Below are 57,671 nucleotides of genomic sequence, written 5' to 3'. Positions count from 1 at the left end.
CGGCCCAGGACGTCCGCGCCGATGAGCAGGATCGGGGACAGCAGCATCGAATACGGCAGCACCCAGCGTTGATCGGGACCGACGAGAATGCGGACCGCCTGAGGCACCGCCAACCCGATGAACGCGATCGGCCCGATCGCCGCCGTCGAAGCGCCACACAGCAGGGTCACCGCGATCGCGCCGAGCACCCGCGTCCGGCCGATGTGCGCGCCGAGTGCCTTGCCCGTCTGCTCCCCCAGTGCCAGGACATTGAGCGGGCGGGCGAGGAACAACGCGAGCACGATCCCGACACCGATGAACGGCGAGAGCTGCGCCAGCACGTCCCAGCGGCGGCCGGACAGCGAACCGACGTCCCAGAACCGGAACTGGTTGAACGTCTTCGGGTCGATCAGCAGGATCGCGTTGATGTAGGCGATCAGCACCGCGCTCATCGCCGCGCCCGACATCACGAGCCGGTCCGGGGTCGCGCCGCCGCGGCCCGCCGCGCCCAGCACATAGACCGCGACCGCCGCGACCGCCGCGCCGAGGAAGGCGAACCAGACATACCCGAGCACACCGGTCACCCCGGCGAAGGCGATGGCCGAGACGACCGCGGCCGCGGCGCCGTTGCTGACCCCGAGCAGCCCGGGATCGGCGAGCGGATTACGGGTCAGCGCCTGCATCACCGCGCCCGCCAGCCCGAGCGCGGCCCCGACGAGCGCGCCGAGCAGGGTCCGCGGGATGCGCTGGTCATGGATGATGATCGCGTCGGCGGAGCCGTCGTTGTGCCACAGGACCGACCAGGTGTCGGTGAACGGGATCCCCTTCGAGCCGACCCACACGCTCAGCAGGAACACCAGCCCCAGCGCGGCGAGCGCCACCAGCAGCCCGGCGGAGCGGAAGGTCCGGCCCCGCGCTCCCGGTGGACTGCCCTCGTGAACCGGCGGACTCGCCGTCGTCGCTGTCACGAAACCTCCGGGCTCGGGGAACTGAGGCGAGGCTAACCGAACGCCCGGACGGGGGACAACGAGGGCCCGCACTTAGACTAGCCTTACCTATCCCGCGACCCAGCCCCTGAGCGATACGGAGGTGCCGGTGACGGCAGCGAGCATCACCGGCCGGGACGTGCTGCGGCGCGCGATCGCCGGCCAGCGACGTCCGATCGTGTTCGCCTCCGTGCTGGCCGCGGGACACCAGGCGGGCGAAGCGCTGGTGCCGGTCGTCATCGGTGTCGTGATCGACCAGGCCGTCGCCGGCGGCTCGGGCTGGGTCCTCCTCGGCTGGCTCGCCGTCCTCGGCGCCGTGTTCGCCGGATTGTCCAATTGCTACCGCTTCGGCGCGCGAGCCGCGGAGCGCGCCGCCGAACGGAGCGCGCACGACCTCCGTATCGAGGTCAGCCGCCGCGTGCTGCACCCTCGCGGTGGCGCCGAAACCGGGAACCTCGCCGGGGAACTCGTCAGCATCGGGACCTCGGACGCCCGGCGGGTCGGCGTCGTCGACGCGATCATCCCGTTCGGCGTCGCTGCGTTGTCCGGGTTGCTCGTCAGCGCGGTCATGCTGCTGCGGATGTCGGTCCCGCTCGGCTTGCTCGTCCTGCTCGGCACGCCGCCGATCCTGGTGCTGGCGCACCTGATCGGCAAACCCCTCGAACGGCGCAGCGAGGCCGAACAGGAACGGTCCGCGCACGCCTCCGGCGTCGCCACCGACCTCGTCGCCGGATTGCGGGTGCTCAAGGGCATCGGCGCCGAACCGGCCGCGATCGAACGCTACCGCCGCACGAGCCGCTCCTCGCTGCTGGCGACGTTGCGCGCGGCGCGGGCGCAGGCCTGGCACAACGGCGCGTTGCTCGCGCTGACCGGGATCTTCATCGCGGTGGTCGCGCTGGTCGGCGGGAAGCTCGCGCTCGACGGCCACATCAGCGTCGGCGACCTCGTCGCGGCTGTCGGTCTCGCGCAGTACCTCATCACCCCGTTCTCCGTGTTCGCCGAGGTCAACTCGGATCTGGCGCAGGGCCGGGCTTCGGCGGGCCGGATCGCGGCCGTGCTTTCCGCGCCGCACGCCGTCGACGGCGGCTCGGCCGCGCTGCCGTCTCCGGCGACCGGCCATGTCCGGCTTTCCGCCGTCTCCCACGGAGAACTGCGCGAGATCGACCTCGAAGCGCGGCCCGGCGAGTTGCTCGGAGTCGTCGCCGCCGATCCCGGGGACGCCACCGCGCTGCTCGACTGCCTGAGCCGGACTGCCGATCCGGCGTCCGGCTCGGTACTGGTCGACGCGGCCCCACTGTCCACAGTGGACCCCGAACGACTCAGAGAGGTAGTGCTGGTCGCGGCCCACGACGCGGATCTCTTCGCCGGAACGCTGGCGGAGAACGTCCGGGCGGGCGGCGTTCGTACCGCCGAGGCGATGACTGCCGCGGCGGCCGACGAGGTCGCTTCGGCGCTCCCCTCGGGAGTCGCGACGGCGGTGTCCGAACGCGGACGTTCGCTGTCCGGCGGGCAACGGCAGCGGGTCGCGCTCGCGAGGGCACTCGCCGCGGACGCGCCGGTGCTCGTGCTGCACGATCCGACAACGGCGGTGGACACCGTCACGGAGGCACGCATCGCCGAGGGGCTGACCCGGTTGCGTCGCGGCCGCACCACCATCCTGGTGGCCACCAGCCCCGCACTGCTGGCCGCGACCGACCGCGTCGTCCTGCTCGACGGCGGCCGCGTCACCGGCGAGGGCACGCACACCGGCCTGGTCGCCGAACGGGCCGACTACCGGGCGGTGGTGCTCTCGTGACCTCTCCATCCACAGTGGACAACCAGCTGCTGCCGACCGCCTCCGGGCAGCGGATCCGTGTCGTCCTCGGCGAACTTCTCGGCCGCGCAAGGTTCCTGGCCGCCGGATCGTTCGCCCTGCTCGTCGGAGCGACGGCGATCGGCCTGCTCACCGCGCCGCTGCTCGGCCGGATCGTCGACATCGTGTCCGGGCACCGCACGGCGGCCGAACTCGTGACCCCGGTGGTGGCGCTGGCGCTCGTCGCGGTCGCGCAGGCGATCGCGACGGCGCTGGGCATGTCGCTGGTGTCCCGGCTCGGCGAGACGATGCTGGCCGAACTGCGCGAACGCTTCGTGCAGCGCGCGCTGCACCTGCCGCTGGAGCAGGTCGAACGCGCCGGGTCCGGCGATCTCACGGCCCGTGTCACCAACGACGTCTCCGTGGTCGCCGACGCCGTCCGCAAGGCGCTGCCGCAGCTCGCGCGGTCCGTGCTGACGATCGTGCTGACGCTGGTCGCGCTCGCCGTGCTGGACTGGCGGTTCCTGATCGCGGCGCTGATCGCCGCACCGATCCAGCTGCACACCGTCCGCTGGTACGTCCGGCGGGCGAAGCCGGTCTACGCCGCCCAGCGCGAGGCGGTCGGCGCGCAGCAGCAACAGCTGCTCGACACCATCGGCGGCGCACCGACCGTCCGCGCGTTCCGGCTCGCCGGCGCTCACATCGACCGGGTGCGGGATCGCTCGGACGCCGCCGTCGGCCTCGCGCTGCGCGGCGTCCGCCTGATGACGCGGTTCTTCTCCCGCCTCAACCTCGCTGAGTTCGTCGGCCTGTCCGCGATTCTCGCGACCGGGTTCCTGCTGGTCGGCGCGGGCACGGCGACGGTCGGTGTCGCCTCGGCGGCCGCGCTGTACTTCCACAGCCTGTTCAATCCGATCAACGTCGCGCTCGCGCTCGTCGACGACGCGCAGTCGGCGGCGGCGAGCCTGGCACGGATCATCGGCGTCGCCGATCTGCCCGCCACGACCGAACCGGAACGACCCGCACGGCCGATCGACGCCTCGGTCAAGACCGTCTCCCTTGGACACTCCTATGTGGACGGACATCCAGTGCTGCGGGACGTCGACCTCGATGTGGCGCCCGGGGAACGGGTCGCGCTCGTCGGGGCGAGCGGTGCCGGGAAGACGACGCTGGCCAAGCTCGTCGCCGGAATCCACCGGCCGGGCACGGGTTCGGTGTCGATCGGCGGTGTCGAACTCGGCTCGGGGAACGCGGCCCGCCGCGCGGTGGCGCTGATCAGCCAGGAGGTGCACGTCTTCAGCGGGCCACTCGCCGAGGATCTGCGCCTTGCCAAACCCGGAGCCACCGACGCCGAGTTGCGGACGGCGCTGGACGTCGTGGGGGCACTCGGCTGGGCCGAGGCGCTCCCCGACGGCCTCGACACCGTCGTCGGCGAGGGCGGCCACCAGCTCACGGTGACCCAGGCGCAGCAGCTCGCCTTGGTACGGCTCGTGCTGGCCGATCCCCCGGTGGCGATCCTCGACGAGGCCACCGCCGAAGCGGGCAGCGCGGGCGCGAAAACCCTCGAAGCCGCCGCGGCGGCGGCACTGGCCGGACGAACCGGGCTCGTCGTGGCGCATCGGCTCACCCAGGCCGCCGCGTCGGATCGGATCGTCGTGCTCGACGCGGGAGCCGTCGTCGAGACGGGGACACACGACGAACTGGTCGCCGCCGGAGGCCGGTACGCGACGCTGTGGGCGGCTTGGTCCGGACAGCGGACGTGACCCGCGCCGTGTTCCTTGCGTCCACCGACCTCGTGGATTTAGGTTAGGCAAACCTGATTAATCGAGTTTCGACCGAAGGACCACCCATGGCCCGAATCTCCCTGCTGTCCCCCCGGCGCCGCCGCGCCCGTGTGGTGGGGGCGCTCGCCTCAGCCGTGCTGCTCGCCGGCGCGCTCACCGCGTGCGGCTCCGGTTCGGACGCGAAGACGTCCGGCACGCAGAACACCGGAGCCGATCCGAACGCGTTCCCGGTGAGCATCGACCACAAGTACGGCAAGACGACCATCGAGAAGGCGCCGCAGCGGGTCGTCACGGTCGGGCTGACCGAGCAGGACGCGCTGCTGGCCCTCGGCGTCGTCCCGGTCGGCACGACCGAGTGGAACGGGAACTACCCGGGCGCGATCGGGCCGTGGGCGAAGGACAAGCTGGGTGACAAGCCGCTGCCGACCGTGCTGCAGGACAAGGACGGCCCGCAGTTCGAGAAGATCGCCGCGCTCAAGCCGGACGTGATCCTGGCGCTGTACTCGGGCCTCACGCAGGAGCAGTACAACACGCTGTCGAAGATCGCCCCGGTGGTCGCGCAGCCCAAGGAGTACAACGACTTCGGCATCCCGTGGCAGGAGGAGACCGAGAAGGTCGGGGCCGTCGTCGGCAAGGCGAAGGAGGCCAAGCAGCTCGTCACCGACGTCGACGCGAAGTTCGCGAAGGCCAAGCAGGAGCACCCGGAGTTCGCCGGGAAGACCGCGCTGATGGCGACGATCTACGAGGGCTATTTCGTCTTCGGCAGCCAGGACCCGCGCTCGCGCGTCCTGACGTCGCTGGGCTTCAAGCTCCCGGACAACCTCGACCAGACCATCGGCGACAAGTTCGGCGCGAACATCAGCGCCGAGCGCACCGACCTGCTCAACGTCGACGCGCTCGTCTGGATCGTCGACAGCGTCGCGAACGGCCAGGGCACCCTCGGCAAGGACAAGCTGTACTCACAGCTCAAGGTGGCCAAGGAAAAGCGCGAGGTCCTCGTCGAAGACGGCAGCACCTACGGCCGCTCGATCACCTTCGTCTCCCCGCTGAGCCTGCCCTACGAGCTGGACCGTCTCGTCCCCCAGCTCACCACCGCCGTCGACGGCAACCCCGCCACCGAGGTCAAACCCGCCGGCTGACCCGGCGATCTCGCGTGATCAGACGGAGAACTCGCGTGATTGGACGGAGATCTCGCCCGATCACGCGAGTTCTCCGTCCAATCACGTGAGTTCGCGTTTCAGACACGCGAGTTACGTGGTTTGGTCAGGACTCCATGGCCTTGATGAGGGACTTGGGGCGCAGGTCGGTCCAGTTCTGTTCGACGTAGTCGAGGCAGGACTGGCGGGTGCCGGGGCCGAAGGCCGACGTCCAGCCCGCGGGGATCTCGACGAACTCGGGCCACAGGCTGTGCTGGCCCTCGTCGTTGACCAGTACGTGGAAGGTGCCGTCGGGGTTTTCGAACGGGTTGGTCATCAGTTCTCCTTCTTCGTGAGATCGTCGGCGCGCCGGATGAGCGCGCCCAGTGCCCGGAACCAGGTTTCCGCCAGATCCCGCACCGACTCCTCGGTCACCACGGCGTCCGGCCACGACCAGTACGCGCCGAGCTCCGGGCCGCCCGCGCGGTCCTCGGTCAGCGCGTTGACCGTGAGGCTGTGTGTCACCGGCTTCCCCGGGTCTGCTCCCAGGTCGGCGGCGTCGGCTTCCGGCGCGTACGACCAGTCCGTCGCTTCCGGATGGCCGAACCGGCCCATGTAGTTGAACTCGATCTGCGGCGCGGGCAATCCGGCCAGTTCGCGACCGGTCTCCGGGTTCAGATAGCGCAGCAGGCCGAATCCGACGCCGGACGCCACCAGTTCGTCCAGATGAGACCGGACCCGGTCGAGCGCGGCACCGGCGGCCGCGCCGCCCGCGAACGCGTCGGCGAGATCGACCGGGCCGGCGTCAAGACAGACCGGGACGACGCTGGTGAACCAGCCGACCGTCCGCGACAAATCCGCGCCACCGGCCAACTCCTCCTCGCGGCCGTGGCCTTCCAAGTCGACCAGCACCGCCGTGGCCGCTCCCCCGCCGTGACGCTGTCGCCAGTCCGCGACCGCGAGCGCGAGCCCCGTGAGCAGCACGTCGTTCACCGTGGCCCGGAAGGCCGCGGGCACCCGGCCGAGCAATGGCCCGGTCAGCTCCGGCGGCAGGGTGAGCGACAACGACCGCAGCGTCCCCTCGACGTCGCGGGTGTGGTCGAGCGGCCGGTCCACCGGGATGGGCGCGCCTCCGCTCAGCACCGACTTCCACCGCGCCAGCTCGGACGCCCGGGTCGCGTCCACGGCACGCTCGGCCAGTGCCTCGGACCAGCGGCGGAACGAAGTGTCCACAGGGGACAGTTCCGGGGTCCTGCCCGCGGAGACCGCCTCCCACGCGGCGGCGAGGTCGGGCAGGATGACACGCCACGACACCCCGTCGATCACCAGGTGGTGGATCAGGATCAGCAGCCGCCCCGGCTCCTCCGGACCGGCGTCGAACCAGGTCGCGCGCAGCATCGCGCCCGCGTCCGGGTCCAGCCGATCCCGCGTCGCGCGGGCGTGTTCAGCGATCACAGTGTCCAAATCGGACACCTCCGCGACGTCGACCCGGTCGATCCAGTTCGCGACATCCACCGGCCCCGGAACCCGTAGCGCCCATTCGTCGGGCGCACGATCCAGCCGCGCGCGGAGCATCGCGTGCCGGTCGACCACCGCTTGGAGCACAGCGGTCAGCCGATCGCGATCGAGACTCGCCGGAGTACGAAGCAGCGCCGCTTGATGGTAGCCCGCGATCGGGCCGCCCAGCTCCCGTATGGCGTGCATGATCGGCGTGAGGCCGACCGTGCCGGTCCCGTCGTCCCGCGGCCCGGTCGTGGCGGTGACTTCGGTGGCGACGTCGGCCAGCCCCGCGACCGTCCGGTACTGGAAGACGTGCCGAGGGGAGATCCGCAGACCGGTCGCCCGCGCCCGGCTGACCAGCTGCATCGCGACGATGCTGTCGCCGCCGAGCGCGAAGAAATCGTCGTCGACACCAAGTCCGGGGACGCCGAGGACTTCGGCGAACACCGCGCACAACGCCTTCTCCCACGCGGTCTCCGGTGCCCGGCCCGACACGAGTTCGCGGTAGTCCGGCTGCGGCAGCGCGGCCCGGTCGAGCTTGCCGTTCGCCAGCACCGGAAGCGCGGGCAGCACCACGAACGCCGCCGGGACCAGATAGTCCGGAACCGTGTCGCTCACGTAGGCGCGCAGCTTCGCCGAGTCCACCGTGGATCCGGCGAGCAGGACCACGTAGGCGACGAGCTGTTTCAGCCGGCGCCGGTCCTCACGCACCACCACGACCGACCGCGCGACCGCCGGATGCCGGTCCAGCACCGCTTCGACCTCGGCGGGCTCGATCCGGAACCCGCGGATCTTCACCTGGTCGTCGGCGCGGCCGCCGAAGTCGAGACGGCCGTCCTCGGTCCAGCGGGCGAGATCACCGGTGCGGTACATCCGGCCGCCCGCGTCGCCGAACTCCGCGCCGAACGGGTCTGCGACGAACCGCTCGGCGGTCAGCCCCTGCCTGCCCAGATATCCCCTGGCCAGGCCCGCCCCGGCGAGGTACAGCTCGCCCGTGACACCCGGTGGCACCGGGCGCAGCGCGCCGTCGAGCACATAGGCCCTGGTGTTCGCGACCGGCCGCCCCACGAGTGAGCGTGTGCTGTCCGCGATCCTCGCGACCAGCGCGTCCACAGTGGATTCCGTGGGGCCGTAGAGGTTGAACGCCTCGGTGCCGTCCAAAGTGGCCAAACGATGCCACAGCTGTTCCGGCACCGCCTCGCCGCCCACCCCGACGACGGCGAGCGGGCAGCGGTCGCCATCGAGCAGCCCCGCCTCGGCCATCTGCGCGAAGAACGACGGCGTGACCTCGATGAAGTCGAACCCGTCCCGCCGGATCATCGCGGCCAGCAGCTCCGGATCACGCTGTGCTTCCTCGTCGACGACGTGCACGGCGTGCCCGTCGAGCAGCCACAGCTGCGGCTGCCAGGAGGCGTCGAAGGAGAACGACCAGGCATGGCCGACGCGCAGGTGCGTACGTCCGGTCTTCGCGATCGCCGGCCGGTACAGCGTCTCGCGATGGCTGTGAAACAGATTGGCCAGGCCACGGTGGGTCACCACGACACCCTTCGGAGTCCCTGTCGAACCGGACGTGTAGATCACGTACGCCGGGTTCTCCTGACGTAACGGTTTCCACCGGTCCTCATCGGACAGATTGTGAGCCGGAAGGTCCAGCATGGACAGTTCCGGCAACGACAAAGTGTCCACTTCGGATGTCGTGAACGAACCGGACACCGCCGGATCGGTGAGCAGCAGCCGGGGACGTGCGTCGGCGAGCATCGCCGTGAGCCGTCCGGCCGGGTAGGCGGGGTCGAGCGGCAGGTAGGCCGCCCCTGCCTTGTGCACGGCCAGAATCGCGAGCAGTGTTTCCGCCGACCGGGGCAACGCCAACGCGACTACCGTCTCGGGTCCGGCACCGCGCTCCACGAGCGCCCGCGCCAGCCGGTTGGCTCGCGCGTTCAGCTCCGCGTACGTCCACGACGTCGTCCCGCTCACCACCGCCACCGCGTCCGGTGAGCGGCGGACCTGAGCTTCGAACAGACCGGCCACTGTGGACGGCTCGACCTCGGCCGCGGTGGCGTTCCAGCACTGGACGATCCGCCGCCGCTCGGCGGCACTCAGGACGTCGACCGCGCCGATCGTCCTGTCCACATCGGACACCAGGGCACGGAGGACCAGTTCCATCGCCGTCAGCAACCGCCGCGGCACGGCATCGTCGAACAGGTCCGCCCGGTATTCGGCGGTCAGCTTCAGCCGCTCGCCCGGCTCGACAGCCCAGGTCAGCGGGTAGTGCGTGGCGTCTTCGTGCCGGACGATCTCGGCACGCAGGCCTTGGCCGCCTTCGGGTTCCTCGGCGCCAGGATAGCTTTCGAACACGATCAGCGTGTCGAACAGCTCGCCCAGCCCGGCGGTTCGCTGGATGTCGGCGAGCCCGAGGTGCTGGTGCGGGATCAGCGCTGACTGCTCGTCCTGGAGCCGGTCGAGCACCTCGCCCACCGTTTCCGCCGGGTCGAACCGCACCCGGACCGGGACGGTGTTGATGAACAGGCCGATCATCCGGTCGGCTCCGGCCAGTTCCGGCGGCCGTCCCGCGACGGTGGCACCGAACACGACGTCGGTCCGTCCGGTGAACCTGCCGAGCAGCACCCCCCAGGCCGTCTGGACGAGCGTGTTCACCGTCAGGCCCCGGTCACGAGCGGCCGCTGTGAGCGCCCGAGTGTCCTCAGTGGACAATTCGAGCGCACGCCGGTGGGGCAGTCCGGGAACCCGCTGAGGATCGGCGGGCACCAGGTGCGTCGGTTCGCCGAGCCCGTCGAGCGCCGCGCGCCAGGCCTCCTCGGCTGCCTCGGTGTCCTGGTCGGCCAGCCAGCTCAGGTAGGCGCGGTACGGCAGGGCCGGGGGCAGCGCGTCCCCGTGGGCGTACAACGCCAGCAGTTCGGCCAGCAACTGGGGAACCGACCAGCCGTCCAGCAGCAGGTGTTGGTGCGAGAACACGAGCCGGTACCGGTTCTCGTCCAGCTTGACCAGCAGGAACCGGAGCAGCGGCGCGGTCGCGGGATCGAACCGCCGTCCCTCGTGGGCGAGCTCGTCGGCGAAAGTGTCCGTAGTGGACAGATCAGCGTACCGCCACGGCACCTCGACTGCGCGCGGTACGAGAGCCACCGCCCGGCCCGAATTCAGGTAGCGGTAGCTCCCCCGGAGGTTCGGATGCCGCTCGACCAGTGCCTGGACCGCGGCCCGCAGGCGTTCCGGAACCACCTCGCCGTCGAGGTCGAAGGCGACCTGAACGGTGTAGACGTCGGGGCCGTCGGTGTCCATGGTGGCCAGGAACAGCAGGCCCGACTGCAGCGGTGTGAGCGGCCAGACCTCCGCCGTGTCCGGTGCGAGTGCCCAGATCTCCGCACGTTCCTCTTCGGTCAGCTCCAACAATGGCCGACCGTCCTCAGTGGATGGTGCGGAGAGCCGCTCCGTGGCAGCCTCGGCCAGCCCGGCGACGGTCCGGTGGCGGAACACGTCACGCGGACTCACCACCAGACCCGCGTCGCGGGCTCGTCCGGCCAGCTGCATGGCGATGATGCTGTCGCCGCCGAGCCGGAAGAAGTCGTCGTGGATCCCGACTTTCGCCAGCCCGAGCACGTCGGCGACGATCCCCGCGAGCGTGGTCTCGCGCGGCGTCCTCGGCAGGTCGTCGGTGACCGCGTCGGCGAAGTCCGGCGCGGGCAGAGCCCTGCGGTCGAGCTTGCCGCTGGGCGTGAGCGGCAGTTCCGCCACGGGCACCACCGCTGCCGGGACCATGTGCTCCGGCAGCACCGCGGCGGCATGCGTAAGCAACACGGCCTCGTCGGTAGCGGTGCTGAGCACCACGTACGCGACTAGCTGTCGCTGTCCCGGCCGATCCTCCCTGACGACCGTACGTGCTTGCGCGACAGCGGGATGTGACGCGAGTACGGCATCGATCTCGCCGAGTTCGATCCGGAAGCCACGGAGCTTGACCTGGTCGTCGGCTCGGCCGAGAAACTCCAGGTGGCCGTCGCGGTTCCAGCGCGCGAGGTCGCCGGTGCGGTACATCCGCTCCCCGGGTGCGCCGTACGGATCGGCCACGAACCGTTCGGCGGTGAGCTCCGGCCGCGCGAGGTAGCCACGGGCGAGCTGGCTGCCTGCCAGGTACAGCTCGCCAGGCACCCCCGGTGGTACCGGCCGCAACGTCGCGTCGAGCACGTAGGTCCGCGTGTTCCACACCGGACGTCCAATAGGGACGGTTCCTGAGGTCGCGATGTGTGCCGCGGACGCCGTGACGTCGACGGAGGCCTCGGTCGGGCCGTACAGGTTGTGTAGCTCGGCGTCGAGCACCTCGGAGAATCGGGTGACGACGTCAGGGGGCAGCGCTTCGCCACTGGCCATCACCTGCCGCAGGCCACGGCACCCGGCCGCACGTGGTTCGGCGAGGAAGACTTCCAGCATGGAGGGTACGAAGTGGACAGTGGTCACCTCGGCCCGCTGGATCAACTCGGCCAGGTAAGCCGGATCCTTGTGCCCCTCCGGCTTCGCCACCACCAGCGTCGCGCCGGTGATGAGCGGCCAGAAGAACTCCCACACCGAAACGTCGAAGCTCGACGGCGTCTTCTGCAGCACCCGGTCGTCCGTGGACAAACCGTACTCGGCCTGCATCCACATCAGACGGTTCACGACGCCCGCGTGCGGGATGACCACCCCCTTGGGGCGGCCCGCCGAGCCCGAGGTGTAGATGACGTAGGCCGGGTGTCGCGGATCGACGTCGACCGCCAAATCGGTCCCGCCGTAGGAGGCCGACTCAGCGAACGGGATCAGGTTTTCCAGCACGACCACTGGGGTGGCCTCGGCCACCATCAGCGCGCGCCGCTCGGCCGGGTAGTCCGGGTCGAGCGGCAGGTAGGCGGCGCCCGCCTTGTGGCTCGCGTACAACGCGACCACCAGCTCCACCGAACGCGGCAACGACACGGCCACGACCGACTCGGTGCGCACACCGTGGTCGATCAACCAGCGTGCCAGCCGGTTCGCCCGGGCGTTCAAGTCCGCATAGGACACCCGCTCGTCCTCGAACACCACCGCCGTCGCATCCGGAGTCCGCGAGACCTGTGCCTCGAACAGTCGCGGCAAGGAGACCGCGGGGACCTCCCGGCCTGTCGCGTTCCACTCGGCCAGCAGCGCCTGCTCGTCCTCGCCGAGGACATCGACCGCACCGATCCGTGTCGCCGAGTGGGTGGCGATCTGCTCCAGCACCCGGAGCACGCGGCCGCCCAGTTCAACCACCGTGTCGTGGTCGAACAGATCCGCGCTGTACTCGATGGCGCCGGAGATCCCGCCGTCCGCCGCGTCTTCGAGGAAGCCGAATTCGAGGTCGAACTTCGCGACGTCGTGGTCGAAATCCTCCCGAGCCGCTGTGACACCCGGCAGGTCGAGACCGCCGGTACCCGCGGGCAGATGCACGACCATGACCTGGAACAGCGGGTGACGTGCCAGCGACCGCTCCGGGTTGACGGCCTCGACGAGCCTGTCGAACGGCAGATCCTGGTGCTCGAACGCGGCGAGGTCGGCTGCCCGCACGCGCCGGAGCACCTCGCCGAAGGCCGGGTCATCGGAAAGGTCGGTCCGCAACACCAGCGAATTCACAAAGAACCCGACCAGGTCCGCGAGCCGCTCGTCGGACCGACCGGAGACCGGTGCGCCGAGCAGGATGTCGGTGCCCGCGCCGAGCCGGTGCAGCAGGACCGCCACCGCGGCCTGCACCAGCATGAACATGCTGACGTCGTGCTCACGGGCCACCGCGCGGAGTCGCTCGGCCAGCCCGGCACCGATGGGGAAGGTCACCGTGCCACCGCGATGGCTCGCCTCCGCCGGACGCGGACGGTCCGTGGGCAGCGCCAGCTCCTCGGGCATCCCGGCGAGCGTGTCCCGCCAGAACTCCAGCTGCCGGACCATGACACTCGAATCGTCCTCTTCGGACCCGAGCATTTCACGTTGCCACATCGCGTAGTCCGCGTACTGCACAGGCAATGGTGTCCACTTTGGAGTGTCGCCGTCGAGCCGGGAGCGATAGGCCGTGGCCAGATCCGCCAGCAGCGGCCGCTCCGACCACTCGTCGGTGACGACGTGGTGGAGCAGGATCAGCAGTACGTGTTCGCCGGACGGCAACGCGAACACCCGCACCCGGACCGGCGGCTGATCATCGAGGGCGAACGAGACGGACGCCTCACCGGTCAGACGGGCACGCAGCCCCTCCTCCGCGATCGACTCGACCGCGAAATCGAGTTCCACGGAGTCGAGCACGCGTTGGACCGCGACACCGCCGTGCGTCTCGAAGACCGTCCGCAACACCTCGTGCCGCGTGACGACGTCCCCGAACGCCACGCGGAGCACGTCGACGTCCACTGGCCCGGTGAGCCGCCAGGCAAGCGGAATGGTGTACGTCGCGGTCGGGCCTTCGAGCTGGTAGAGGAACCACAACCGCTGCTGCGCCGCCGACAACGGCACGTGGCCGGACCGCGCGACCGCGGTCAGGGCAGGCCGGGACTCCGCCGGTACGGCGAGCGTCGTGGCGAGCCGCGCGACAGTCCGCGCGTCGAACACCTGCCGGATGCCGACCTCGATGTTCAGCGCCGTGCGGATGCGCGCGACCAGCCGCATCGCCAGCAGCGAATGGCCGCCCAGAACGAAGAAATCGTCATCGGGACCGACGCTATCGACGTCGAGCACGTCCGCGAACAGGGCGCACAACGCCGTCTCCCGCGGTGTGGCGGGAGCGCGGCCGCGTCCCCCGCCGAAATCCGGTTCCGGCAGCGCCGCGCGGTCGAGCTTGCCGTTCGGCGTCAGCGGCAACTCGCCCAGGACGAGGATCGTGGACGGGACCATGTGCTCCGGCAGGCTCGCGCTCACTGCCGAACGCAGTTCTTCGGTGTCTACTGTGGACTCGGCGATGACGTAGGCGACCAGCCGGTCGTCCTTGGCCACGACGACGGCGGCGGTGACCGCAGCGGCCGAGGTGAGCGCCGCTTCCACCTCCCCGAGTTCGACCCGGAAGCCTCGGAGCTTCACCTGGTGATCGACCCGGTCGAGGAACTCCAGCACGCCGTCACCGCTCCACCGCGCGAGATCACCCGTGCGGTACATCCGCTCTCCCTGCGCACCGAACGGATCGGCCACGAAGCGTTCGGCGGTGATCCCCGGGCGCGCGAGGTAACCGTGTGCGAGCTGGACACCCGCGAGGTACAGCTCCCCCGCGACGCCCGGCGGTACCTGCCGCAGGGCGGCATCCAGCACGTACGTCCGCGTGTTCCACACCGGACGTCCGATCGGGACGGTCGAGCCCGTAAACGGGGCGGTGGCGCGGTATGCGGTCACGTCGACCGAGGCCTCGGTCGGCCCGTACAGGTTGTGCAGCTCGGCGTCGAACACCTCGGTAAACCATGTCGCGAGGTCGGCTGGTAGGGCCTCACCGCTGCACAACACCCGACGCAGGGCGTCACACCGCGCTGATCCGGGTTCCTCCAGGAAGAGACGCAGCATGGATGGTACGAAGTGGACGGTCGTCACGCCGGCCCGCTGGATCAACTCGGCCAGATACGCCGGATCCCGGTGTCCCTCCGGCTTCGCCACCACCAGCGTGGCTCCGGTGATGAGCGGCCAGAAGAACTCCCACACCGAAACATCGAAGCTCGACGGCGTCTTCTGCAGCACCCGGTCGTCCGTGGACAAACCGTACTCGGCCCGCATCCACAGCAGACGGTTCACAATCCCGGCGTGCGGCACCACCACACCCTTCGGACGCCCCGTGGAACCCGACGTGTAGATGACGTACGCCGGGCACTCGGGGTCGATCTCCACCGCCAGGTCGGACTCGTCGTGGTCCGCCGACTCGGCGAACGGCGTCAGATCGTCCAGCACCACGGCCGGAGTGGCGTCGGCCAGCATGAAGGCGACACGCTCGGCCGGATAGTCCCGGTCCACCGGCAGGTAGGCCGCACCCGCCTTGTGAATCGCGTACAACGCGACGACCAGCTCCACCGAGCGGGGCACCGACACCGCCACCACCGAGCCCGCACCGACGCCACGATTCACCAGCCAGCGCGCCAGCCGGTTCGCGCGAGCGTTCAGGTCCATATAGGACACGCGCTCGTCCTCGAACATCACCGCGGTCGCGTCCGGAGTCCGCGTGACCTGCGCCTCGAACAATCGCGGCAAAGCAAGCGCGGGCACGTCGTGGCGTGTCGCGTTCCAGGACTCCAGCCGCGCCCGCTCGTCCGCGCTCAGCACGTCGAGGTCACCGAGTCGCGACGCCGGGTCCGCCGTCACCTGGGCCAGCAGACCGGCCAGCCGGGCGAGCAAACTCTCCGCCGTGCGCCGGTCGGCGCGATCGGCGGCGTACTCGAGCATCAGGGCACAGCGGCCCCGGGCTGCCTCGTCCACCAGCGTGAAGTGCAGGTCGAACTTGGCGGCGCCCTGGTCCGGTTCGAGCCATTCGGTCGCCATGCCGAGGACGTCGGGGTCACCGTCCGGCCGATAGTGATAGCCGACCATGACCTGGAACAACGGGTTCCGGCCGGGGAGCCGGACCGGGTTGAGTTCTTCCACGACCCGTTCGAACGGCAGATCCTGATGCGAGAAGGCGGCGAGATCCGTGGCCCGCACCCGGTCGAGGAGTTCGGTGAACGTGGGTTCCCCGGAGACGTCGGTCCGCAACACGAGTGTGTTGACGAAGAATCCGACGAGGTCGTCGAGAGCCGCATCGGTGCGACCCGCGACCGGGGCGCCCAGCGGGATGTCGTCGCCCGCGCCGAGGCGGTGCAGCAACGCCGCCACCGCGGCCTGCAACACCATGAACAGGCTCACCCCGGACTGCCCGGACAACGTCCGGAGGGCGTCGGCCAGCTCCGCGGGCAGCTCCAGCGCGACCTTGCCACCCTGCCCACCCGGCACGGCGGGACGCGCTCGGTCGAGCGGGAGCGGGATCTCCTCGGGCAGGCCGCGCAGCGCTCCGATCCAGAACGCCAGTTGCTCCGCCCCGTTATCAGCCAGGAAACGCCGCTGCCACAAGGCGAAATCCGCGTACTGAACCGGCAGCGATGTCCACTGAGGACGGTCATCGGTCAGTCGCGCCCGGTACGCCGTTGTCAGGTCGTCCAGGAAGGGGCGGTCGGACCATTCGTCGGTCGCACTGTGGTGCAGCACCATCGCGACCACGTGATCCTCCGCGGCCAGGCGCACCACATCGATCCGCGCGGGTAGCTCGGCGGTCAGGTCGAATCGACGGCGGGCCACGAAATCCAGCCGTGTGTCGAGGTCGGTTTCAGGGCATTCCGTCACAGAGAACGGCGGTTCCGGAGTGTCCACAATGCACTGATACAGCGTCCCGTCGACGTCGGTGAACACCGTCCGCAGGACCTCATGTCGTTCCAGCACATCGGCAAAAGCGGCTCGCAGCGCCTCGACGTCCAACGCGCCACGCAGCCGGACGACCAAGGGGTACGTGTACGCCGCTCCGTTCCCGTCCAGCTGTTCGACGAGCCACAAGCGTTGCTGCGCAGCGGAAAGCGGAATCCGCTCAGGCCTGACGGCCGCGACCACGGCGGGCCGGGCGGGCGCCCCGGTTCCGGCACGCCCGGCGAGGAGGGCGGGAGTCGGGGCCTCGAACAGATCCTTGATCGCCAGTTCGGCGTCCAGTTCGGTGCGGGCCCGGCTGATCAGCCGGGTCGCCAGCAAGGAATGTCCGCCCAGATCGAAGAAGTTGTCCTCGACGCCGACCCGTTCCAGCCCGAGGACGTCGGCGAAGAGGGCGCACAACGTCTCTTCCTCCGGAGTCTCGGCCGCGCGGCTTTCCGTGAGCGTGACCGCCGGTTCGGCGTCCGGCAACGCCCGGACGTTGAGCTTCCCGTTGTCCGTCAACGGCAGGCTGCCGAGTGTGACCAACGCGGCGGGAACCATGTAGTCCGGCAGTTCCCGCTTGAGTGCCTCGCGCAGTACCTGGACCAGCTCGGCTCCCCCGCGCGAGGCCGTCGGGCTGGTGGCGAACCGGGCGAGGTTCGTCCCGGTCGCCGCGGGGACGTAGAGGCCCGAAACCGGTCCGTCCGAAGCAGACAGTCCGGAGTGGACGAACACCGCGTCGAACACACCATCGGCACCGGTCGACCAGGTCGTGTGCACGCCGTAGCCGAGCCGCTCTCCCAGCCGATGCACGGCTTCCGGCTCGACGCCGCCCCCGGAGTGAAAACGGTCGAGCACGTCGAGCAGCGAGGCACCGGCGTCCAGCGCGCGCATCGCCTCGAATTCGGCGGTCAACCGGGCGTCCGGAATCCGAGCGACGCGCAGCAGTTCGGGCGACTCCGTCAGCTTTCGCTCCAGCTCGGCGAGGACTCCCAGCTCGCCCCAGAGGATTCGCGGAGCCTGGGCGACGGACAACGAGTCGACGGGATCCTTCGTCAGCACGACGTCGTAGCGGTACCGGCTCAGCTCGTTGTGCAGTGCAGCCCGCTTGATCCGGACGTGGACGTCGACGCCGCCGAGCGTCGGCCCGAGCGCGGCGAAGTAGTCCGGGTCGATCAGGAGTTCCTTCTCCAGCGCCGCGGCCCGTTCGATCGCCCGCCGCAGCCGCGCGACGTCCGAGGTGGCATCGGCCCTGGTCAGCTGGATCGCGGTGTGGAAGGACCTGGCCAGCCGCAGGTTCCGCACGTCGCCGACGAACAGTGAGCCGCCGGCGGCGAGCAACTCGGTCGCGGACCGGAGGACGTCGGTCAAGTAGTCGACACTCGGGAAGTACTGGATCACCGAGTTGAGTACGATCGTGTCGAAGTGCCCGCGCGGCAGGCCGTCGAACACGTGCGCGGGCTGCGCGCGTAGCGTGATCTTCGCGGCCAGCTCCGGCTCCGTCGCCAGCTCCTTGGTGAGCTTCGCGATCACCGGCGCGGCCAGGTCCGTGCCCCAGTACTCTTCGGCGACCGGCGCGAGCTGTCCCATCAGCAGCCCGGTACCGACGCCGATTTCCAGCACCCGGCGCGGTTTCAGCTCGCTGATCCGGGCCACCGTGGCGGACCTCCACTCACGCATGTGCGCCGGCGGGATCGGTTCACCGTCGTAGCTGGAGTCCCAGCCGGCGAAGTCCTCGGTGAACAACGCGGTCGGGATCTCGGTGTACTCGTCGGAATAGATCTGCTGCCACTCCCCGACCTGCTCCGCCTCGGCCGCGTCGCGCGCGTCGCCGCTCAGCTCGGCGGGCACGACATAGCCGACGAGCCGCTGCAGGCCCGGCGCCGAGGGATCGGGACGGGCGATGACCGCGGCCTGGGCGACCTGCGGATGCCGGGTCAGCGCGGTCTCGATCTCGCCGAGTTCGACCCGGTAGCCGCGGATCTTGACCTGGTCGTCGGTCCGGCCGAGGAAGTCGAGATTCCCGTCGGGGCGGCGCCGGACGAGGTCACCGGTGCGGTACATCCGCTCCCCCGGCGCACCGTACGGATCGGCCACGAATCGCTCCGAGGTCAGGCCGGGGCGGTTCAGATAGCCGCGGGCGATACCGGTGCCCGTGATGTACAGCTCACCCGCGACACCGTCCGGGACCGGCCGAAGCCAGGCGTCCACGATGTAGGCGCGGGTGTTCCAGATCGGCTTTCCGACAGTGGGGGTGTCGCTGTCGGTCGTACCGCCGCCGAGCGTGTTGATCGTGTACTCGGTCGGGCCGTAGAGGTTGTAGCCGTAGGTTCCCTCGGTGTCCCGCAACCGGTTCCAGACCGATTCGGACACCGCCTCGCCGCCCAGCAGCACGAGCGCCGGCCGATGACTGCCGTCGCCGTCGTCCAGCAGGCCCTCTTCGATCAGCAGATGCGCGTAGGTCGGCGTGACGTTCACGACATCGATCCGGTGTTCGTCGCAATAGGACACCAGCGCGCGGGCATCGCGTCGCAGTTCCTCGTCGCAGACATGCACTTCGTGACCTTCGACCAGCCACAGCAGCTCTTCCCACGACATGTCGAAGGCGAACGACACGGTGTGCGCGATACGCAGCCCACGGCCGCCCGCCGAGGCGATCGCGGGGGCGAAGATCGCCTCCTGGTGGTTCAGCTGCATGTTGGTCAGGCCGCGATACGGAGTGACGACACCCTTCGGCTTCCCGGTCGAACCCGAGGTGTAGATGACGTAGGCCGGGTGTTCCATCCGGTCGGCGCGATCGCGCGAGAACAACGGACGTTCCGCGTCGGTGATCTCGCCACCGTCCAATGATGACAGTTCGGCGCCGACCTCGGCGGTGTCGAGGAGCACGCGGGGTATCCCCGATGGGAGTGCCGCGGCGACGTCCGAAGTGGACACCAGGCACAGCGGCTGCGCATCGTCCAGCATCATCGCGAGCCGGTCGGCCGGATAGTCCAGTTCGAGCGGCAGGTACGCCGCGCCGGTACGGAGCACCGCGAACAGGGCCACCACCATGTCGATCGACCGGGGCAGGCCGAGCGCGACCACCTGTTCCGGCGCGGCTCCCCTGACGAGCAGGAGCCGCGCCATCCGGTTGACGCGGGCATCGAGTTCCGCGTAGGTCAGCCGTTGCTCACCGAAGACGAGCGCGATCGTGTCCGGCGTCCTGGCCGCCTGCCGGGCGAGCAGGTCCGCGACCGTGTCGGCGATCATCGGGTTCTCGCTGGACGCCCAGTCCGCCGCCAGTTCCGCGCGACGTCCGGCCGAGAGCGTATCGAGTGCTCCGACCGGCGCGGTGAGGTCGCCGATGAGTTGCTCCACAAGCGAAGTGAACCGGCCGAGCACATCCTCGACGGTCTCCGCGGCGAAGACATCGTCCCGATAGGACAGTGTGACCCGCAGCCGCGAACCCGGGGTCACCACGAGTGTCAGCGGGTAATGCGTCGCGTCGATGTTGACCATCTCGGTGATGCCGTGCCGATGCCGGAGCCCGGCGAGACGATCATCACCGTCGGCGTTGCGCAGGACGAACAGCGTGTCGAACAAGGTCCGATGGCCGGACTCCCGCTGGAGTACACCGAGGCTCATGAACTCGTACGGCGTCAGGTCCATCCGCTCGGCCTGGACGCGGCGCAGCAGGTCGAGCACGGATTCGCCGGGGCTCAGACGGACCCGCGTGGGCACCGTGTTGAGAAAGAGCCCGATGGTGCTCTCGATGTCCGGGACGGCCGCCGGGCGGCCAGCCACCGCGGCGCCGAACACGACGTCCTGACGGCCGGTCATGGTGGACAGCACGAGCGCCCAAGCCGCGTTCAGCACCGAGTTCACCGTGAGACCGTGCCGCCGGGCCTGCTCACGCAGCCGGTCGGTGAGTTCCGCCGGCAGCAGGGTGTCGACCGCTACCGGGGTGACCGGCTCCCTGCCCTGGGTGTCCGGGCCGATAAGGGTCGGCTCGGACAAGCCGGCGAGCGCGTCCCGCCAGGCTCCGGCCGCGGCCTCGACGTCCTGTTCGGACAGCCAGGACAGGTAGTCCACATAGGAACCTGCGGCGGGCAGGGCACGGTCGTCACCGGACAGTTCGTAGAGCGCGAAGAGCTGCTCGATGAACAACCACGCCGACCAGCCGTCCCACAGCAGGAGGTGACGGTTCACCAGGACCCGGTCACGGCCCTCGCCGAGCCGGATCAGGGTGAGCCGGAACAGCGGCGGCACGGCCAGATCGTACCTCGTGGTGCGATCCTGCTCGACGATCTCGGCGAGCCGATCCCGGCGGTCCGCTTCGGACAGTCCGCTGAGGTCCACTTCGGACACCGGTGAGGCGAACTCGGCGGTGACGAACTGGACCGGGCCACGCAGGCCGTCGCTGGTGAATCCGGCCCGCAGGCTCGGTGTGCGGCGCAGCATGGCCGCGCACGCGGCCCGCAGCCTGCCGGCGTCCAGTTCGCGGTCGAAGTCGATGACCTCTTGGATCGTGTAGATGTCGACGCGGGCCTGGTCGTAGCTGGAGTGGAAGAAGAGGCCTTCCTGGAGCGGCGACAACGGCCAGATGTCGACCAGGGGGTGAGCGGCCAGCCCGGTGACGCGGTCGATCTCCGCCTGGTCGAGTTCGGTCAGTGCCAGGTCCGACGGGGTCAGCGTGACCACTTCCGCCGTGTCCGCCGCCGCGAGCGCCCGGAGTGCGTCAAGCCAGCTCTCGGCGAGCGCGACGGCGTCGGCCGGACCGGCGAAGGTGGCGACCAGGCGAGGCCCCGCCTCGGTGTCCTCGCAGGTCACGCCGACACGCAGAGTGTGCTCACCGGCGGGCGCCGACGTCTGCCGCACGAACGACCAGTCCTCGCCGCCCATCGGGACCCGGCCCACGTAACGCAGGAGGACCTGAGGCCGCGCCGACCGCGCGAGCAGCGGAGCAGTCTGCGTGTTCAGGTACCGCAGCAGCCCGTAGCCAACACTGTCCGGCGTGGTGCGGACGATCTCCTTGACCTGCTTGAGGATTTCCAGCGGCTCCCCCACACCGGCCAGCCGCACCGGACGTGCGTCGTGTACCGCGCCGACCGTCCTCGCCATCCCGCGCGGACGGCCCTGGACCTCGACCAGGACGTCCCCGGCTGCCTGTTTCAGGGCCGCCAGCAGCACGTCCGTGACGTCTACGCGCACGACGTCGGGCAGGACGTCGATGATCTTCTCGGTGTCCTCAGTGGACAACGCGACTGTGCGTTCGACCTGGTTCCCGGTCTCGGGCAGGGGTTCCGTGCTCGTGAGAAGGTCCGCCCAGCGTTCGAAGTCGGCGAGCGTCTGCGGGCTGTGAGCCCGTTCGGCGATCCGCCGGGCGTGGGTACGCAGCGAAGTCTCGATCGAGTCGAACGCCGGTCGGCGGCCTTCGCTGACGGCCGCCCACGCCACCGCGAGGTCGTCCGCGATCGTGGGCCACGACCACACGTCCAGCAGCAGCGGATGCGCGACGAGAAGCAGTTCGGCCTCCGCGTCGGACCACACCGCCTGGAGCAGGATACCCGCGTCCGGGTCAAGCCTGGCAGCGGCTTCGGCGAACGTTTCGTCCGTGATTTCGCCACGTCGCAGCAGATCGGCCGCGGACACCGCGCCGATGGGCTGGGTTTCCAGCGACCACAGCACGGACGCGACGCGGGTACGCTTGAGTCGCAGACCGTCGTGGTGGTCCAGCACCGATTGCACAGCGGCGGCCAGTGTCTCGATGTCCGCCGCGGCAGGCGTCCGGAGCACGACGGACTCGGGCACCGCCGCGTCTCCGAGTTCGCGCAGGCGATGCGCGGCGGGCAGCAGCGGAACGTCACCTACACCGTCCATATCGGACGGTGATGCGACAGTTTCCAGTAGTTCCGCAGGACCGCCCAAGGCGGCGAGCGCGGCCGGGGTGCGATGGTCGAACACGTCCTTCGGGCTCAGTGCGAAGCCCGCCTTCCGGGCCCGGCTGGACACACTGATCGACGAGATGCTGTCACCGCCGAGCAGGAAGAAGTCCGCGTCGGCACCGACGTCCGCCAGCCCGAGCACCTCGGCGAAGATCCCGGCCAGTAGCCGTTCCCTGCCGTCGCGGGGTGCGGCGACCTGGCCGGTTTCCGGAACGGCGGGTGCGGGGAGCGCCCGGCTGTCGAGCTTCCCGCTCGGAGTCAGCGGGAACTCGTCCAGCACCATCAGCGCACTGGGCACCATCGGCGCGGGCAACGCCTCGGACAGCGCCGTCCGCAGCGGTGTGACCTCGGCGGATCCGGTCGCGTAGCCGACGAGCGCGCCGTCGCGAGCCACGACCGCCGCCGCTGTCACCCCCGGCTGAGCGGCGATGACCGCCTCGATCTCGCCGAGTTCGATCCGGTTGCCGCGGATCTTGACCTGCCGGTCGGTACGCCCGAGGTACTCCAGTTCGCCGTCGGCGCGACGGCGCACCAGGTCGCCGGTGCGGTAGAGCCGCCCGCCGGGTTCGCCGAACGGATCGGCGACGAACCGTTCGGCGGTGAGCCCTGGCCGTCGGTGGTAGCCCCTGGCGAGCTGGACACCGGCGAGGTACAGCTCGCCCGCGACGCCGTCGGGCACCGGCCGGAGACAGGTGTCGAGCACGTGGAGGCGGGTGTTCCACACCGGACGTCCAATGGGGACGGTCGTCCCGGAACCGCCGTGGCAGGCGAAATACGACACGTCGACAGCGGCCTCGGTCGGGCCGTAGAGGTTGTGCAGCGGGACGCCGGTCAGGGCACGCCACCGCTCGGCGGCTTCGCCGGGCAGTGCCTCACCGCTCGCGAACACGTGCCGGAGGTGATCGGCCCAGCGTGGATCGTCCGTGACCTCCTCCGCGCCAAGGAAGGCGGTGAGCATCGACGGCACGAAATGCAGGGTGGTGACCCGCTGTTCGCGGATCAGCCCGGCAAGGTAGGCCGGGTCGCGGTGACCGTCCGGCTTGGCGAGCACCACCGCCGCGCCCTCGCACAGGGCCCAGAAGAACTCCCACACCGAAACGTCGAAGCTCGACGGGGTTTTCTGCAGTACCCGGTCGTTTCCGGCGAGGCGGTACTCGTGCTGCGTCCAGGCGAGCCGGTTCGCGATGGCGCGGTGGGTGACCACCACACCCTTGGGCCGTCCGGTCGAACCGGAGGTGTAGATCAGATAAGCGGCGTTGTCCGGATCCGGCGGCGCCGGGACGGCATCGGGCGCTTCCGGGCCGGTCACCGGCACCGAAGTCACACCTTCGACCACGGGAACCCGGTCCACGGTGCCGGGTTCCGTGACGACGAGCTTCGCACCCGAGCCGGTGAGCATGAACGTCAGCCGGTCGGCCGGGTAATCGAGGTCGATCGGCAGATACGCGGCGCCGGATTTGAGCACGCCCAGCAGCGCGATCATCAGTTCGGCCGAGCGTGGGACGGTGACTCCGACCACGTGCTCCGGACCCGCTCCCAGCGCGCGCAACCGCCGCGCGAGTGCGTCCGACTGTGCGTCGAGCTCCGCATAGGACAGCTCCGCGCCTTCGAAAATCACTGCGGGGGCATCGGGTGTCTTCGCGACCTGATCCGCGAAGGCGGAAACCAGGGTGCGTTCGGGGATCGTCACCGCGGTCGCGTTGATCTCCGCGACCCGTGACAGCTCAGACGGTGATGCGATGTCCACATGGGACACGAGTTGATCGGCGTCGGCCGCGATCGTTTCGAGCACACGGAGGAATCGTTCGGCGAGCCGTTCCGCCGCGTGCGCGTCGAGGCGAGCCGCGTCGAATTTCAGGCTGAAGTCCAGGGTCTCGCCCGGTGTGGCGATGAGGGCCACCGGGAAGTGCACGGCGTCGTTGACTTCGACACCGCTGACCATCAGCGCACCGCTCTGATCGCTGTCCCGTGGGTAGTTCTCGACCACCACCAGCGTGTCGAACAGCTCTTCCTGCCCGGTTCCGGCGAGGCGCTGGAGTTCGGCGAGCCCGAGGTGCTGGTGGTCCAGCAACGCCGTCTGCTCGTCCTGTAGCCGCCGCAGGACCGTCGTCAGGGTGTCCGAACCGGACCAGCGCAGCCGGACCGGAAGCGTGTTGATGTAGAGGCCGACCGCCGATTCGATGCCCGCCACCCCGGCGCCACGGCCTGAGACCGTGCTGCCGAAGACCAGGTCGTCGCGTCCGGTGAGCCTGCCGAGCAGCAGGCCCCAGGCGCCGTGCAGCAGCGTGCCGAGCGTCAGGCCGCGTTCCCGGCCGAGCGTGCCCAGCTTCCCGGTGACGTCTTCGCCGAGAGAGACGTGGATCTTCGCGGAACGGCGCGGAGCTGTCCCCCTCGGCGTCTCGACCAGCCGGGTGGGTTCCTCGATCCCGGCCAGCGCGTTCTCCCACGCTCGCCGGGCGGAGTCGGAATCGCGGCCCGCCAGCCAACGGAGGTAGCCCGCCCGCGAACTGGGGGCGGGCAGCGCGTCCTGGTTGTCGTAGCGGGCGAGGATTTCCCGCACCATCACCACCACCGACCAGCCGTCGGCGACGATGTGGTGGAAGGTGAGCGCCAGCCTGCTGCGGTCTTCGCTGATGCGGGCCAGCGTGGCGCGGAGCAACGGCGGCCGATCGAGCGCGAACCGGCGCGTCCGGTCGGCTTCGAGTGCCGCCGTCGCGCGATCCGGGCCGGGGCTGTCCCGCACGTCCACCTCGCGCCACGGCAGCTCGGCGTGTCCGGCGACGACCTGGACGACCCGGCCGTCGTCGAGCAGGCGGAAGCCGGAACGCAGCGACGTGTGCCGGTCGAGCAGGTCCTGCACCGCGCGGCGCACCGCCGTCGGGTCGAGCGGGCCGCGCAGGTCGAACACCTCCTGCACGGTGTACACATCGGACTCTTCGGTGTCGAACGCCGCGTGGAAGTAGAAACCTTCCTGCAACGGCGTCACCGGCAGGACTTCCTCGTACGCACCGAGCGCGTCGGCGTCCGCTGTGGACAGTTCCAGCAGCGGACTGTCCACGGCGGGCTCGGCGACCACCTCGGTGGCACAGGCGGCGAGCGCTTCCGCGGTGCGATGCTGGAACACCTGACGTGGCGTGATCACCAGGCCCCGTTCGGCGGCGCCGAGCACGAGGCGGATCGATTGGATACTGTCGCCGCCGAGCGCGAAGAAGTCGTCGTCCGCACCTGCCGAAGCAACGCCCAGCACCTCGGAGATCACCGCGCACAAGGCTTGTTCGCGCGGAGTGCGGGGCGCGCGACCACTGGCCAACGCCCCGAAATCGGGCTCCGGCAATGCCGCTCGGTCGAGTTTTCCGTTCGTCATCAAGGGCAGCCGGTCGAGCGCGACGAAGGCCGACGGAACCATGTAGTGGGGCAGGGCGTCTTCGACGCGGCTTCGCAATTCCTTCATCAGCCCGGCCGGATCACGGAAGACCGCGGGCACGTTGACGAAGGACGCCAGCGGCGCGTCCGCTCCGAGATAGTCGCCCCGGAGGTCCACAGTGGAATCCTCGTGGGCCAGCAGGAGGTCGAACGCGCCGTCCGTGTCCGGGCCGGACCAGGTCGCGACGCCCCGGTAGCCCGCCGCGGCGGCCAGTTCGAGGAGCACGTCCGGATCGGCGGGCCGCCCGGTCGCGGCAGGCAGCCCGGCACCGAGTCCGCGCAGCGCCGAAAGGTCGGCGGTCAGCCGATCGTTGGGCACGGCCGCGACGCGCAGGGTCTCCGGACGCCGGGTGCTCAGGTGCTCGGTCAGGGCGCCTGACGAGCCCAACTCGGCCCACGGTACGACCGGGCACTCCTGCGATCGCGCGGCAGTGGTCCGCAGGACGACGTCGTAGCGGTAGCGGCTCAGTTCGTTGTCGTACCCGGCGCGTTTGAGCCGGACATCCGCCTCGGCGATCCCGTCCGCATGCCGAGTCAGCGCCGGGAAGAAGCCCGGATCCACCAGTAGTTCGTCTTCCCAGCGGACAGCCGTGTCGACAGCGTCCAAAGTGGCCGAACCGGCACCGACCGCGACACCGGCCCGCAACGCGCGCAGCAGCCGCAGGTTCCGGACGTCGCCGACGAACACGACGCCGCCCGGGGCGAGCAGCTCGACGGCCTGACTCAGCACGTCGGCGAGGTAGTCGGCGCTCGGGAAGTACTGGATGACCGAGTTGAGCACGATCGTGTCGAAATGCCCGCCGGGGAGATCGCCGAGGTCATGGGCGGGCGCCGCGTGCAGCCGGACCTTCTCCGCCAGCTCCGGTCGTTCCGCGACCCGCCGCCGGAGGAGATCGACGACCTCTTCGGACAGGTCGAGCCCCCAGTACTCGTCGACGTCCGGGGCGATCCGGGAGAGGATCAATCCACTGCCCACACCGATCTCCAGCACCCGGCGTGGCCCGAGCGCCCTGATCGAATCCACTGTGGACTCACGCCAGGCACGCATTTCCTCCAGCGGCAACGGTTCTCCGTCGTAGGTGGAGTTCCAGCCGGTGAAGCCCTCTTCGAACGGGTCGCGGTCGGCGACCGAGTAGAGCAGTTCGTGCACACTCTTCCAGCGCTCGACCTGAGCGGCTTCCCGCTCGGCATCGCGCTCGCCCGCCGAATCGGTGGTGGGCACCACATAGGCGACGAGCCGCCGGTCCCCCGGGCTCACCTCGCGCGGCACCACGGCCACCGAGGCGACCGCGGGATGGGCCACGACGACCGATTCGATCTCGCCGGGTTCGATGCGGAACCCGCGGATCTTGACCTGGTGATCGGCGCGGCCGAGGAAGTCCAGCTCGCCGTCGGCGCGCCAGCGCACCCGGTCACCGGTGCGGTACATGCGTTCGCCGGCGCCCGCGAACGGGTCCGCCACGAACCGTTCCGCCGTAAGGCCGGCGCGGCCCACGTAACCGCGGGCCAGGCCACGACCGCCGACGTAGAGTTCGCCCTCGACGCCGACCGGCACCGGGCTGAGCGCGGTGTCGAGCACGTAGCACCGGGTGTTCGGGTCCGGGTGCCCGATCGGGATCGGGCCTGTCCAGTCCGCTTCGGCCGGCCAGAGCGTGGAATTCACCGTCGCCTCGGTGAGCCCGTACGCGGCGACGACGCGCAGGTCGCGGGCCCAGCGGGCGATCAGGTCCGGCGGCACGGTCTCGGTGCCCACGATCAGCGTGGCGCCGCGCGGCAGCGTGCACTCCCGCGGCAGCGCGGCCACCAGCGACGGCGGCAGGATCATGTGGGTCGCGGCGTGCTCGGTGATGTAGCCGGTCAGCTCGACGCCGGCGACGCGGCGGTGCGCGGGCACCAGGATCAGCCTGCCGCCGACGCACAGCGACATCACCAGATCCCACACCGTGACGTCGAATCCGACCGAAGCGAACTGAACAACCCGGCTGTCCGGCCCGATCCCGATCCGCTCGGTCGCCGTCACGATCAGGCTGCCGATACCGTCGTGGGACAGCACGACGCCTTTGGGGCGTCCTGTGGAGCCCGAGGTGTAGATGACGTAGGCGGCGCCATCCAACCTCAGCCCGCTGACGTCTACTGTGGATGAGTCCAGTGTGGAGAGTTCTGCACGCACCGAAGCGTCGTCGAGCAACACGCGGTCTACTTCGGACCCGACAGGCAACTGATCCGCAAGATCCACCGTGGACAGCATGAGACGTGCGCTCGCGTCGTCGAGCATGTAGGCCAGCCGGTCCTCCGGGTGGTCGAGGTCCAGTGGCAGATACGCCGCCCCGGCCTTGAGCACCCCCAGCAACGCGACCACGAGGTCGACCGAGCGGGGCAGCACGACCGCGACGACGTCCTCGGTGCCGACGTCGCGGGCCTGCAGCAACCGGGCGAGGCGGTTGGCCGCGGCGTCCAGTTCGCGATAGCTGAGCCGTTCTTCCTCGCACACCACCGCGACGGCGTCCGGTGTCTTCGCCACCACCCGGTCGAACGCCGCGGGCCAGGTCAGCTCGGGTGCGTCGGCCGGATCGGCGCCGAACTCCGCCAGTACCCGGGCGCGTTCGGCCGCACTGAGCAGGTCGATCCCGGCGAGCGGCTGGTCCGTCCTGATGAGCAGCGCGTCGACGACGCTGGTCAACCGGCGCTCGTGGCCGACGAACTCCGCCGGGGTACAGACCCCCTCCAGATCGATCCGCAGACCATGTCCCTCGCCGGAATCGGTGATCGCGACCGCCAGATCGGTCACCGGGCCCAACGCGAGAGGGCGGACCGACGCCTGAGCAGTCCCGAAAGCGAGGCCGTTGCCCGTGGTCAGATGATTGACACCGAGACCCACCAGGTCGTGGATCCCGCCGGGCACACCGAGTTCCTTCGCCAGCTCCTCACCGCGATACCGGCCGTGTTCGACCAGCTCGCCGACCTCGGCTGCCACCGTCTCGATCAGCTGCGCGGGGGTGTGTTCCGGGCGCACGGTCAGCCGCAGGGGCAGCAGGTTCGCCGTCATCCCCGGCCTGCCCCGTGTCGCCTCGTCACGTGCCGCCACGGGCAGGCCGAGCACCAGGTCTTCGACACCGGTGACCCGGTGGGCGTAGGCCGCGACCGCCGCGATCGTCACACGGGACAGCCGCGTGCCCAGATTCCCCGCGAGCTTCCGCAGCGCACCGGTGCGGGCCGCGGAGAGGACGAACCCGTGGCGGACCGGGGCACCGGAGCGTTCCACGAGCCGGACCGGATCCGGGCGCCCGGCCAGTTTTCCTTGCCAGTAGGCACGATCGGTCGCATGCTGCGCGGATTCCCGGTACGCCGCATCGGCGTCGGCGAGCACCGGGAGCGCCCAGCCGGGATCGTCGTCCGATCCGTTGTAGAGCGCCGCGGCCCTCCTGGTCAGCGCGAGCTGGCCGTGCGCGTCCATCACGAAGTGGTGGTAGCGCTGGAACCACACGACGTGCTCACGTCCGAGCATCAGCACCGCGTGGGCGGTCAGCGGGCCCCGCGCCGGGTTCATGCCCGTCCCCAGCCGGTCGGACATCCACGCCTCCGCGGCCACGGACGGGTCCGCCTCGCCGGTCAGATCGACGACGTCGACGCCGGCCGACGGCGCCACCGGGTACTGGACCGGCCTGCCGCCGGCCATTCCGGCCGTCACGTGCAGGCATTCCGCCTCGGTGACCGCGCGGCGCACGGCGTCGCGGAGCCGGTCCAGGTCGATCGCGCCACGGATCTCCACGGACCAGGCGAGCCCGAAGTCCGGGCTCGCCTGGTCGAGCTGGTGCGCGTACCAGACCCCGGCCTGCGCCGCGGTGAGCGGGAAACCGGGCAGGACGCCGCGGGTCATCGATGCCTCCACGGGGAACGGGGAACGGACCTAGCGGGAAACGCTTACCGCGTACTCGGCAGGCGGCACCGCGGCCGCCCTGCGGTCCACAATGGACCGCAGGATCTCGCCGACCCGGACCGCGGTGTTCGACAGCAGTGAGGACGTGATCCCGTGCGTGTGCTCGGTCCCGCCCTGAAGGTAGACACCGCCGCGTGGCGCGGGGTCGAGTTCGATCCGGTAGTCCCGTTCGATCCGCAGCCTGCCCCGGTCGTCGCGGCGGCAGCCCGCCGCGAGCTCGCCGAGCAGCGGTGTCGGGTCCGCGGGCAGGTAGCCGGTGGAATAGACCACCGCGTCGGCCTCCAGCACGGTCCGCTCGCTGGTGGTCAGCGACTCCACGGTCACCAGCACGCCCGATCCGGTGTCGGTCACGTCGACCGGGCGCGAGACGTTGAGCATGCGCAGCCGCTCGACGCCGAGGACCTTTTCCCGGTACATCCGCCGGTACAGCTCGTCGATGAGGTCGAGGTCGACCGCGGAGTAGTTGGTGGCGCCGTGGTAACGCATCAGGCGTTCCTTGACCGGTTCGTCCGCACGGTAGAACTGGTCGACCGCTTCCGGGTCGAAGATCCGATTCGCGAAGGAACTGTCGTCGGCGGGGCTGTAGCCGTACCGCGCGAAGACCGCGCACACCTCGGCGTCACCGAATTCGTCGTGCAGCAGCGCCACGACCTCGGCGGCGCTCTGCCCGGCGCCGACCACCACGAACCGGCGCGGATCGGTGCCGCGCAACGCCTCGACCCGGTGCAGCAGCTCGCTGTTGTGCCAGACCCGCTCCCCCGCGCTCACGCCCTCGGGCAGGTTGGGCCGCAAACCCGTGCCCAGCACCAGGTTTCGCGCCCGCAGCTCGACCGGCTCGCCGTCGGCGACGGCTTCGACGTCGAAGTAGACGATTTCCCCGTCCTCGAAAACCGGCCGCACCGAACGTACCTCGGTGCCGTAGGAGACGACGTCGTCGACCTTCGCCGCGGCCCACTCGAAGTAGTCGTGGAACTCGACGCGCAGCGGGAACAGGTTCTTGTGGTTGATGAAATCGACCAGCCTGCCCTTGCCGTGCAAGTAGTTCAGGAAGCTGAACTCGCTGGTGGGATTCCGCATCGTGGCGAGGTCCTTGAGGAACGAGACCTGCATCGTCGCGGTGTCGATCAGCATGCCGCGGTGCCAGCCGAAGCGCGGTTGGCGTTCCAGGAAGTGCGCGGTCACCGTGCCCGCGTCCCCCGGCGCGGCGTTGTGCTCGGCCAGCGCGATCGCGAGCGCCAGGTTCGAGGGTCCGAAGCCCACCCCCACGACGTCGTAGACCGGAATCCGCTCACCGGCTCCTGCTGGTGCCATGTTGGTCCCCTAGCGCGGCACTGCCGCATCTCGTTCCACCGACGCAAAGCTCAGGAAACCCTAACCTAACTTAGGGCAGCCTCAACTAGTACCTTGGTGGTGATATTCATCCCTCGACCCCGAAAGGGCAGCTCATGCGCGTGGCCATGTTCGGCTACCAGACCTGGGGACACCGCACCCTCAAGGCGCTGATCGACGGCGGCCACGAGGTCGCGCTCGTGGTCACCCACCCGAAGAGCGACCACGCCTACGAAAGGATCTGGTCGGATTCGGTGGCCGAACTCGCCGGGGAGAACGGCATCCGCGCGCTGCTGCGCACCCGCCCCGACGACGCGGAACTGCTCGCCGAGCTCAAGGAAGCCGACCTCGACCTGATCGTCGCCAACAACTGGCGTACCTGGCTGCCGCCGGAGATCTTCGCGCTGCCGCGGCACGGCACGCTCAACGTGCACGACTCCCTGCTGCCCGCCTACGCCGGATTTTCGCCGCTCATCTGGGCGCTCATCAACGGCGAGCCCGAGGTCGGCGTGACCGCCCACATGATGGACGGCGAACTCGACGCCGGGGACATCGTCCTGCAGCGGGCCGTCCCGGTCGGGCCGTCCGACACGACCACCGACCTGTTCCACCGCACGGTCGACCTCATCGAGCCGATCGTCATCGAGGCGCTGACGCTCATCGAGTCCGGGAACGTAGTGCCCGTGCCGCAGGACCGGTCGAAGGCGAGCTTCTTCCACAAGCGCGCTCCGCGCGACAGCCGCATCGACTGGACCTGGCCCGCCGAGGACATCGAACGGCTCGTGCGCGCGCAGTCCGATCCTTACCCGAACGCGTTCACCTACCACCGCGGCGAGCGGCTGCGGATCGTCAAGGCGTCCGTTTCGCGAGGCCACTACGGCGGGACGCCGGGCCGGATCTTCATCAAGGAGGGTGACGGTGTCGTCATCGTCGCCGGCCCCGAGGCACGACGCGGGCAGTCGCCCGGCCTGGTCGTCGAACGAGTCCGGACGGCAGGCGACGTCGAGCTGACGGCGGACGAGTACTTCACCACCATGGGTGGTTATCTGACCGATCGGCCCTGAACGCCGCTGCCCCGATGACCGGGACGGGGGATGACCGCGGCCGGGTGAGCGCGCAAGGATCGCTGACATGATCGAGTGCGACGAGGGCACGCGGACCTGGGTGCTCCGGACCGCGGCCACGTCCTACGCCCTGCGGCTGACCGACGAGGACGTCCCGCGGCACGTCTACTGGGGCCCGGCGCTGACGCTCGCGCAGATCGCCGGGCTCGGCACCGGGTCACGGCCGTGGTGGGACGGGTTCAACGATCCGGACGAGGGCCTCGACGAACTCGCGGCCGACGGCGGCACCCGGTACTGGCCCCCGGCGCTGCAGATCCGTTTCACCGAACACACCCGCTCGGTGGAATGGCAGTACACCGGATACACGATCGACGCGCCGCACCTGCGGCTCGAGTTCCGCGACCGGCACTATCCGCTGCGGTTCACGCTCCACTACCGGATCGCACGCGGCACCGACGTCGTCGAGCGCTGGCTCGAACTCGGCAACGACGGCGACGAGGTCGAGGTGGTCCGCGCCGATTCGGCGTCCTGGGTGCTGCCGCGGTGGCCCGGCTACCGGCTCAGTCACGTCACCGGCCGATGGGCGGGCGAGTGCGCCCTGCGACGGGATCCGTTGGCGCACGGGGAAACCGTGGCCGCCAGCAGGCGCGGGATCACCAGCCACCACGCGAATCCGTGGGTCATGCTCGACGACGGCACCGCGACCGAGCGCCATGGCGAGGTCTACGGCGCGGCGCTGGCGTGGAGCGGGTCGTGGCGGATCACGACGACTCGCGCCTCGACCGGCCGCGTCACCGTCAGCGGCGGCTTCGGGCAGGACGGCGTCAGTCATCGGCTCGGCCCCGGTGATCGGCTGACGACCCCGGTGTTCGCCGGCCTCTACACCCGCGGCGGATTCGGCGGGGCGAGCCGGGAGTGGCATCGCTACGTCCTCGGCCACGTCCTGCCGCATCCCGGCGAAACGCGTCCGGTGCTCTACAACTCTTGGGAGGCAACGGGTTTCGACGTCGACGTCGCCGGGCAGAGCGCGCTGGCCGAGCAGGCCGCGGCGCTCGGCGCCGAGCTGTTCGTGCTGGACGACGGCTGGTTCGGCGAACGGACCGGGGACCACGCGGGGCTGGGCGACTGGCACGTCAACCGAAAGCGCTTTCCCGACGGCCTCGGCCCGCTCGTCGACCACGTGCACCGGCTGGGGATGAAGTTCGGCCTGTGGGTCGAGCCCGAGATGGTCAACCCGGACAGCGACCTCTACCGCGCGCATCCGGACTGGGTCCTGCACCAGCCGCACCGGCGGCGTTCGGAGCTGCGCAACCAGCTGGTCCTGAACTTCGCCAGGCCAGACGTCGCCGCGTGGGCGCACGAGTGGCTCGACGCGCTGGTCACCGAGCACCGGATCGACTTCCTGAAGTGGGATGTGAACCGTCCGTTCAGCGAGGCGGGCTGGCCGGGCGAAGCCGATCCGGACCGGTTGTGGGTCGAGCACACGCGCGCGGTGTACGCGGTGATGGACCGGCTCCGCGCCGGCCATCCCGCGCTGCGGATCGAGGCGTGCGGTGGCGGCGGGGGCAGGACCGATCTCGGCATGCTGGCCCGTGCGGACCAGGTCTGGCCGTCCGACAACACCGACGCCCTCGACCGGCTGGACATCCACCACGGGTTCGGGCAGGTGTATCCGGCGCGGACGATGTCGGCCTGGGTCACCGACGTCCCCGGCTTCGGCACCCGCCGGTCCATCCCGCTGCGTTTTCGCTTCCACGTCGCGATGTCCGGAGTGCTCGGGATCGGCGGCGACATCGGGAAGTGGCCGGAGGAGGATCTCGCGTTCGCTCGCGAGCAAATCGCGCTGTACCGGGACATCCGCGAGGTGGTGCAGCACGGGCGCCTGTACCGGTTGCGTCCCGCCGACGACGGCGTCACCGCGCTTCAGTACGTCGCCGCCGACACAGCGCGAGCGGTCGTCTTCGCGTATCGGCCGCGCGGACGGTTTCCGGCACCCGAGGCACCGCTCCGGCTCGACGGGCTCGATCCTGCCGCCCACTACCGCGATCCGGACTCGGGCGACGAGCACAGCGGGGCCGTCCTGCTCTCGCACGGCTTGCCGCTCCGGCTCCCCGAAGGCGACTACGCGAGCACGGTGGTTCGGCTCAACCGGATCTGAAAGCTCCGACGTATCGGGGGCATTGAGCCGGTTTTGATGCTATTCGGCGGTTGACATCGCGCCAGAGGTCCGATCGAATGCGTCATATATCAGGTATCACACTGCGGGGAAGGCGGCTGCCATGAGAAGGTCCCTGGCGCTGGGAGTGGCGGCACTCCTGGCCGTGAGCGTGACCGCGTGCTCGGTCGGCACGAACACCGGAGGCGGCGCCGAAATCACCTTCCTGACCTTCGAAACGCCGAACCTCACTCCCGCTTACTGGGACGCCGCGATCAAACGCGTCACGGACAGGAACCCCGGCCTCCACGTCAGGAAACTCGTCGCCCCCACCGCGGACGGGCGGACGTCGTACGCGAAGCAGCTGCTGCAGTCCGGGCAGTTCCCGGACGTCATGATCGCCGTCGACTCGGCCGGTTTCGCCGAAGCCGGGAATCTGTACGCGTGGAAACCCGAAGAGCTCAAGGATTTCCAGTTCCCCGAGGCGAACCCGGTGCGCGGCGGGTACTACCAGCTGCCCGCGAACACGCAGACCATCCCGCCGATCTACTACAACAAGAAGCTGTTCGCCGAGGCCGGAATCGCCGTGCCGCCGAAGACCTGGGACGAACTCGTCGCCGACGCCGGGAAACTCAAGGCCAAGGGCAGCACGCCGTTCACGATCGGCGGTGGCAAGGACGGTTTCCCGTCGTCGATGATCCTTTCCGGGCTCGTCAGCACCGAGGTCTACGGCACGACCCCGGACTGGCTGACCCAGCGCCGCGCGGGCAAGGTCAAGTTCGCCGATTCCGTTTTCCAGCAGGCTTTCGGCAGGCTCGCCGACCTCGCCGCGCGCGATTATCTCGACAAGACCAGCGTTTCCCGCGACTACGCCGCCACCGAACAGGCCTTTCTCGACGGCAAGAGCGCGATGTATCCGATGGGCAACTGGTTCGCCGCGAACGCCGACGCCAAGAAGCACGACTTCGACATCGGTGTGTTCGATTTCCCCACCGTGGACGGGAAACGCGTCGTTCCCGCGTACACCGGCGGCGGCATGATCGTGAACGCGAAGGCCGCGAACCTCGACGCCGCCAAGAAGTTCGCCCTCGGGTTCCAGCTCGACAAGGGCCAGCTCGACGCGTCGGTCAAGGCCGATGGTCTCTTCCCGGCTGTCAAGGGCTATCAGCCTCCCGCCGACGTCGGACCGACTTTCAAGGCGGGCTACGAGCTGTACCAGCGAGCGGTGCAGGAGAACGCCGTGGTGCACGCGTTCCGCTGGGAAACCGCCGACGACGGGCTGTTGCCGGGGATGAAGGACAAAGTGGACCAGGCCGCCCAGGACGTCATCACCGGCCGGAAAACCGTCCCGGAGGCCTGTGCCTTCCTGGACACCGAATGGGCGAAGGCGGGCTGAGCCGGGCATGGCCACGGATCTCGCCGCCGCGCCGAGGGAGGAACGCATTCCGGCGGGCCGCCGGCGTAAGCCGATTTCGGGACGGCTCTGGCACTTCACGTCGTTCGGCGCACCCGGTGTGCTCGTTTACGCGTGCTTCGTGCTGGCGCCGATCGTGATCAGTTTCGGCTACAGCCTGACGAACTACAACCCGTTCAACCCGCCCGTGAAGTTCGTCGGGTTCGAGAACTACGCGATGGTGTTCGCGGACGAACAGTTCCGCACCGCGCTGGGCGTCACGACGGTGCTCACCCTGATCGTCGTGATCGTGCCCAATGTGCTCGGTCTCGGCGTCGCGCTGCTGCTGGACAAGAAAGGCTGGCTGTACAACGCCCTGCGCAGCGTGTTCTTCACTCCGGTGGTGCTCAGTTCGGTGGTGGTGAGCATCGTGTGGTCGCGGCTGCTCGACGACCAGGGACCGCTGAACTCCGTGTTGCGCGCGCTCGGCGTCAAGCATCCGCCGGGGTGGCTGTCCGACCCGGATCTCGCACTCTACTCGGTCGCCTCGATCGTGTGCTGGCAACTGCTCGGGTTCTGCGTCGTCGTGTATTTGGCGGGGCTGCAAGGGGTTCCGTCGGAGCTGCTCGAGGCCGCGGAGATCGACGGCGCCGGACCGGTGCGGCGGTTCCGCGCGGTGACCTGGCCGCTGCTCGCGCCGTCGCTGACCATCAACACCGTCGTGCTGCTGATCTCGGCCTTCAAGACCTACGACTACGTCAAGGTGATCACCAACGGCGGACCGGGCTCCGGCGCGACCGCGACGATCGCCTTCGACGTGCTGCAGACCGGGTTCGACGCCAACCACATCGGCTACGCCTCGGCGATGGCGGTGCTGATGCTGGTGATCGTCGCCGCGCTCACCACGGTCGTGCTGCACTTCCTGCGACGCCGGGAAGTGGACCTGTGAAGCGCCTTTCGTGGCCGCGTCCGGTGATCGCGGTCGTCGTCGCGGCGGCGTTCGCCGTCCCGCTGTACCTCGTGCTGGCGAACGTGTTCAAGCGCGGCGAGGCCATCGCGCGGGAACCGGCGTCGCTCCCGCTGCCGCCGACGCTCGCGAACATCCACGCGGTGCTGACGCGCCCGGACGGGCTGTTCTGGGTGAGCCTCACCAACTCCGTCGTCGTGACCGTGCTGTCGATCCTCGTGCTCACCGTGCTGTCGGCCATGCTCGGGCATTACCTCGCGCGGTCGGCGAAACGCTGGACGAGGGTACTCACCCTGGTGCTGCTGGCCGGGCTGATGATCCCGCCGCAGGTCATCCTCATCCCGATCACCGACGTCCTGCGTGTCACCGGCCTCATGGCGACCGTGCCGGGGCTGGTGCTGTTCAACGTCGGCTATTACGTGCCGTTCGGCGTGTTCGTGTTCAGCGGGTTCATCCGCGGCGTCCCGATCGAGCTCGAAGAGGCCGCCAGGCTCGACGGCGCGAACCGGATGCAGGTGTTCTGGCGCGTCGTGTTTCCCTTGCTGCGCCCGGCGACCGCGAGCGTGCTGATCTTCCTCGGGGTCTGGATCTGGAACGACTTCATCGATCCGCTGATCATCCTCGGCCCTGGCCAGGGCACCACGATCACGACCGGGATCTACCGGTCGATCGGGCAGTACCAGGCCGATCTCGGCAGCGTGTTCGCGCTGATGTTCCTGGCGACGCTGCCCGTGCTGATCTTCTACCTGGCGCTGCAGAAGCAGTTCGTCAAGGGTCTCACCGGAGGAGCCACCAAGGGCTGACAAGTGCTGTGAGAACATCCGGCGAGCCGACGGATGGGGGCCTGTGGTGGAGCTGAGTCCGGCCGAGGATCGGGTGCTGCGGGCGTTCGCCCGCGGCGCGGAGGCCGATTTCCGGGAGGATTCCGACGAGGGCGCTTCGTGGGGACCCGAGCGGACGGTCCGGGCCGAATTCCTGCGATGGTTGCTGCTCACCGGCAAAGCCGAGGACGGCGTGGTCCCGGCACTGCGCGTGGCGGGCGCGCGGATCAGCGGCAAGCTGGACCTGGCAGGCGCGGACGTCCCCTGCCCGGTCCGGTTCCACGCCTGCCACTTCGACCAGTTGCTCGATGTCGAGGCGGCGAGGACCCGCCAGCTCGACCTCAACGCGTCGGTACTGCCAGGCCTTCGCGGCGCGAGAGTCCGTATGGCGGGTGCTCTCCACCTGACCGCCTGCCGGGTCACCGGGGATGTCCGCTTGGCGGGCGCGCGCATCGCGGGGCCGCTCCTGGCCGAACACGCCCGCCTCGAAGCGACCGAGGGCCGAGCCTTGCGGCTGGACACCGCGCACATCGAGAACGACCTCTGGGCGCCCGGCCTGAAGGCCATCGGGCCGGTGACCATGGAGGGGGCGGCCATCGACGGAGCGCTGAACCTGCGTGACGCCGAACTGAGCAGCCCGGGCGACGTCTGCCTCGACGGCACCAACCTCGGCGTGGGGTCCGGCGTGCTCGCGTCACGACTGGCCACCGTGGGCGAGGTCCGGCTGACCGGTGCCCGCGTCGGCGGCACCCTCGACATCACCGAGGCAACGCTGACTTCCGCCGGGGGCAAGGCATTGCGGGCCGACAATGTCGTCGTCGGCGCCGATCTGCGGGCGACGCGGGTGTCCGCGCGAGGGTGCGTCGACCTGCGCGGCGGGAAGATCACCGGCAGGCTCGACCTCGCGCACGCCGAGCTGTCGAACGACGACGGCGTCCTGGCCCTGCGGGTCGGCAGCTGCGCCGCCGCCGAATTGTCGCTGCGCGAGGCGAAGCCGATCCGCGGGCTGGTCAGCCTGCAGAACGCGCGGTTCGACCTGCTCACCGCGCCCCCCGAGGTCTGGCCAGAAGTGGTGAAGCTCAACGGTCTCCGGTACGGCGCCCTCGCGCCCCACCTGCCCGCGCGAGAACGGCTGCCTCTGCTGAAACGCAACGAAGACGGCTTCGTCCCGGAGAGCTACACGCAACTCGCTGCCGCATACAGCAGCGTCGGCGATGACGTCTCGGCCCGCGAAGTCGGCTTGGCCAGGCAGCGACACCAGCGCGGCACCCGGCCGCGGTACGCGAGGATCTGGGGCTACCTGCAGGACGTCACGGTCGGGTACGGCTACCGGCCGCTCCGCGCGGCGGCCTGGCTCGCCCTGCTCCTCGCCGTCGGCACGCTCGTGTTCGGCTTCCACCACCCGCCCGCGCTGGACGCCGGCAAGGCGCCGGTCTTCAACCCCTTCGTCTACACGCTCGACCTCCTGCTGCCGATCGTGGACTTCGGCCAGGCGAAGGCGGTCAACCCGCACGGCGGCTACCAGTGGCTGTCCTACGCGCTCGTCGCCGCCGGTTGGCTGCTCGCCACCACGGTCGTCGCCGGGATCACCCGCACCATCAACCGCCGGTAGCGCTCAGACCTCGGTGACCTTGCCGTCGGTGACTTCGAGGCGGCGGGTGACGTGGACGGCGTCGAGCATCCGGCGGTCGTGGGTCACCAGGAGCAGCGTGCCGGGGTAATGGTCCAGCGCCGCCTCGAGCTGTTCGATCGCGGGCAGGTCGAGATGGTTCGTCGGCTCGTCCAGCACGAGCAGGTTGACCCCGCGCGCTTGCAGCAGCGCCAGCGCCGCCCGTGTCCGTTCCCCCGGCGACAACGTCGCGGCCGGGCGCAGCACGTGCGCCGCCTTCAGGCCGAATTTCGCCAGCAGTGTCCGGACTTCGGCGTCGGCGAACTCGGGAACCTCGCGGGCGAACGCCTCGGCGAGCGGGTGCTCGCCCAGGAACAGCCGCCGTGCCTGGTCGACCTCACCGACGACGACGCCGGGCCCGAGCGCGGCACTCCCCTCGTCCAGCGGGACCCTGCCGAGCAGCGCGCCCAGCAGCGTCGACTTGCCCGCGCCGTTCGCGCCGGTGACCGCGACCTTGTCCGCCCAGTCGATCTGCAGGTCCACCGGGCCGAGCGTGAACGGGCCCCGCCGCACGACGGCGCCGCGCAGGGTCGCCACCACCGCGCCGGCCCGGGGTGCCGCGGCGATCTCCATCCGCAGTTCCCATTCCTTGCGTGGTTCCTCGACGACGTCCAGCCGCTCGATCATGCGGTCCGTCTGCCTTGCCTTCGACGCCTGCTTTTCCGTGGCCTCGGCACGGAACTTCCGGGCGTTCTTGTCGTTGTCGGGGGATTTGCGACGGGCGTTCTTGACGCCCTTCTCCATCCACGCGCGCTGCATCCGGCCCCGCGCTTCGAGCGCCGCCCGGGTACTGGCGTACTCCTCGTAGTCCTCACGCGCGTGCCGCCGGGCGACCTCGCGCTCCTCCAGATAGGCCTCGTACCCGCCGCCGTACGCCCGCACCTGCCGCTGCGCGAGGTCCAGTTCGACGACCCGATCCACCGTGCGTGCGAGGAATTCCCGGTCGTGGCTCACCAGCACGGTGCCCGCCCGCAGCCCGGTCACGAACCGCTCGAGCCGCGCGAGCCCGTCGAGGTCGAGGTCGTTGGTCGGCTCGTCGAGCAGGAAGATGTCGTACCGGCTCAGCAGCAGCGAGGCCAGCCCCGCCCTCGCCGCCTGCCCACCCGACAACGACACCATCGGCTGTTCCAGATCCACCGCGAGGCCCAGTTCCGCGGCTACCTCGCAGGCGCGGTCGTCCAGATCGGCACCGCCCAGCGCCAGCCAGCGGTCCAGCGCGACGGCGTACCGCTCGTCCGCGCCGGCGACGTCCTCGGTCAACGCCTCCGTAGCGACATCCAGCTCCGCCTGCGCGGCGGCGACACCGGTGCGGCGGGCCAGGAAGGCGCGGACCGACTCGCCAGGTCGCCGCTCGGGTTCCTGCGGCAGGTGGCCGACGGTCGCGGTCGGCGGATTGAGCCGGATTTCCCCTTCCTCGGGGCGGTTCAGCCCGGCCAGCGTCCGCAGCAGCGTCGACTTCCCGGCACCGTTCACTCCGACGAGACCGACGACGTCGCCCGGCGCGACGACCAGGTCGAGGCCCGAGAACAACGTCCGGTCACCGTGGGCGGCGGCGAGATCCTTCGCGACGAGTGTGGCGCTCATGAGGCATCCGAGTCTAGGAGAAGCACTGTCCCGGCTCCGACCCGCATCGATCAACACTCCATGCGGAGTAGTCTTCCGATCACTCTTCGTCGGTAACCTGATCGGGTTTCCGAATTCGCGCCAGCACGACCCGAGCAGTGAGGTCGGTGAACCAACGATGGCGGAGCCACGCACCACCGCGGCCCGGCCGAAAGTCAGCAGACGCCGCGAAGTCAGCCACACCAGTGCCCGGTCGCTCCTGATGACCGTGCTCGGCGAGTACGCGCTCCCCCGCGGCACGCCGGTCTGGACGTCGATGCTGGTCGACGTGCTCGGGTTCCTGGGTGTCGAAGAGAAATCCGCGCGGCAGGCGCTGGCCCGCTCCGCCGCCGAGGGCTGGATCGTTTCCGAACGGCTGGGCCGTCGCGTGCGATGGTCGCTGACCCCGCCGGGACGCCGCCTGCTCACCGAGGCCGCGGAGCGTGTCTACGCCTTCGGCCGGGACAGGCCGCCGTGGGACGGCCGCTGGCTGATCCTGCTGATCTCGGTGCCGGAGGCGAAACGGGATCTCCGCCATCGGCTGCGCACCCGGCTCACCTGGGCGGGCTTCGGCTCGCCGGTGGCCGGGGTGTGGATCAGCGCGGATCCCGGGCGGCAGGAAGAGGCCGACCGCATCCTCGCCGACCTCGGCCTGAGCACGCAGGCGCTGTCGTTCATCGCGGCGTACGGCGAGATCGGCGAGCAGGAGGCCATGGTCACGCAGTCGTGGGACCTCACCGACCTGGAAGAGCGTTACGAACAGTTCGTCGGCCGGTTCGGCGACCTGCGCCCGTCCGGCGGCCGCGCCGTGCTGCGCGCCCAGACCGAGCTCGTGCACGAGTGGCGCCGGTTCCCCTACCTCGATCCGCGCCTGCCCGCCGAGCTGCTGCCGACCCGATGGTGCGGGGCGCAGGCCGCCGATCTGTTCCATCACAAACACGTCGACTGGCGCCCGGACGCCCAGCACTATTGGGACGTCCTCCTGGAAGCCGAAGAAACAGGGTGAGCATGGCTGACAACGCACTGGTCCGGCTCGACCGCGACGGCGGCCTCGCCGTGGTCACCATCGACGCGCCGCCGTTGAACCTCTACACCGCCGAGCTGCACGACCAGTTCGTCGACGCCGTCGCGCAGCTGGAGGCCGCACCGGCCCGCGCTTTGCTGATCCGGGCGGAGGGCAAGATCGTCAGCGGCGGCGTCGACGTCTCCCTGTTCGACGCGCAGGACTCGGCCGCCGAGGCGAAGGTGCTCTTCGACCGGATGCTCACGCTGCCCGACCGCATCGCGGCGCTGGAGTTCCCGACCGTCTTCGCCGCGCACGCCCTGTGCCTCACCTGGGCCTTCGAGGTCGCCGTCGCCTGCGATGTCATCCTCGCCTCCGAGCGTGCGAAGTTCGGGCTCGTCGAGAAGGTCGTCGGCCTGACCCCGACCATGGGCGGCACGCAGCGGCTCGCGGAACGCGCCGGGGCCGGCCGGGCCAAGGAGTTCGTCTTCACCGGCGACACCTACGACGCGGCCACCCTCGAACGCTGGAACGTCGTCAACCGCGTGCTCCCCGCCGAAGGCTTCGACGCAGCGGCGCGCGCCTTCGCCACCCGGCTCGCCGACGGGCCGACCCGCGCCCACGCCGCCACCAAGCGAATTCTCGGGCATTTCGCCCACGGCGGGGTGCCGGAGGCGAACGCCCACGTCACGACGATCGCGGCCGAGTTGTACGAGACCGAGGATCTGCGGAACGCGGTCAAGTCGTTCCTCGCCGACGGCCCCGGCAAGGCCACCTTCACCGGCCGCTGAACCCGGCCGCCAGCCTGCGTGCCCCGGCGAGAGCACAGAGCGTCGGCCTCGTTACCCGGCGGACCTCTCGGCTCGCGCGCCCTGCTGCCCGTACAGTTCCCGCGCCCGCGACGGACTGAGGACCTCGTCCCGCAGCGGTGGCGGACCGGCGAGCGCCTGCTGCCAGACCGGTCGCACCGACGGTGCGATGCGATCGACCATGGCGAGTCGCCGCTTCAACGGCGTCGCGGCGCGCACGACAGCCCGGCCCGTCGGCAGCGCCATGGCGTCAAGGGCGGCGGGCTGGTCGAATCCGCCGAGACGGCGCATCCACCGCGGGATGGTGGCCACCGTCGCGACGGTCAGCGCCCTCGTCGCGGGCCAGAACAACGGCTCGCCCTTCTGCCGCGGCGGATGCAGGAAATGCTCGATGAGCCCGGCGGCGCGTTCGGACATACAGAGCCGTTTCCGGGTGTCCGCGTAGTAGTCCCGGACATCGGCGCGGCTGCGGGGTACCTTCGCCGGATCGCACGTCTGCAGTTCCGCCGCGGTGACACAGTCCGCCCAGTACCGTTCTTCGTCCTCTGTGGACAGACGACCCGGTCCGTACCGTTCGTAGCAGTAGAGGTTCGACTGCCATCCGGTGATGTGGATCCACAGCTGGCTGTCGGGGTTGTTGGCGCTGTAGCGGCGCCCGCTGATCGGCTCGATGCCGGTGGCGCGGGCATGGACCTTCGTCAGCAGCTCCGAGGACTCGATCGCCGCGCGGCTGTCACCGATCGCCACGATCGTGAAGTACGTCAACGTGCTGTCGAGCCGTCCACGCAGGTCGTAGCGGACGCCGTTGGAGTCGTCGACCGCCGCGGTCAGGAACGGATCGAAGCTCTCCACGACGATCGACCGCAGGAACGCGATCAACGCCGTCGGATTGGTCCATACCCGCCAGGTCGGCGAGTCCGGGCCGAAGAGCCCGTGATCCTCACGCGGCCGGTCCGCGTCGAACGGCCAGCCGTGACCGGCCAGCATCCGGGATTGGTTCACGATCGTCCTCCTCGTTATGCGTCGCGGAAGGCGCGGTAGACGGCACCGCCGACGAAAGCGCCGAGTTCGGCAGGGGACCACGCGGCCCCCTCACGCAGGAGCGAACGGACCGCCCCCTCGCTCGCGGACATGAAATGCTCGACCAGCACCGGCAGCTTGCGGTCGGCGTCACGGGTCCCCCACTGCTTCAGCGTCGGCCGCAGCAGCCGGGTGACGTGCTCGGCGACCACCGCGCGGCCGCGCCCGAACAGGTCGGCGACCGCGGGATCCGGGTCGGCGTCGAACACGATCCGCCAGGAGTCCGGACGTTTGGCGACCGTCTCCAGCAGCGCCTGGAAACCGTGGGTGAACACGCTTTCATCCGCGTCGGCGCGCCCGTGCGGCAACGCGGCGAGCGCGTCGTTGAGCAGGTATTCCTCCTCACGCCGCAACAACTCCCGCAGCAGTTCGACGCGATCGGCGAAACACGCGTAAACCACCGGGCGGGTCACCCCCACCCGGTCGGCCACCGCGCCGATCGTCACCGCGGCGACCCCCTGGTCCACCGCGATGGCCAGCGCGGCGTCCAGCACCTGTGGCCGTCGCCGCTCCGGCCCGAGATGCCTCGCCCGGGACCGCGCACCCGTTCCTTCACTCATGTCGGAAAACGCTACACCAATGTAGGAATGCTGGCCAGGGTGACGGTTGGGCCAATTTGGTCTAGACCTTCCGGAACAGCGGGGTTACATTGTTCTGTGGTCTAGACCACACAGGGTCACCTTCCCTCCGTCTCACTGGGAGAACCGCATGAGACGCACTCCCCCTCGGTTACGCTCCGCACTCGCCGCGGCACTGCTCGCACTGGGCGGCGTCGCGGCGTCCGCCGTCCCCGCCCAGGCCGCCGGCCGCCTGACCGCGCAACTCGCGCTCGACGGCACGAACGGCTCCTACACCGTCAAGAACACCAGCAGCGCCGCCGTCAGCAACTGGTCGATCACCTTCCAGCTGCCCTCCGGGGTCACCGCCGGCACCGGCGAGAACGGCACCGTGACACAGTCGGGCAACCTCGTCACGCTCACGCCCGCGTACTACATCGCCACGCTGCAGCCGGGCGCTTCGACCTTCCCGTACAACCCGACCTTCCGCCTCAGCTCAGGGGTTCAACCCACGCAGTGCCGGATCGACGACGCCAACTGCGACGGCTCGCCGGACACCCCGCCCGCAGCGCCGGCGAACCTGTCCGTGGTCACGAAGACAACGACCACGGTCTCGCTGAGCTGGAACGCCTCGGCCCCCGGCTCGCTCCCCGTCACGGGTTACGACGTCTACCAAGGCACGACGCTCGCCACCTCTGTCACCGGCACCAGCGCGACCATCAGCGGGCTGACGCCGAAGACGGCCTACACCTTCACCGTGGTCGCGAAGGACGGCAAGGGAACGAAATCCGCCGCCAGCGCACCCGCGTCGGTGACCACGAACGATCCGGCCGCCGACACCCAGCCACCGTCCACTCCGGGCAATGTCCGGTCGACCGGCGCCACCTCCAGCAGCGTCTCGCTGGCCTGGAACGCTTCGACCGACAACACCGGCGTCGTCGGCTACGACGTCTATCAGGGCAGCACCCTGGCCACGACCGTGACCACGACGTCGGCCACCGTGTCCGGCCTCGCACCGTCCACTTCGTACACCTTCACCGTGCGGGCGAAGGACGGCTACGACAACGTGTCCGCCCCGAGCACGCCCGTGACCGCGAAGACCGGGGACATCGTGTCCGGCTACGCCCGCGTCGGCTACTTCGTCCAATGGGGAATCTACGGCCGCCAGTACTTCGTCAAGAACCTCCAGACCACAGGCGCGGCGAACAAACTGACCCATCTGCTGTACGCGTTCGAGAACATCGACCCGGTCAACCTCACCTGCCTGTCCGGCGTCACGAAGGGCACCACCTCGAATCCGCAGGACCCGAACCAGGGCGACGGAGCGGGTGACGCCGAAGCCGACTACTCGCGGCCGTTCTCGGCCGACCAGTCCGTCGACGGTGTCGCCGACACCGGCTGGGAACCGTTGCGCGGCAACTTCAACCAGCTGAAAAAGCTCAAGAAACTGCACCCCGACCTCAAGATCCTGGTGTCACTGGGCGGCTGGACGTATTCGAAGTACTTCTCCGACGTGGCGGCCACCGACGCGTCGCGGAAGAAGTTCGTCAGCTCCTGCATCGACACGTGGATCAAGGGCAACATCGCGTCGTACGGCGGCGCGGGCGGGCCCGGCACCGCGGCCGGGATCTTCGACGGCATCGACATCGACTGGGAATGGCCGGCCAGCGGCGACGGTCACGCCGGAAACCACTGGAACGTCAACGACAAGCAGAACCTGACCGCGCTGCTGGCCGAGTTCCGCGCCCAGCTGGACGCCTTCGGCTCGACCAACGGAAAGCGTTACCAGCTGCACGCCTTCACCCCCGCCGACCCGGCGAAGGTGGCCTCGGGCTGGGAACTGCCGAAGGTGTTCAGCTCGCTCGACGTGGCCAACGTGCAGGGCTACGACTTCCACGGGTCCGGCAGTGACAACTCGTGGGAGCCGCTGCGCACCGGTCATCAGGGCAACCTGTACGTGGACGCCGAGGATCCGTACAAGTTCCACTTCAGCGTGGAGGGCGCGATCAAGGCGTACACGGACGCGGGCGTCGATCCGCGAAGACTCACCCTCGGGCTCGCCTTCTACGGGCGAGGCTGGCAGAGCGTGGCCGACGGCGGCAAACACGGCGCGTGGCAATCGGCCAACGGCGCCGCACCGGGTCAGTTCGCCGAGGAGGCGGGCACCCGCGGCTACGCGAACCTGGTCGCGAGCGTGCCCAACTGCACCGTCTACCACGCGGAACCGGCGATCGCGACGTACTGCTACACCGGGAACAACGGGCAGTGGTGGACCTTCGACGACGCGTGGTCCATCGGGAAGAAGATGGCCTGGCTGAAGTCCAAGGGACTCCTCGGCGTCATGGCCTGGGAGATGTCCGGCGACACCGGCGTGCTGATGAACGCCGTCGACGCGGGGCTCCGGTAGGCCCGGAATGAAAACGGCCGCTTGGCCAGGGCTTTCACCCTCGCCAAGCGGCCGTTTTCCTCCGGTCGGGCTGACAGGATTTGAACCTGCGACCCCTTGACCCCCAGTCAAGTGCGCTACCAAACTGCGCCACAGCCCGGGTCCGTACTCCGTGGAGTGCGATGTGAGTACTCTAGCGTGCCCCGGAAACGGGCGTGCAGGCAGGTCACCCTGTGTGGCTGACCTGCGCAGATGCGCTGGTCAGCTCATTCCGCTAGCTCGACGAAGCAGTCGAAGAGTGCTTCGGCCGCCGCACACACCTCACGCGGGGGCGTGTGGCGAGGACCGATGAGCACCGCGAGCTGGCGCCAGACCAGACTTCCGGCCTCGCGAAGCACGACAAAGCGAACGGCCGCGGGTTCGGTGGGACGCGGCCGGAGCGCACCGGTCCCCGCGCTCAACGACCCGCCGGGTTCGAGCGCGTCCAGGCATCGGGACAGCATCTCCCCGACCAGGCGGGCGACGGTTTCCCGCGATCCGCCGCGAAGATACGGGACGGCGGCGGGGCGCGTCGTCAGTTCGCCCAAGACGTTCTCCACCATGCGGTCCCGCACCCGGCACAGGTCGTCGCCGGGCAGGACGACGGGATCCGGAGCCGGGTGCGGCCGTACGGGCCGCCTGCCTCGCCACAGCGCGTCGGCCTCCGCCGCGCATTCCGCCATGGTGCCGCCGAAATCGGTGCGCCGCCATCCGGCGGGCGGTTCGGCGTCGGCGGGCCAGATCAGATACAGCGCCGAACTGGTGATGAGGACCCAGTGCCGCGCGGAGCCGGTGTCCATTGTGGATCCTGTCCTCGCAGTGCCGGGACGGGACGGCGGTGCCACTCCTCCCCGGGTGGCACCGCCCGACAGGCTCAGCCGAAGACGAACCAGAAGAAGGAGGCAGTGGCCTTCTTCCCCGCCGCGTCGGCGACCGTCACCGTGACCTGCCTGCTGTCCGGCCTGCTCGGCGTGCCGGAGACGACGCCGCTCGCCGGATCGAGGCTCAGGCCGGGCGGCGGCGCCGTGGACGACCACTGGTACGGGCCGGTTCCGCCGGAGGCCTGCAACGCCAGGTTCACCGCTTGGCCGACCCGGCTGTTCTGGGTGCCGGGGTCGGTCAGCTTCAGCTCGGCGGCCGGCCCGCCGGTCACGGTCAGGCTGTAGCGCGCCGTCTGCGTGGACTTCGCGCTCTTGCCCGAGATCGTGACGTCGTAGGTCCCGGCCGGGGTACTGGCGCTCGTGGTGATGGTGAGCGTCGAGTGCCCGCCGAGATCCACGCTCGCCGGGCTGAACACGGCCGTCGCGCCCGAGGGCAGACCCGACGCGGTCAGGCTGATCGCGCCGGGCGGTGGCGGAGTGTCGCCGCCGGGCAGGTGCGGGGCGACGTCCGCGGCGTACGTCGAGACCCGGGTGTAGACCGCGTACCAGTCGCACGAGGTCGACATCCACGAGAACACACCCACGACCGTGTTGCCCACCAGGTACGGGCCGCCGCTGTCGCCGATGCACGCGCCCGCGTGGTGATCGGCGTAACCCGTGCACAGCATGGCCGGGACCTTGTACTCCTCCCGCCCCTGGTTGTCGACGTACTTGCCCTTGCAGGCGTTGTCCGCGGCGACCGGGACGTCGGCCTGACGCAGCACGTTGCTGTAGGTGTTCGCGGCGATCTGGCCCCAGCCGATGGAGAGTCCCTTCGTCCCGGCCGCCTCCAGGCTTGGGTCGGTGTTCAGCTTGGGATAGGTGATGCCCGCCGGGACCGGCATGTCCTTGTCGAGGGTCACGACCGCGATGTCGGCACCGATCCGCCAGTCCTCGTAGGCCGGGTGGACCCACTGCGAAGCGATCTCGGCGGTGGTGCCGGTGTCCTTGGTCAGATCGTCGGCGCCGTAGACGAACCACTTGTGGCCCGGCTTCTCCAGCAGGCAGTGTGCGGCCAGCAGTACCGTGCGCGGCCCGAACAGCGTGCCCGTGCAGGACTGCTGGCCGGGGAACGCCGAGCCTTCCCGGCGCATCGAGATGATGAACGGGTGCTCGGCCGTCGTGGTCGGGGTACCGCCCACGACACTCGGCGACGCACCTGGCGACGCCGCGGTGACGGCGTTCGCGGTGACGGTCGTGCTCACCGGCTTGCCCGCTGCCACGCTGCCGGAGGACGGCGAGGCGGTCAGGGTGAAGTCCTTCGCCGGCGGCGGGGTGTCACCACCGCCGAGCAGCTTCGTGCCCAGGGCGTCCGCCTTCGGCGAGCCCCAGCCGGTGCACAGGTCGTAGCCGGTGCCCGCGTTGTAGGTGCCGTTGCCGCCGGAAGTCACGTCGTGGAACGTGCTCGCGTAGTCGGCCGACCCGGCGATCCGGTAGATGCTCGGGTTGAGCTGGCCGAGCCGTGATTTCCCACCACCGAGCGACTTCTGGTTCAGCATCGCCACGTAACCCGCCCACAGCGGGGAGGACAGGCTGGTGCCGCCGACGTCGAGCCAGCCGCCGTTCATGTACACCGACAACGCGCCCGCGCCGTAGTCGGCCAGCAGCGAGACGTCCGGCACCGAGCGGTACTGGTTCGTGCCCGGCTGCCAGTCGGGACGGCTGTAGATCTTCGAGTAACCGCCGCCCGAGCGCGTGTTGCCGCTGCTGCCCTGGTTCCAGCACGACTCCGACTGCCAGGTCCCGGCGCTGTCGGACGTCCGCAGCTGCGTGCCGCCGACGCCGGTGAACAACGGGTCGCTGGCCGGGTAATCGGCCTGGACGGTCTTGTTGTCGCCCCGGTAGCCGCAGCCGGTGCCGCCCCAGTCACCGGACGCCGACAGCATCGTGACGCCTTGCGCGGCGAGCTGGGTATAGGAGTCGTGCGAGGCCGCGATCGGGTCCGATTCGCAGACCTCGCCGTTGAGCCACGAACCGGACAGGATCGTGATCTTGTTGTCCGAGGCGATCTTCGCCATCTCGTGCACCCACGCCTGATCGGAGTTGGGCGCCGAGTAGACGATCTGCCTCGCCTTCGGCGCGGTGGCGGCCACCGCCTGGATGTCGAGGGTGACCTCCATCTGGTCGCTGCCGGGATTCGGCACGCCGCCGTCGACCTTCACCAGCTCCGGAGTGACGGCGGGTTGCTTGAAGTACTGCGTCCAGCCGTCGATGTCCGACTGCTTGAACGTGTCGAACTCGATCAGCCCGACCGTCTCGCCCGAACCGTCGTAGGCGCCGGACAGGCCGGTCATGCTGTACGCGGTGCGCAGCTGGGCCGGGGTGTAGCCACCGGCGGGCCCGCCCGGCCCCGCCGGGGCACCCGCGCGGTGCGCCGCCGGGCGGTTGGTCAGGCCGGTGACACCGCGCAGTACCGCGGCGACGTCCCCGGGCACCGCGGTTCCCTTGGTGGCGTTGAAGAAGCGTTCGCCGGAGGCCGAGTGGAAGCCGGAAAGCGAGGTGGTGAACGCACTCTCCACTTCGGACGGTGTGCCGGACGCGGTGACCACCTGCCGGTTGCCGGTGACGTCCTCGACACGCAATCCCTTGCCGGCCAGGTATTTCCGCACCAGGTCGACAGCCCCGGGGGAAGGCCCGAAACGCTCCGTGTAGTCGGCGGCGCTCAGATAGCGTTGGTAGACCGGGGAATTCGGGTCGGCCGTGTCGGCGACGTATCGCTCGGCGCCCGCGACGTCCCGGGGTTTGAGGGCGACCGAGACGGTGATCCGTCCGGGGAGCGCCGCGCTGTCCGCGGTGGCGCCGGCGGGAACGGCGGGTGCGGTCCCGAGCGGGACCAGCGGCGGTGGCGCGGCCGACGCCGCCGGCGGGGAGAAGGCCGCCGTCGCGAGGACGGCCGCCACGAGCAGGGAGGCTTTTCGCATGTGCTGCTCCGGGGTGTGATGAGGAGGGAATACAGCACTACGGACGGTAAGAACGGCGACACGGATTTCTCCAGGCGCTGTGGAAACCACGCCGTGGCAGCGGGATAACCGCTGGTCACTCCCCTGTGTTCACAGAATTGCTACCACGTCCAGCTGGTCCCGACGATGCCGGCACCGACGTCACGCGCCGCCAGCGTCACGGCGTGGTCGTCGCCCAGCCGCACCCGTTCCACCCGCCGCCGCGGCGCCGCGAGGTCACGTTGTTCGAACCGGTAAACGCTTTCCGGTACGTGGTGATCGAAGCGCACCTGGCAGGTGTACACCGGGGTCGGCCGGGTGAGTCTCCGGTGGTAGCCATCGACGGGACGGCCTCGCGGGAACATCAGTTCGTACTCCACCGCGGCCACCTCCCCGGCGGCCAGTTCCCGGTCGAAGACGAGCTCGCCGACCAGAAGCCCGCTGGCGGCGTCCACTCGGACGCGGCCCACCCGGCAGCAGTGCACGGCGGCGAACCGGGGAGCCCGCCTGGCGAGGTCTTCCGTCTGGTAGTACGTCAGCATCCTCGTCACGCCGTCCACGGTGGCCTCGGCGACCAGCCGCACGCGCAGCAGGCGTTCCTGGCGCTCGCCGACCACGAGTTCGTCGTGCACGGACCAGAAACGCACCTGATCCTCCGGTGGCGGTTTCAACGCGAGCGACACCGGCCGCACCGACGGCCACAGCCTGCGCCGCTCCATCAGCGGTTCCCGCCGTTCGCGCGGCACCCGCCGCTCCTCTCCCGGCCCGAGCAACGCGGTCAACGTGCCGGAAGCCAGGCCCAGGACCTGCTCGAGTTCGAACACCGCACGCAGCGACGCCTCACGTCCCGGTTTGGACCGTCCGTGCCGCCAGTACGCCAGCGCGCTGCGCGAGACCGGCACCCCACGGGAAGCCAGGTGCTCACGCAGCCGGTCCAGCGTCAGCCCGGCATCACTGATGGCGGCGTCCAGCGCGCTCGCGAAAGACTCGTCCGGTCCCGGCACGAGACCACTGTCGCGCTCGCCGCTCCGGCGAACCAGCGCCGTTCGTCGGGTACCGCGGTCCGCGCCGGGCCAGGACTTTCGTCGGTTCCGAAACGACGTGCGGCTGATCATGCTGAGAAGGTGACTCGGTCGTCTCCCGGATCGTTCGCGGTCACGCTGGACGCCGCGATCGGCGAATCCGGGCTGTCGCTCGATCGGCTCCAGCACCACCTCGCCGCGCGCGGTGTGCGGCTCTCGCGTTCGGCGCTCTCCTACTGGCGCAGCGGCCGATCACAGCCGGAACGCGAGAAGTCCATGCTCGCCGTCACCCACCTCGAATCGGTGCTGGGGCTCGCGACGGGGACGCTGACGTCGCGGCTCGGGCCGAAGGCGCCGCGAGGACGCTGGCTCGGCGAACCCGCGGTCCGGATCGAACGCCGCCGGTTGTGGCCGCAGCTGCGGGCGATGTCCGGCGAGTTGCGGCCGCCACCGGACGGTCAGCTGTCGTTCTGGTCGATCCACGACCGCATGACCCTCGACGAACAGGGCCGCGAAAGATCATTACAGGTCAGGATGGTCGCCGAAGCCACCGTCGACGGCGTCGACCGGCTCATGACCTACTACCAGTCGGACTCGCCCCTGACCGCCGGCCCGTGCTACCGCTACGTCCGTTCCGCGCGGCTCGGGGTCGTCTGCGTGGACCGGGACACCGGCATGGTCGCCGGGGAGCTACGGCTGGAACACCCGCTGGCGATGGGCGAGGTGACCGTCGTGGACTACGAAATCCGCCTCCCGCCGCGCTCCCCCATCGACCACTACCACCGCCGGTTCACCAGGCCGGTCAAGGAATACGTCTGCCAAGTCCACTTCGGACACCGGATTCCCGCCGACGTCCGCTCGTACGAGCAACGCGGCCCGGACGGCCCCCAGCATCCCGGCAGCCCGCTGGCCGTCGGCGCCACGCACGTCGCGACGCTGGCCCTGCGCGACGTCCGTCCCGGTATCTGGGGCGCGAGCTGGCGCTGGGGCGGCAATTCTGTGAACAGCGGGCCGCGACCAGCGAATTCGACGCCGACGGCACGAATAGTCCACAAAGGTCTGGGCCAGACCTGATCTTCGGCTTACGGTCACGGCGCATTCTCCCCCTTCCCCATTCAGAAAGGGCCTCACCATGCGCCGACCGTCTCGTGCCGTGCTCACCCTCGCCGCCCTTTTCGCCTTCGCCGTCACCGGAACCACCACCACCGCCGCCGCCGCCGCGCCCGCCGCCCAGCCGGTGTCGATGGCCGCCGAGTACGGAACCGTCCCGGCGTCCGCGACGGCGGGCGCCATCGGCGACATCTACCCGGCGAAATGGCGCAACGTCCCGCAGGACTCGGTCATCGACGACTGGAACATGTACAACCGCGAGTGCGTCTCCTGGGCCGCGTTCAACATCGCCCGCCACGGCAAGAGCGCCGCGAACTACGGGGACGCGAAATACTGGGACGACAACGCCCGTAACAACGGATTCCGCGTCGACAATACTCCCACCGCGGGCTCCATCGCCCAGACCGACAACGGCCGCTACGGCCACGTCGCCATCGTCGACAGCGTCCACGGCGACACGGTGACCGTGGAGGACTACAACTGGACCGGCGACGGCCACTACCTCGTCCACGACATCGACGCCTCCGCCTTCCGCTACATCCACTTCTACGGCTGATTCCCGGGGCTAACCCTCCGGGTAGAAGAGGAACAGCGTGCAGCCGCTGGTGGTCGCGGGCACGTGCCACGAGCCCGCCGGAGCGTGCAGGAAGGTCCCGGCCGGGTAGTCGCGCGCGCCGTCATTGAACGTGCCCGCGACCACATAGACCTCCTCCGGTCCGGGCTCGTGGACGTCGCGGTGCGGCCACGACGTGCCCGGGTCCATCTCCAGCACGTGAGCGTGTGCGCCATTCGCCCCTGTCCACAGTGTACGGAGCCGGATGCCGGGGAAGAGCTCACGGACGGGGGCGTCCTTGGCGGAGACGGCGGTGTAGCCCTCCTGGGCGAGAATCTCGGGGTGCATGCCACCACGGTGCCGCGCGCGAACCGTCGCGGGACAGTGTCGGAAAAGACGCCATGGGGTACTTTCTTGCCATGCATCGTGTGGTGGCCCTGGTGCGGCCCGTGCAGTCGACGTTCGAACTGGGCTGCGCCGCCGAGGTGTTCGGCACCGACCGGGCGGAAGTGCCGCGGCACTACGAGTTCGAGGTGTGCACGGAGACACCGGGGCCGGTACCGACCTCGGCGGGCTACACCATGTCCGTGTCCCGTGGCCTGTCGGCGCTCGCCACCGCGGACACCGTGATCATCCCGGGCTGGGCGCCTGTGGAGGCACCGCTCTCCGCCCGCGTACGCCGTGCGCTGCTGCGCGCACACGCCCGTGGCGCGCGGCTCGTCACGATCTGCTCCGGCGTGTTCGCGCTCGCGCGCACCGGGTTGCTCGACGGTCGTTCGGCGACCACGCACTGGGCGAACGCCGAGCGGTTACGGCGGGAGTTCCCCGAGGTGAGCGTGACGCCGGACGCGCTCTACGTCGACCACGGCGACGTCGCCACGAGCGCGGGAGCGGGCGCGGGGCTCGACCTGTGCCTGCATCTCGTCCGCACGGATCACGGCGCCGCGCACGCCGCTCTCCTCGCGCGGCACATGGTGATGCCGCCGCACCGCGACGGCGGCCAGACGCAGTACGTGCCGTCCCCACCGGCCGCGGACGCGCTGAACGGCCTCCTCACGTGGGCGAGCGCGCGGCTCGGCACGCCGTTGTCGGTGGTCGACCTTGCCGCGCACCTCAACGTCTCGCCGCGCACGCTGGCGCGGCGCTTCGCCTGCCAGCTCGGCACGAGCCCCGGCGCATGGCTGCTGTCCCGCCGGGTGACCGAGGCCCGCACGCTGCTCGAGAACACGGATCTCCCGGTGGACGCGATCGCGGCCCGCGTCGGCCTCGCCTCGGCGGTCAACCTGCGCCGTCGCTTCCACGCGCTGGTGGGCACGACCCCGGGCGCCTACCGGCGGGCGTTCCGCGGCAGCACAGCGGCGGGGTGAAGGCCGGTCATTCGCTCTGGGCCCACGCCGCGACCGGCAGCGACAGGTAGATCCCGAAGTCGCGCAGCCCGGTCGCGGCCGCAACACTCTCGTGCAACCGGTCGACGCGCTCCTGCCGATCACGGGCCCGGCTCTCGAACCACTTGGACCGCACCTCGATCACCACGTCGAGACCGCCGCGGTCGAACGGCCCCAGACCGCGGAACCGCAGTTCGACGTCACCCGGCCGCAGATCGCCGTCGTAGGGCTCTTCCGGGCACTCGACGGCGAGGGAAACGAGGTGGGGCAAGGATTCCGCCAGTTCGCGGAGCAGATTTTCCGGGACGTGGGGCGCGTAGGTGATCTCGACGAGGGGCACCCGTCCAGTTTAGACGGACGCCCGTACCGGACTGCCGCCGCGGACCTCAGAATTCGGCGGTGTCGTCCGCGTCGCTGCGCGCCAGCGCGGCGAGCGTGTCCAGCGCGTGCGCCAGGATTTCCCGTGGCGGGGCGGACAATGCGAGACGCACGGCATTGGGTGCGTGCCCGGACCCCACGGTGAACGCCGCCGCCGGGGTGATCGCCATGCCGTGCCGGGCGGCCGCGGCGACGAACGTCTCGGCACGCCACGGCGCGGGCAGTTCCCACCAGCAGTGGTAGGCGCCGGAGTCGGCACGGACGTCGAAGCCGGCGAGACGCTCGGCAAGCAGTCGCTGGCGATCCGCGGCGTCTTTTCGTTTGTCGCGCGCGATTTCCGCCGCGGTGCCATCGGCCAGCCAGCGCGTTCCCGCTTCCATCGCGAACCGGGAAGCGACCCAGCCACCGGAACGCAACGCGGCGGCCACGCGCTCGTACAGCGAAGCGGGCGGGACGGCGAATCCCATCGTGAGGCCCGGTGCGAGCCGCTTGGACAGGCTGTCGATGAGGACGGTGCGTTCGGGAGCGTGCGCGGCGAGCGGCGCTGGCTCCTCGCGAAGGAAGGCATAGATGCTGTCCTCGATCGCGTAGCAGTCCAGTTCCCTGAGCACGCGAGCCACTTCGGCGCGACGCGATTCGGGCATCGTCACGCCGAGCGGGTTGTGCAGCGTGGGTTGCAGGTAGACCGCGCGCAACGGCGCCGCGGCGCGGATCGCGGCCGGACTCACGCCCTCGCCGTCCGTCTCGAGCGGGACCAGCGCGACCCCCAGGCGATCGGCCACGGCTTTCACCACCGGATAGGTGATCGCCTCGACCCCGAGCCGTTCCCCGACGGGCACCAGCGCTGCGATGGCCCCCGCGATCGCCTGCCTGCCGCTGCCGGCGAACAGCGGAGGCGGTGCCGTCCAGCCGGCGCGCGACAGCGTCGCGATGGCGGCCTCCCGGGCCGCGGGCGTGCCGACGACCTGCGCCGGGCGCAGCGCCTCCCCCAGCGCGTCCGCGCGCAGGAGGCCCGCGAGGCTCTCCGCCAGCCGCGCCGGCTGACCGGGCAGCACGGGGAAGTTCAGCTCCAGGTCGACGCGCGCGTCCGCCGGTTCGGCCAGCGCCGGCTCCACGCCGTCCTGACCGGCACGGATGAACGTGCCCCTGCCGACCTCGCCGACCGCGAGGCCACGCCGGACCAGTTCGCCGTACACCCTGGCCGCGGTGGAGTTCGCGATGCGGTGCATGCGAGCGAACCGGCGCTGCGGTGGCAGCCGGTCGCCGGGAGCGAGGCGGCCGGCGGCGATGTCGGCCGCGATCGCGTCGGCCACTCTGCGGTAATCCGGCACGTTCACCCTCATTGCTCCGAGTACATTGTTTTCATTGCACCGACATAGTGCTCTCGATAGCGTGGTGGCGTCAACCAGGCGGAGGGAGCATCGATGCACGTGAACGGCATCAACCTGGAGTACGACGAGCGCGGCGAGGGCGAGCCGATCCTGCTGGTCCACGGCCACCCGTTCGACCGCTCGATGTGGCGCCCGCAGCTGGCGCACTTCGGCGCCCGCCACCGGGTACTCGCCCCGGACCTGCGCGGTTACGGAGCCAGCACCGTGGTGCCCGGCAAGACACCGCTGGACGTGTTCGCCAAGGACCTCGCCGCGCTGCTCGACCACCTCGGCATCGAACGCGTCGTCCTCGGCGGCCTGTCCATGGGCGGGCAGATCGTCCTGGAGTTCCACCGGCTCTTCCCCGGACGAGTGCGCGCGCTGGTGCTCGCGGACACGAGCGCCGAAGCGGAGACGCCGGACGGGGTACGGGCCCGCGACGAGATGGCCGATCGGCTGCTCCGGGAAGGAATGTCCGGCTACGCCGAGGAAGTGCGGTACAGGATGGTCAGCCGGGACAACCCCGAGACCGCCGAACTGGTGGCCGGCATGATGCGCGCGGCGCCACCGGAGGGCGCGGCGGCGGCACTGCGCGGCAGAGCCGAGCGTCCGTCCTATGTGGACATGCTGGCCACGGTGCGGGTCCCGGCGCTGGTGGTGGTCGGCGAACAGGACGAGTTCACCCCGCTCGCCGACGCGCGGCTGCTGCACGACCGGATTCCCGGGGCCCGCCTGCTGGTCGTACCGGGAGCCGCGCACATGCCGAACCTGGAGCGGCCGGATGTGTTCAACTCCGCGCTCGAAGAACTGCTGGCGGAGGTGGCGTCGTGAAGGTGCTCGTCACCGGCGCGAGCAGTGGTTTCGGCGCGGCGATCGCGCGCCGCTTCGCCGCCGAAGGCGCGGAGGTCATCGGCGCCGCACGGCGTACGGAGCGTCTGGCCACCTTGGACGGTGTCCGGCCGCTCGAACTGGACGTGCGGGATCGCGTAGCGGCGCAGCGGGCTCTCGCCGCGCTGGACGACGTCGACGTGCTGGTGAACAACGCCGGGCTGGCGCTGGGGCTGGAACCGGCGCACGCCGCGAGCCTCGACGACTGGGACCGGATGATCGACACGAACTGCAAGGGGCTCGTGTACTGCACGCACGCGCTGCTTCCGGACCGGTCCTGACGTCGCGAACGCTCCGTTGCCGACGATGAACGTCCCGAACGGCGCGGTGGGCGCGGACCCAGGACGGTGGGGGGCACGGGTGGGTGGCGGGGGGCGCCGGGGGGGGGCCGCC

General features: G+C 70.1%; 30 protein-coding genes and 1 tRNA gene (1 of these 31 running past the window's edge). 17 read left to right on the top strand and 14 right to left on the bottom strand.

The genetic code is table 11. The annotated features are described in order from the left end of the window. Window positions 1-947, bottom strand: partial view of a FecCD family ABC transporter permease gene (locus ACFW0G_RS01475; RefSeq protein ID WP_378322647.1) — the 5' portion only. Its footprint begins 106 nt before the window's first position; only the first 947 of its 1,053 coding nucleotides appear in the window; the start codon lies at window positions 945-947; the stop codon falls past the left edge of the window. A 127-nt stretch (window positions 948-1,074) separates the two neighbouring features. Between ACFW0G_RS01475 and ACFW0G_RS01470 the strand changes: the two genes are divergently transcribed. From ACFW0G_RS01470 to ACFW0G_RS01460, 3 genes are all read left to right on the top strand, one after another. Then, window positions 1,075-2,760, top strand: a complete 1,686-nt coding sequence (locus ACFW0G_RS01470; RefSeq protein WP_378322646.1) for an ABC transporter ATP-binding protein — start codon at window positions 1,075-1,077, stop codon at window positions 2,758-2,760. A 14-nt stretch (window positions 2,761-2,774) separates the two neighbouring features. Further along, window positions 2,775-4,520, top strand: a complete 1,746-nt coding sequence (locus tag ACFW0G_RS01465) for an ABC transporter ATP-binding protein (RefSeq protein ID WP_378322747.1) — start codon at window positions 2,775-2,777, stop codon at window positions 4,518-4,520. Between the two features lie 86 nt (window positions 4,521-4,606). Beyond that, a complete protein-coding gene (locus ACFW0G_RS01460; RefSeq protein ID WP_378322645.1) occupies window positions 4,607-5,680 on the top strand; it encodes an iron-siderophore ABC transporter substrate-binding protein in 1,074 nt (357 codons plus the stop codon). 124 nt (window positions 5,681-5,804) lie between these two features. On the opposite strand, the gene ACFW0G_RS01455 is transcribed toward ACFW0G_RS01460, so the two are convergent. The 3 genes from ACFW0G_RS01455 to ACFW0G_RS01445 are packed head-to-tail and all read right to left on the bottom strand — an operon-like array spanning window position 5,805 to window position 31,150. Further along, window positions 5,805-6,014, bottom strand: coding sequence for an MbtH family protein (locus tag ACFW0G_RS01455; RefSeq protein WP_378322644.1), 210 nt, complete (start codon window positions 6,012-6,014; stop codon window positions 5,805-5,807). Then, on the bottom strand, window positions 6,014-29,779 hold the full coding sequence (locus ACFW0G_RS01450; RefSeq protein ID WP_378322643.1) for a non-ribosomal peptide synthase/polyketide synthase: 23,766 nt from the start codon (window positions 29,777-29,779) through the stop codon (window positions 6,014-6,016). Before ACFW0G_RS01450 ends, ACFW0G_RS01455 begins: the two co-directional genes overlap by 1 nt. Before the next feature lie 30 nt (window positions 29,780-29,809). Then, window positions 29,810-31,150, bottom strand: coding sequence for a lysine N(6)-hydroxylase/L-ornithine N(5)-oxygenase family protein (locus tag ACFW0G_RS01445; RefSeq protein ID WP_378322642.1), 1,341 nt, complete (start codon window positions 31,148-31,150; stop codon window positions 29,810-29,812). Between the two features lie 134 nt (window positions 31,151-31,284). On the opposite strand from ACFW0G_RS01445, the gene ACFW0G_RS01440 reads away from it, so the two are divergent. The 6 genes from ACFW0G_RS01440 to ACFW0G_RS01415 all read left to right on the top strand — a co-directional run bounded on the left by ACFW0G_RS01440 (window position 31,285) and on the right by ACFW0G_RS01415 (window position 39,180). Then, complete coding sequence (locus tag ACFW0G_RS01440; RefSeq protein ID WP_378322641.1) at window positions 31,285-32,232, top strand: methionyl-tRNA formyltransferase; 948 nt, start codon at window positions 31,285-31,287, stop codon at window positions 32,230-32,232. A 67-nt stretch (window positions 32,233-32,299) separates the two neighbouring features. Beyond that, complete coding sequence (locus ACFW0G_RS01435; protein WP_378322640.1) at window positions 32,300-34,390, top strand: alpha-galactosidase; 2,091 nt, start codon at window positions 32,300-32,302, stop codon at window positions 34,388-34,390. A 121-nt stretch (window positions 34,391-34,511) separates the two neighbouring features. After that, the gene (locus ACFW0G_RS01430; protein ID WP_378322639.1) at window positions 34,512-35,783 is read left to right on the top strand and encodes an extracellular solute-binding protein; all 1,272 of its coding nucleotides are present in this window, start codon (window positions 34,512-34,514) and stop codon (window positions 35,781-35,783) included. A gap of 7 nt (window positions 35,784-35,790) precedes the next feature. After that, entirely contained in the window at window positions 35,791-36,729 is a 939-nt protein-coding gene (locus tag ACFW0G_RS01425; RefSeq protein WP_378322638.1) for a carbohydrate ABC transporter permease, read from the top strand. After that, the gene (locus ACFW0G_RS01420) at window positions 36,726-37,550 is read left to right on the top strand and encodes a carbohydrate ABC transporter permease (protein WP_378322636.1); all 825 of its coding nucleotides are present in this window, start codon (window positions 36,726-36,728) and stop codon (window positions 37,548-37,550) included. The genes ACFW0G_RS01425 and ACFW0G_RS01420 overlap by 4 nt, the downstream gene beginning before the upstream one ends. A 46-nt stretch (window positions 37,551-37,596) precedes the next feature. Continuing rightward, on the top strand, window positions 37,597-39,180 hold the full coding sequence (locus ACFW0G_RS01415; RefSeq protein ID WP_378322635.1) for a hypothetical protein: 1,584 nt from the start codon (window positions 37,597-37,599) through the stop codon (window positions 39,178-39,180). A 3-nt stretch (window positions 39,181-39,183) separates the two neighbouring features. On the opposite strand, the gene ACFW0G_RS01410 is transcribed toward ACFW0G_RS01415, so the two are convergent. Beyond that, window positions 39,184-40,821 carry an ABC-F family ATP-binding cassette domain-containing protein gene (locus ACFW0G_RS01410; RefSeq protein ID WP_378322634.1) on the bottom strand — a complete coding sequence of 546 codons (1,638 nt, stop codon included), beginning with the start codon at window positions 40,819-40,821 and terminating at the stop codon, window positions 39,184-39,186. A gap of 157 nt (window positions 40,822-40,978) precedes the next feature. On the opposite strand from ACFW0G_RS01410, the gene ACFW0G_RS01405 reads away from it, so the two are divergent. Further along, window positions 40,979-41,845 carry a PaaX family transcriptional regulator C-terminal domain-containing protein gene (locus ACFW0G_RS01405; protein ID WP_378322633.1) on the top strand — a complete coding sequence of 289 codons (867 nt, stop codon included), beginning with the start codon at window positions 40,979-40,981 and terminating at the stop codon, window positions 41,843-41,845. A 2-nt stretch (window positions 41,846-41,847) separates the two neighbouring features. Then, a complete protein-coding gene (locus ACFW0G_RS01400; protein WP_378322632.1) occupies window positions 41,848-42,633 on the top strand; it encodes an enoyl-CoA hydratase/isomerase family protein in 786 nt (261 codons plus the stop codon). 51 nt (window positions 42,634-42,684) lie between these two features. On the opposite strand, the gene ACFW0G_RS01395 is transcribed toward ACFW0G_RS01400, so the two are convergent. Continuing rightward, window positions 42,685-43,653 (bottom strand): oxygenase MpaB family protein, encoded by a 969-nt coding sequence (locus ACFW0G_RS01395; protein WP_378322631.1) that lies wholly within the window; start codon window positions 43,651-43,653, stop codon window positions 42,685-42,687. Window positions 43,654-43,667: 14 nt separating this feature from the next. Continuing rightward, window positions 43,668-44,291, bottom strand: a complete 624-nt coding sequence (locus ACFW0G_RS01390; RefSeq protein ID WP_378322630.1) for a TetR/AcrR family transcriptional regulator — start codon at window positions 44,289-44,291, stop codon at window positions 43,668-43,670. Between the two features lie 148 nt (window positions 44,292-44,439). On the opposite strand from ACFW0G_RS01390, the gene ACFW0G_RS01385 reads away from it, so the two are divergent. Beyond that, entirely contained in the window at window positions 44,440-46,695 is a 2,256-nt protein-coding gene (locus tag ACFW0G_RS01385; RefSeq protein ID WP_378322629.1) for a glycosyl hydrolase family 18 protein, read from the top strand. Between the two features lie 65 nt (window positions 46,696-46,760). Here ACFW0G_RS01385 and ACFW0G_RS01380 read toward each other — a convergent pair. The 4 genes from ACFW0G_RS01380 to ACFW0G_RS01365 all read right to left on the bottom strand — a co-directional run bounded on the left by ACFW0G_RS01380 (window position 46,761) and on the right by ACFW0G_RS01365 (window position 51,576). Continuing rightward, window positions 46,761-46,834: transfer RNA gene (locus ACFW0G_RS01380), tRNA-Pro, on the bottom strand. A 106-nt stretch (window positions 46,835-46,940) separates the two neighbouring features. Then, window positions 46,941-47,513 carry a hypothetical protein gene (locus ACFW0G_RS01375; protein WP_378322627.1) on the bottom strand — a complete coding sequence of 191 codons (573 nt, stop codon included), beginning with the start codon at window positions 47,511-47,513 and terminating at the stop codon, window positions 46,941-46,943. Window positions 47,514-47,587: 74 nt separating this feature from the next. Then, window positions 47,588-50,554, bottom strand: coding sequence for a trypsin-like serine protease (locus ACFW0G_RS01370; protein WP_378322626.1), 2,967 nt, complete (start codon window positions 50,552-50,554; stop codon window positions 47,588-47,590). Between the two features lie 140 nt (window positions 50,555-50,694). Beyond that, window positions 50,695-51,576 carry an XRE family transcriptional regulator gene (locus ACFW0G_RS01365; protein ID WP_378322625.1) on the bottom strand — a complete coding sequence of 294 codons (882 nt, stop codon included), beginning with the start codon at window positions 51,574-51,576 and terminating at the stop codon, window positions 50,695-50,697. A gap of 120 nt (window positions 51,577-51,696) precedes the next feature. On the opposite strand from ACFW0G_RS01365, the gene ACFW0G_RS01360 reads away from it, so the two are divergent. Both ACFW0G_RS01360 and ACFW0G_RS01355 read left to right on the top strand, forming a co-directional pair. Continuing rightward, the gene (locus ACFW0G_RS01360) at window positions 51,697-52,668 is read left to right on the top strand and encodes an XRE family transcriptional regulator (protein ID WP_378322624.1); all 972 of its coding nucleotides are present in this window, start codon (window positions 51,697-51,699) and stop codon (window positions 52,666-52,668) included. Window positions 52,669-52,726: 58 nt separating this feature from the next. Continuing rightward, complete coding sequence (locus ACFW0G_RS01355; RefSeq protein WP_378322623.1) at window positions 52,727-53,260, top strand: CHAP domain-containing protein; 534 nt, start codon at window positions 52,727-52,729, stop codon at window positions 53,258-53,260. Window positions 53,261-53,269: 9 nt separating this feature from the next. On the opposite strand, the gene ACFW0G_RS01350 is transcribed toward ACFW0G_RS01355, so the two are convergent. Next, window positions 53,270-53,605: a cupin domain-containing protein gene (locus ACFW0G_RS01350; protein WP_378322622.1), complete on the bottom strand. Its 336-nt coding sequence runs from the start codon at window positions 53,603-53,605 to the stop codon at window positions 53,270-53,272. 71 nt (window positions 53,606-53,676) lie between these two features. On the opposite strand from ACFW0G_RS01350, the gene ACFW0G_RS01345 reads away from it, so the two are divergent. Then, entirely contained in the window at window positions 53,677-54,624 is a 948-nt protein-coding gene (locus tag ACFW0G_RS01345; RefSeq protein WP_378322621.1) for a GlxA family transcriptional regulator, read from the top strand. Between the two features lie 7 nt (window positions 54,625-54,631). On the opposite strand, the gene ACFW0G_RS01340 is transcribed toward ACFW0G_RS01345, so the two are convergent. Next, window positions 54,632-54,982: a hypothetical protein gene (locus ACFW0G_RS01340; RefSeq protein WP_378322620.1), complete on the bottom strand. Its 351-nt coding sequence runs from the start codon at window positions 54,980-54,982 to the stop codon at window positions 54,632-54,634. Between the two features lie 46 nt (window positions 54,983-55,028). Continuing rightward, window positions 55,029-56,363 (bottom strand): PLP-dependent aminotransferase family protein, encoded by a 1,335-nt coding sequence (locus ACFW0G_RS01335; RefSeq protein ID WP_378322619.1) that lies wholly within the window; start codon window positions 56,361-56,363, stop codon window positions 55,029-55,031. An 81-nt stretch (window positions 56,364-56,444) separates the two neighbouring features. On the opposite strand from ACFW0G_RS01335, the gene ACFW0G_RS01330 reads away from it, so the two are divergent. Together ACFW0G_RS01330 and ACFW0G_RS01325 are read left to right on the top strand one after the other, a co-directional pair. Further along, the gene (locus tag ACFW0G_RS01330) at window positions 56,445-57,221 is read left to right on the top strand and encodes an alpha/beta fold hydrolase (protein ID WP_378322618.1); all 777 of its coding nucleotides are present in this window, start codon (window positions 56,445-56,447) and stop codon (window positions 57,219-57,221) included. Beyond that, window positions 57,218-57,559, top strand: a complete 342-nt coding sequence (locus ACFW0G_RS01325) for an SDR family NAD(P)-dependent oxidoreductase (RefSeq protein WP_378322617.1) — start codon at window positions 57,218-57,220, stop codon at window positions 57,557-57,559. Before ACFW0G_RS01330 ends, ACFW0G_RS01325 begins: the two co-directional genes overlap by 4 nt. Window positions 57,560-57,671: the final 112 nt, after the last annotated feature.

The organism is Amycolatopsis sp. NPDC058986 (assembly GCF_042741125.1).
Classification (GTDB): domain Bacteria; phylum Actinomycetota; class Actinomycetes; order Mycobacteriales; family Pseudonocardiaceae; genus Amycolatopsis.
The sequence above is the reverse complement of the archived record's forward strand: the minus strand, read 5'-3'. Positions and strand labels throughout refer to the sequence as shown.

Excerpts from the sequence above, each read along its gene's own strand:
- ACFW0G_RS01400 (WP_378322632.1), top strand. The coding sequence starts at position 41,848 with ATGGCTGACAACGCACTGGTCCGGCTCGACCGCGACGGCGGCCTCGCC.
- ACFW0G_RS01405 (WP_378322633.1), top strand. The coding sequence starts at position 40,979 with ATGGCGGAGCCACGCACCACCGCGGCCCGGCCGAAAGTCAGCAGACGC.
- ACFW0G_RS01345 (WP_378322621.1), top strand. The coding sequence starts at position 53,677 with ATGCATCGTGTGGTGGCCCTGGTGCGGCCCGTGCAGTCGACGTTCGAA.
- ACFW0G_RS01350 (WP_378322622.1), bottom strand. The coding sequence starts at position 53,605 with ATGCACCCCGAGATTCTCGCCCAGGAGGGCTACACCGCCGTCTCCGCC.
- ACFW0G_RS01410 (WP_378322634.1), bottom strand. The coding sequence starts at position 40,821 with ATGAGCGCCACACTCGTCGCGAAGGATCTCGCCGCCGCCCACGGTGAC.
- ACFW0G_RS01335 (WP_378322619.1), bottom strand. The coding sequence starts at position 56,363 with ATGAGGGTGAACGTGCCGGATTACCGCAGAGTGGCCGACGCGATCGCG.
- ACFW0G_RS01330 (WP_378322618.1), top strand. The coding sequence starts at position 56,445 with ATGCACGTGAACGGCATCAACCTGGAGTACGACGAGCGCGGCGAGGGC.
- ACFW0G_RS01355 (WP_378322623.1), top strand. The coding sequence starts at position 52,727 with ATGCGCCGACCGTCTCGTGCCGTGCTCACCCTCGCCGCCCTTTTCGCC.
- ACFW0G_RS01385 (WP_378322629.1), top strand. The coding sequence starts at position 44,440 with ATGAGACGCACTCCCCCTCGGTTACGCTCCGCACTCGCCGCGGCACTG.
- ACFW0G_RS01445 (WP_378322642.1), bottom strand. The coding sequence starts at position 31,150 with ATGGCACCAGCAGGAGCCGGTGAGCGGATTCCGGTCTACGACGTCGTG.
- ACFW0G_RS01460 (WP_378322645.1), top strand. The coding sequence starts at position 4,607 with ATGGCCCGAATCTCCCTGCTGTCCCCCCGGCGCCGCCGCGCCCGTGTG.
- ACFW0G_RS01455 (WP_378322644.1), bottom strand. The coding sequence starts at position 6,014 with ATGACCAACCCGTTCGAAAACCCCGACGGCACCTTCCACGTACTGGTC.
- ACFW0G_RS01440 (WP_378322641.1), top strand. The coding sequence starts at position 31,285 with ATGCGCGTGGCCATGTTCGGCTACCAGACCTGGGGACACCGCACCCTC.
- ACFW0G_RS01450 (WP_378322643.1), bottom strand. The coding sequence starts at position 29,779 with ATGACCCGCGGCGTCCTGCCCGGTTTCCCGCTCACCGCGGCGCAGGCC.
- ACFW0G_RS01430 (WP_378322639.1), top strand. The coding sequence starts at position 34,512 with ATGAGAAGGTCCCTGGCGCTGGGAGTGGCGGCACTCCTGGCCGTGAGC.
- ACFW0G_RS01370 (WP_378322626.1), bottom strand. The coding sequence starts at position 50,554 with ATGCGAAAAGCCTCCCTGCTCGTGGCGGCCGTCCTCGCGACGGCGGCC.
- ACFW0G_RS01375 (WP_378322627.1), bottom strand. The coding sequence starts at position 47,513 with ATGGACACCGGCTCCGCGCGGCACTGGGTCCTCATCACCAGTTCGGCG.
- ACFW0G_RS01390 (WP_378322630.1), bottom strand. The coding sequence starts at position 44,291 with ATGAGTGAAGGAACGGGTGCGCGGTCCCGGGCGAGGCATCTCGGGCCG.
- ACFW0G_RS01425 (WP_378322638.1), top strand. The coding sequence starts at position 35,791 with ATGGCCACGGATCTCGCCGCCGCGCCGAGGGAGGAACGCATTCCGGCG.
- ACFW0G_RS01435 (WP_378322640.1), top strand. The coding sequence starts at position 32,300 with ATGATCGAGTGCGACGAGGGCACGCGGACCTGGGTGCTCCGGACCGCG.